General features: G+C 66.4%; 58 protein-coding genes, 1 tRNA gene and 1 pseudogene (1 of these 60 only partly in view). 29 read left to right on the top strand and 31 right to left on the bottom strand.

What is annotated here, in order from left to right:
- The 3 genes in view from BMX16_RS09920 to BMX16_RS09930 are tightly spaced (at most 1 nt apart) and all read left to right on the top strand, a layout consistent with a single transcriptional unit that may run on beyond the window.
- A protein-coding gene (locus BMX16_RS09920) for a hypothetical protein (RefSeq protein ID WP_089902555.1) crosses the window boundary here: on the top strand, positions 1-527 show its 3' portion. It extends 229 nt beyond the left edge of the window; only the last 527 of its 756 coding nucleotides appear in the window; the start codon falls outside the window, past its left edge; it ends in the stop codon at positions 525-527.
- A gap of 1 nt (position 528) precedes the next feature.
- The gene (locus BMX16_RS09925; protein WP_089902558.1) at positions 529-798 is read left to right on the top strand and encodes a hypothetical protein; all 270 of its coding nucleotides are present in this window, start codon (positions 529-531) and stop codon (positions 796-798) included.
- The gene (locus tag BMX16_RS09930; RefSeq protein ID WP_089902560.1) at positions 798-1157 is read left to right on the top strand and encodes a hypothetical protein; all 360 of its coding nucleotides are present in this window, start codon (positions 798-800) and stop codon (positions 1155-1157) included. The genes BMX16_RS09925 and BMX16_RS09930 overlap by 1 nt, the downstream gene beginning before the upstream one ends.
- A 37-nt stretch (positions 1158-1194) precedes the next feature.
- On the opposite strand, the gene BMX16_RS09935 is transcribed toward BMX16_RS09930, so the two are convergent.
- Both BMX16_RS09935 and BMX16_RS09940 read right to left on the bottom strand, forming a co-directional pair.
- Positions 1195-1761 carry a hypothetical protein gene (locus tag BMX16_RS09935; protein WP_089902563.1) on the bottom strand — a complete coding sequence of 189 codons (567 nt, stop codon included), beginning with the start codon at positions 1759-1761 and terminating at the stop codon, positions 1195-1197.
- Between the two features lie 63 nt (positions 1762-1824).
- Positions 1825-2169: a hypothetical protein gene (locus BMX16_RS09940; RefSeq protein ID WP_089902566.1), complete on the bottom strand. Its 345-nt coding sequence runs from the start codon at positions 2167-2169 to the stop codon at positions 1825-1827.
- A 669-nt stretch (positions 2170-2838) separates the two neighbouring features.
- On the opposite strand from BMX16_RS09940, the gene BMX16_RS09945 reads away from it, so the two are divergent.
- The gene (locus BMX16_RS09945) at positions 2839-3777 is read left to right on the top strand and encodes a DNA-methyltransferase (protein ID WP_089902569.1); all 939 of its coding nucleotides are present in this window, start codon (positions 2839-2841) and stop codon (positions 3775-3777) included.
- On the opposite strand, the gene BMX16_RS09950 is transcribed toward BMX16_RS09945, so the two are convergent.
- The 3 genes from BMX16_RS09950 to BMX16_RS09960 form a co-directional block, all read right to left on the bottom strand.
- A complete protein-coding gene (locus BMX16_RS09950; RefSeq protein WP_089902572.1) occupies positions 3770-4654 on the bottom strand; it encodes a hypothetical protein in 885 nt (294 codons plus the stop codon). The genes BMX16_RS09945 and BMX16_RS09950 overlap by 8 nt on opposite strands.
- A 265-nt stretch (positions 4655-4919) precedes the next feature.
- On the bottom strand, positions 4920-5762 hold the full coding sequence (locus BMX16_RS09955; RefSeq protein ID WP_177174631.1) for a hypothetical protein: 843 nt from the start codon (positions 5760-5762) through the stop codon (positions 4920-4922).
- A 103-nt stretch (positions 5763-5865) separates the two neighbouring features.
- A tRNA-Arg gene (locus BMX16_RS09960) sits at positions 5866-5942 on the bottom strand.
- Positions 5943-6333: 391 nt separating this feature from the next.
- Here BMX16_RS09960 and BMX16_RS09965 point away from each other — a divergent pair.
- Positions 6334-6630 carry a photosystem reaction center subunit H gene (locus tag BMX16_RS09965; RefSeq protein WP_089902575.1) on the top strand — a complete coding sequence of 99 codons (297 nt, stop codon included), beginning with the start codon at positions 6334-6336 and terminating at the stop codon, positions 6628-6630.
- A 78-nt stretch (positions 6631-6708) separates the two neighbouring features.
- Here BMX16_RS09965 and BMX16_RS09970 read toward each other — a convergent pair whose 3' ends face one another.
- Together BMX16_RS09970 and metG are read right to left on the bottom strand one after the other, a co-directional pair.
- Entirely contained in the window at positions 6709-7500 is a 792-nt protein-coding gene (locus BMX16_RS09970; RefSeq protein ID WP_089902578.1) for a lytic murein transglycosylase, read from the bottom strand.
- Between the two features lie 118 nt (positions 7501-7618).
- Positions 7619-9331: a methionine--tRNA ligase gene (gene metG / locus BMX16_RS09975; protein WP_089902581.1), complete on the bottom strand. Its 1713-nt coding sequence runs from the start codon at positions 9329-9331 to the stop codon at positions 7619-7621.
- Between the two features lie 195 nt (positions 9332-9526).
- Here metG and BMX16_RS09980 point away from each other — a divergent pair, with 195 nt between their 5' ends.
- Both BMX16_RS09980 and BMX16_RS09985 read left to right on the top strand, forming a co-directional pair.
- Positions 9527-10570, top strand: a complete 1044-nt coding sequence (locus BMX16_RS09980) for an aldo/keto reductase (protein WP_089902584.1) — start codon at positions 9527-9529, stop codon at positions 10568-10570.
- Between the two features lie 34 nt (positions 10571-10604).
- Positions 10605-11159 (top strand): lipocalin family protein, encoded by a 555-nt coding sequence (locus tag BMX16_RS09985; RefSeq protein ID WP_089902587.1) that lies wholly within the window; start codon positions 10605-10607, stop codon positions 11157-11159.
- 3 nt (positions 11160-11162) lie between these two features.
- On the opposite strand, the gene BMX16_RS09990 is transcribed toward BMX16_RS09985, so the two are convergent.
- The 3 genes from BMX16_RS09990 to BMX16_RS10000 form a co-directional block, all read right to left on the bottom strand.
- Positions 11163-11828, bottom strand: coding sequence for an NUDIX hydrolase (locus BMX16_RS09990; protein WP_245731467.1), 666 nt, complete (start codon positions 11826-11828; stop codon positions 11163-11165).
- A gap of 10 nt (positions 11829-11838) precedes the next feature.
- Complete coding sequence (locus BMX16_RS09995) at positions 11839-12228, bottom strand: DUF983 domain-containing protein (RefSeq protein WP_089902590.1); 390 nt, start codon at positions 12226-12228, stop codon at positions 11839-11841.
- 554 nt (positions 12229-12782) lie between these two features.
- The gene (locus BMX16_RS10000; RefSeq protein ID WP_089902592.1) at positions 12783-14174 is read right to left on the bottom strand and encodes a diguanylate cyclase; all 1392 of its coding nucleotides are present in this window, start codon (positions 14172-14174) and stop codon (positions 12783-12785) included.
- A gap of 93 nt (positions 14175-14267) precedes the next feature.
- Between BMX16_RS10000 and BMX16_RS10005 the strand changes: the two genes are divergently transcribed.
- The 7 genes from BMX16_RS10005 (at position 14268) to BMX16_RS10035 (ending at position 19144) form a co-directional block, all read left to right on the top strand.
- Entirely contained in the window at positions 14268-14558 is a 291-nt protein-coding gene (locus tag BMX16_RS10005) for a DUF3572 domain-containing protein (protein ID WP_425434021.1), read from the top strand.
- Position 14559: 1 nt separating this feature from the next.
- On the top strand, positions 14560-15291 hold the full coding sequence (locus BMX16_RS10010; RefSeq protein ID WP_245731469.1) for an HAD family hydrolase: 732 nt from the start codon (positions 14560-14562) through the stop codon (positions 15289-15291).
- Between the two features lie 111 nt (positions 15292-15402).
- Positions 15403-15966 (top strand): fasciclin domain-containing protein, encoded by a 564-nt coding sequence (locus tag BMX16_RS10015; RefSeq protein ID WP_089902728.1) that lies wholly within the window; start codon positions 15403-15405, stop codon positions 15964-15966.
- A 362-nt stretch (positions 15967-16328) separates the two neighbouring features.
- Positions 16329-16832, top strand: a complete 504-nt coding sequence (locus BMX16_RS10020; RefSeq protein ID WP_089902595.1) for a type III secretion system chaperone family protein — start codon at positions 16329-16331, stop codon at positions 16830-16832.
- A 218-nt stretch (positions 16833-17050) separates the two neighbouring features.
- The gene (gene proC / locus BMX16_RS10025; RefSeq protein WP_089902598.1) at positions 17051-17866 is read left to right on the top strand and encodes a pyrroline-5-carboxylate reductase; all 816 of its coding nucleotides are present in this window, start codon (positions 17051-17053) and stop codon (positions 17864-17866) included.
- Positions 17859-18197: a tRNA-binding protein gene (locus BMX16_RS10030; RefSeq protein WP_089902601.1), complete on the top strand. Its 339-nt coding sequence runs from the start codon at positions 17859-17861 to the stop codon at positions 18195-18197. The genes proC and BMX16_RS10030 overlap by 8 nt, the downstream gene beginning before the upstream one ends.
- Entirely contained in the window at positions 18194-19144 is a 951-nt protein-coding gene (locus BMX16_RS10035; protein ID WP_089902604.1) for a 2-hydroxyacid dehydrogenase, read from the top strand. The genes BMX16_RS10030 and BMX16_RS10035 overlap by 4 nt, the downstream gene beginning before the upstream one ends.
- A gap of 10 nt (positions 19145-19154) precedes the next feature.
- On the opposite strand, the gene BMX16_RS10040 is transcribed toward BMX16_RS10035, so the two are convergent.
- From BMX16_RS10040 to carB, 4 genes are all read right to left on the bottom strand, one after another.
- On the bottom strand, positions 19155-19754 hold the full coding sequence (locus BMX16_RS10040) for a thymidine kinase (protein ID WP_089902607.1): 600 nt from the start codon (positions 19752-19754) through the stop codon (positions 19155-19157).
- 103 nt (positions 19755-19857) lie between these two features.
- Positions 19858-20976, bottom strand: a complete 1119-nt coding sequence (locus BMX16_RS10045; protein ID WP_089902610.1) for a beta-ketoacyl-ACP synthase III — start codon at positions 20974-20976, stop codon at positions 19858-19860.
- 76 nt (positions 20977-21052) lie between these two features.
- Positions 21053-21334, bottom strand: coding sequence for a hypothetical protein (locus BMX16_RS10050; RefSeq protein WP_089902613.1), 282 nt, complete (start codon positions 21332-21334; stop codon positions 21053-21055).
- A gap of 50 nt (positions 21335-21384) precedes the next feature.
- Positions 21385-24717 (bottom strand): carbamoyl-phosphate synthase large subunit, encoded by a 3333-nt coding sequence (gene carB / locus BMX16_RS10055; protein ID WP_089902616.1) that lies wholly within the window; start codon positions 24715-24717, stop codon positions 21385-21387.
- Positions 24718-25136: 419 nt separating this feature from the next.
- Between carB and aspS the strand changes: the two genes are divergently transcribed.
- Positions 25137-26915: an aspartate--tRNA ligase gene (aspS, locus tag BMX16_RS10060; protein WP_089902619.1), complete on the top strand. Its 1779-nt coding sequence runs from the start codon at positions 25137-25139 to the stop codon at positions 26913-26915.
- A gap of 69 nt (positions 26916-26984) precedes the next feature.
- On the opposite strand, the gene BMX16_RS10065 is transcribed toward aspS, so the two are convergent.
- Complete coding sequence (locus BMX16_RS10065) at positions 26985-27605, bottom strand: L,D-transpeptidase (protein WP_089902622.1); 621 nt, start codon at positions 27603-27605, stop codon at positions 26985-26987.
- A gap of 337 nt (positions 27606-27942) precedes the next feature.
- Between BMX16_RS10065 and BMX16_RS10070 the strand changes: the two genes are divergently transcribed.
- From BMX16_RS10070 to BMX16_RS10080, 3 genes are read left to right on the top strand one after another with little or no spacing between them, the layout of a single operon-like run.
- Positions 27943-29319: a DUF1800 domain-containing protein gene (locus BMX16_RS10070; RefSeq protein WP_089902625.1), complete on the top strand. Its 1377-nt coding sequence runs from the start codon at positions 27943-27945 to the stop codon at positions 29317-29319.
- A 2-nt stretch (positions 29320-29321) separates the two neighbouring features.
- Positions 29322-30482: a DUF1501 domain-containing protein gene (locus BMX16_RS10075; protein ID WP_089902628.1), complete on the top strand. Its 1161-nt coding sequence runs from the start codon at positions 29322-29324 to the stop codon at positions 30480-30482.
- Between the two features lie 29 nt (positions 30483-30511).
- Positions 30512-31201, top strand: a complete 690-nt coding sequence (locus BMX16_RS10080; protein ID WP_245731471.1) for a GNAT family N-acetyltransferase — start codon at positions 30512-30514, stop codon at positions 31199-31201.
- Between the two features lie 118 nt (positions 31202-31319).
- Here the strand turns inward: BMX16_RS10080 and BMX16_RS10085 are convergent, their stop codons facing one another.
- Positions 31320-32036, bottom strand: coding sequence for a response regulator (locus BMX16_RS10085; RefSeq protein WP_089902633.1), 717 nt, complete (start codon positions 32034-32036; stop codon positions 31320-31322).
- Between the two features lie 149 nt (positions 32037-32185).
- Here BMX16_RS10085 and mce point away from each other — a divergent pair, with 149 nt between their 5' ends.
- Both mce and BMX16_RS10095 read left to right on the top strand, forming a co-directional pair.
- Positions 32186-32590 carry a methylmalonyl-CoA epimerase gene (gene mce / locus BMX16_RS10090; protein ID WP_089902636.1) on the top strand — a complete coding sequence of 135 codons (405 nt, stop codon included), beginning with the start codon at positions 32186-32188 and terminating at the stop codon, positions 32588-32590.
- Positions 32591-32691: 101 nt separating this feature from the next.
- Entirely contained in the window at positions 32692-32985 is a 294-nt protein-coding gene (locus BMX16_RS10095) for a DUF1467 family protein (RefSeq protein WP_089902639.1), read from the top strand.
- On the opposite strand, the gene BMX16_RS10100 is transcribed toward BMX16_RS10095, so the two are convergent.
- The 5 genes and pseudogenes from BMX16_RS10100 to BMX16_RS10120 all read right to left on the bottom strand — a co-directional run bounded on the left by BMX16_RS10100 (position 32982) and on the right by BMX16_RS10120 (position 35990).
- Entirely contained in the window at positions 32982-33674 is a 693-nt protein-coding gene (locus BMX16_RS10100; protein ID WP_089902642.1) for an EI24 domain-containing protein, read from the bottom strand. The two genes, BMX16_RS10095 and BMX16_RS10100, sit on opposite strands and share 4 nt — an antisense overlap.
- Positions 33671-34249, bottom strand: coding sequence for a nitroreductase family protein (locus tag BMX16_RS10105; protein WP_089902645.1), 579 nt, complete (start codon positions 34247-34249; stop codon positions 33671-33673). The genes BMX16_RS10100 and BMX16_RS10105 overlap by 4 nt, the downstream gene beginning before the upstream one ends.
- A gap of 19 nt (positions 34250-34268) precedes the next feature.
- Positions 34269-34676 (bottom strand): GFA family protein, encoded by a 408-nt coding sequence (locus BMX16_RS10110; protein ID WP_089902648.1) that lies wholly within the window; start codon positions 34674-34676, stop codon positions 34269-34271.
- Positions 34646-35745: pseudogene (locus BMX16_RS10115) on the bottom strand (class II histone deacetylase). The gene BMX16_RS10110 and the pseudogene BMX16_RS10115 overlap by 31 nt, the downstream one beginning before the upstream one ends.
- Positions 35742-35990 (bottom strand): hypothetical protein, encoded by a 249-nt coding sequence (locus tag BMX16_RS10120; RefSeq protein ID WP_089902651.1) that lies wholly within the window; start codon positions 35988-35990, stop codon positions 35742-35744. The pseudogene BMX16_RS10115 and the gene BMX16_RS10120 overlap by 4 nt, the downstream one beginning before the upstream one ends.
- Positions 35991-36183: 193 nt before the next feature.
- On the opposite strand from BMX16_RS10120, the gene BMX16_RS10125 reads away from it, so the two are divergent.
- The gene (locus tag BMX16_RS10125) at positions 36184-36921 is read left to right on the top strand and encodes a M48 family metalloprotease (protein ID WP_089902653.1); all 738 of its coding nucleotides are present in this window, start codon (positions 36184-36186) and stop codon (positions 36919-36921) included.
- Between the two features lie 44 nt (positions 36922-36965).
- On the opposite strand, the gene trhA is transcribed toward BMX16_RS10125, so the two are convergent.
- A complete protein-coding gene (trhA, locus tag BMX16_RS10130; RefSeq protein ID WP_089902731.1) occupies positions 36966-37622 on the bottom strand; it encodes a PAQR family membrane homeostasis protein TrhA in 657 nt (218 codons plus the stop codon).
- A 102-nt stretch (positions 37623-37724) separates the two neighbouring features.
- Positions 37725-39131 carry a 30S ribosomal protein S12 methylthiotransferase RimO gene (gene rimO / locus BMX16_RS10135; RefSeq protein WP_089902656.1) on the bottom strand — a complete coding sequence of 469 codons (1407 nt, stop codon included), beginning with the start codon at positions 39129-39131 and terminating at the stop codon, positions 37725-37727.
- A gap of 127 nt (positions 39132-39258) precedes the next feature.
- Between rimO and BMX16_RS10140 the strand changes: the two genes are divergently transcribed.
- Entirely contained in the window at positions 39259-40359 is a 1101-nt protein-coding gene (locus BMX16_RS10140; RefSeq protein ID WP_089902659.1) for an endonuclease/exonuclease/phosphatase family protein, read from the top strand.
- Between the two features lie 6 nt (positions 40360-40365).
- Here BMX16_RS10140 and BMX16_RS10145 read toward each other — a convergent pair whose 3' ends face one another.
- Together BMX16_RS10145 and BMX16_RS10150 are read right to left on the bottom strand one after the other, a co-directional pair.
- Positions 40366-41139 carry an SDR family NAD(P)-dependent oxidoreductase gene (locus BMX16_RS10145; RefSeq protein ID WP_089902662.1) on the bottom strand — a complete coding sequence of 258 codons (774 nt, stop codon included), beginning with the start codon at positions 41137-41139 and terminating at the stop codon, positions 40366-40368.
- A 113-nt stretch (positions 41140-41252) separates the two neighbouring features.
- Positions 41253-41855: a GcrA family cell cycle regulator gene (locus BMX16_RS10150; protein WP_089902665.1), complete on the bottom strand. Its 603-nt coding sequence runs from the start codon at positions 41853-41855 to the stop codon at positions 41253-41255.
- 186 nt (positions 41856-42041) lie between these two features.
- On the opposite strand from BMX16_RS10150, the gene BMX16_RS10155 reads away from it, so the two are divergent.
- From BMX16_RS10155 to argF, 4 genes are all read left to right on the top strand, one after another.
- Positions 42042-42827, top strand: coding sequence for an ABC transporter permease (locus BMX16_RS10155; protein ID WP_089902733.1), 786 nt, complete (start codon positions 42042-42044; stop codon positions 42825-42827).
- A gap of 197 nt (positions 42828-43024) precedes the next feature.
- Positions 43025-44206 carry an aspartate aminotransferase family protein gene (locus tag BMX16_RS10160; RefSeq protein ID WP_089902668.1) on the top strand — a complete coding sequence of 394 codons (1182 nt, stop codon included), beginning with the start codon at positions 43025-43027 and terminating at the stop codon, positions 44204-44206.
- On the top strand, positions 44199-44681 hold the full coding sequence (locus BMX16_RS10165) for a GNAT family N-acetyltransferase (RefSeq protein WP_089902674.1): 483 nt from the start codon (positions 44199-44201) through the stop codon (positions 44679-44681). The genes BMX16_RS10160 and BMX16_RS10165 overlap by 8 nt, the downstream gene beginning before the upstream one ends.
- 74 nt (positions 44682-44755) lie before the next feature.
- On the top strand, positions 44756-45661 hold the full coding sequence (argF, locus tag BMX16_RS10170) for an ornithine carbamoyltransferase (RefSeq protein ID WP_089902677.1): 906 nt from the start codon (positions 44756-44758) through the stop codon (positions 45659-45661).
- A 435-nt stretch (positions 45662-46096) separates the two neighbouring features.
- On the opposite strand, the gene BMX16_RS10175 is transcribed toward argF, so the two are convergent.
- From BMX16_RS10175 to BMX16_RS10200, 6 genes are all read right to left on the bottom strand, one after another.
- On the bottom strand, positions 46097-46531 hold the full coding sequence (locus BMX16_RS10175; protein WP_089902680.1) for an NUDIX hydrolase: 435 nt from the start codon (positions 46529-46531) through the stop codon (positions 46097-46099).
- Positions 46532-46630: 99 nt separating this feature from the next.
- On the bottom strand, positions 46631-49036 hold the full coding sequence (gene hrpB / locus BMX16_RS10180) for an ATP-dependent helicase HrpB (RefSeq protein WP_089902683.1): 2406 nt from the start codon (positions 49034-49036) through the stop codon (positions 46631-46633).
- A 137-nt stretch (positions 49037-49173) separates the two neighbouring features.
- Entirely contained in the window at positions 49174-49467 is a 294-nt protein-coding gene (gene rpmB, locus BMX16_RS10185) for a 50S ribosomal protein L28 (protein WP_089902686.1), read from the bottom strand.
- Positions 49468-49608: 141 nt separating this feature from the next.
- Positions 49609-50469, bottom strand: coding sequence for an alpha/beta hydrolase (locus BMX16_RS10190; RefSeq protein ID WP_143058013.1), 861 nt, complete (start codon positions 50467-50469; stop codon positions 49609-49611).
- Complete coding sequence (meaB, locus tag BMX16_RS10195; protein ID WP_425434022.1) at positions 50466-51470, bottom strand: methylmalonyl Co-A mutase-associated GTPase MeaB; 1005 nt, start codon at positions 51468-51470, stop codon at positions 50466-50468. The genes BMX16_RS10190 and meaB overlap by 4 nt, the downstream gene beginning before the upstream one ends.
- A gap of 180 nt (positions 51471-51650) precedes the next feature.
- The gene (locus BMX16_RS10200; protein WP_089902696.1) at positions 51651-51953 is read right to left on the bottom strand and encodes an arginine transporter; all 303 of its coding nucleotides are present in this window, start codon (positions 51951-51953) and stop codon (positions 51651-51653) included.
- Between the two features lie 615 nt (positions 51954-52568).
- Here BMX16_RS10200 and lepA point away from each other — a divergent pair.
- The 3 genes from lepA to BMX16_RS10220 all read left to right on the top strand — a co-directional run bounded on the left by lepA (position 52569) and on the right by BMX16_RS10220 (position 54961).
- Complete coding sequence (gene lepA / locus BMX16_RS10210) at positions 52569-54368, top strand: translation elongation factor 4 (protein ID WP_089902703.1); 1800 nt, start codon at positions 52569-52571, stop codon at positions 54366-54368.
- Between the two features lie 136 nt (positions 54369-54504).
- Positions 54505-54717: a DUF4160 domain-containing protein gene (locus BMX16_RS10215; RefSeq protein ID WP_089902707.1), complete on the top strand. Its 213-nt coding sequence runs from the start codon at positions 54505-54507 to the stop codon at positions 54715-54717.
- Between the two features lie 10 nt (positions 54718-54727).
- Entirely contained in the window at positions 54728-54961 is a 234-nt protein-coding gene (locus BMX16_RS10220) for a DUF2442 domain-containing protein (RefSeq protein ID WP_089902710.1), read from the top strand.
- Positions 54962-55000: the final 39 nt, after the last annotated feature.

Genomic DNA, 55000 nt, shown 5'->3' on the forward strand with positions numbered 1-55000 from the left:
ACTTCCCCCGCCGCGATGTGGAAGCGGCAGTTGTCAAGGCGCAAGCCGCCGCGCGCACCGAAGTGCAGAAAAACAGTTCCGATGCGCGTTGGTTGGCCGTCAGGGAATTGGTCGCAAGCGCTGACTCTCTCGCCACCACCGCTGCCCTTTGGGCATCGCCTGTCACCGTCTTGTCGCGGGCCGGACTTGGATCGGTCGAGCGCACAAATTTCATTCACCAGATCGAAGGCGCGGGGCCTGTCGAGTTGCGCAATATGGCCGTCCATGCGGCCGCAACCGGCAACAAGGTTTTGGGCGCGGCTTTGGTCAGCATCCTAGACCGGATGCCTCGCAAGGACCGTCCGTTCAATGCGGCGGAGCTTGCGGAAAAGCTGGTTGGGCCGGAGACGAAAGCCGTCCAGGACGCCATCAACGCCATCCGCAATGCAGCCCAGCGCGCCATCGTGCGGAACCGCGAATTTGAACAGCGGCGCGTGAACCCCATTGACCGGGTCAAGCTGGCCCTGAACAACAAGAAGGAAACCTGACATGGCAATTCTCTACCTGATCTACCGCCCCGCCGGAACCGCCGGTGACGCGATGCACAACACCGCCGCCATTGAGGCCGCATTGATTGACGCGGCCAACCCCGCCGCCGCTATCGCCGCCGCTCACACGCTCTGCCCGGACCTGAACACGCCCTTCGCGGGCTATACTGTCGTGCAGGTCGCGGCAGTGGCGCAAGGCGGTTTCGTCAACTGCCTGATTGAGGGCAACGTGGTCGGCGCGGCTTACAGCGGCCCACGGCGGGGGCGGTGATGGTCACCAGCCAAGACCTGATCGACGGTTACGACCTCTTGTTCAGCCCCGAATTGCGGCTGGCTCACGAGGCATTGCTGACTTTTGCGGCGGAGGTGTCAGAGGACGGCTGGCCCACCAACGCCATGATCTGGCGGTTCGCCCGGTGTTATGATGTGCCACTGGCTGAGCTCGCCGGGCTTTGCGGTTTCTTGGTGTATCGTCTGGGCAACCGAACGGTGTTTTGCGATGCAAGGCGACACCCTGCTCACGTCCATATTACCAGCGCTGACCGTTTCAGCCGCCGGGCGCTCATCGCCTATGGATTTTACAACACCGCCGCCGCCCTGTCGCAGGCCGAAGGCGCGGCGGTGCATTAGGACCCGGCCCGGCTGTCACGCCGGGCCGGGTTTGGCGTCAGATCACGGCTCTGATCGCATCAAGCGGGTTGCGGGTCATCTGCCTGCCGAGGGCAAGGTCTGCCGCCACTTCGGCCACGATGGGCGCAATCTTCAGGATCACGTCTGCCTGCGACGGGTCATGGGCATTCGTCTGCCAGAAGGTCGGTGCGTTCCAAGGTCCGTTGCGGTCTGAATCATCGCCCGTGCTGCGCTGCACAACCTCGCTGATCGCATCCGCCACCATCCCGAAGTCGGGATCAGGACTGTCCTGATCCGCCATGCCAGCCCGCGCCAGCGCCTTCGCCGGAACCCAGATGGTGTTGGACCCGTCCTCCGGCTCGCTGTCTGCAAGGTCGGCCAGTGCTTCGCCCATGATGACCGCCGCCTCCGGCAGGGGCCAGCACCCTTCATCGGCCATCGCCTCAATCGCAAGTGCGGCGACCTCCAATGCGGCCAGAGCAAGCGGGCGGTGGCCGGTGCCTTCAGACGCCTCTGGTGCGACCTTGACTTCAGCGATCAGCCGCGCAACGGCGCGCTGCGCTGCAAGCAGGCGGTAGTCACCCACGTTAATCAATTCACCCATCGGGTTTTCCTTTCATGATTTGGGGGGAGCGCCGCCCGACACCGCGCCGGACGGCGCAAGGGGTCAGGCGGCGTGGTGATCGGCCACGACCTTTGCGGCATGGATCGCCGCCTGTTTCAGCGCGTCCAGCGCCTCCGCTACATGCTGGTTTTCCGGGTCGCCGTGTTCCACCGAATGATGGTCTGCCCATCGGGCGACGGCTTCCAGAACCGGGGGCAGCACCTTGTGGTGGCGGTTGCCGAGGGTCAGGTGCAGCCGCACCTGTTCGGGGATCAGCTTCCCGAAGTGCCACATCAGGCCTTCCATCCCGATGCAGTAGCCCCAGTTGTATTCAGACATTTCCTCAAGCTGGTCCATCGTCCGGCGCGCCTTGCGCAGCTCCGCAGCCTCAGCCTTGTGCATCTTCATAACTATAAGTCTCCATTGTGGAGCGCTGACGGTCGGAGACGGGCCACGCGGGCGCACTGACATACCGACACGTCAGCGCCCCCGGGGGTTACGCTTCATCGTGTCGGTTCGCGGATGGTCTTAACGTCCGCAATGAGGGCCTAGCCGAACCCAAGCAGGGCTCCCCTTCAACAGGGATTTAATCGACCGCGTGCCAGTCTGGCCCACCTCCTTCATATATGGGGCTGATTCGGGCACCTGTCCAGAAATGTTTATCCCACTGATCGTAGAAAAATCGTGCGGTCCCCGCCGAAGCTCCGGCCCATAATTCCAACACTTTGTCAATCCCTCGCCGCGTTGACGCGTGACGCGCCCACATTTGCGCGCGTCAAGCTGTTGTTGTGTAATGGAATTTTCCCCTGTCTGGGCCGGGGATAAGTCTAGACTTGCGCTGGGGGCGGGCGCTAGACTGGGGATAAGTTCACACTTTGTTCACACTCCAGGAGCCCCATGAACGTCACACCCATATTCCGGTCTCGCCGTGATCCAGTCGGTTCCGCCGCCCGATGGGCGGTCAATTCGGTGCCTGCCCACCTTTCAGCGCGCGGGCAGAGACTCTTGACTAGTTGCGGTTCAATCGATTTGTAGCGCATATAGTATGTCCACACTTCAACCCTGCATCGAGATTTTATGAAGCACGTTCCCGTCGATCAATCTGAATCCTTGTTTCAAGCCGCGCGGACAACGCAGGTAATCTGCGAGGACGACCTTTTATCGGTTGATTGGACGGCAGCAAACTTTATCATTAATGGCGATGCAGCCGACGTTCTCGCGCGCAGCCCCAAGAGCGCGTTCAACACGGTCGTTACCAGCCCGCCCTACTTCGGACAGCGCGACTACGAGGTGGAAGGGCAGGTCGGGTCGGAAATGACGCCCACTCTCTACATCGAACGCCTTGTCACAGTGTTTAGGCACGTTCGCGAGGCGTTGCGCGACGATGGCACCTTGTGGCTCAACTTGGGCGACAAGTATCGAGACGGCGCGTTAATCGGGATGCCTTGGCGCGTTGCCCTAGCACTCGTTGACGACGGCTGGACCCTTCGCTCGGACGTCATCTGGCACAAGCCCAACGCGATGCCACATTCTGTAAAAACGAGGCCGACGACTGATCACGAGTATCTATTCATGTTCAGCAAGTCGAAGGACTACTACTACGACGCAGACGCAATCCGGGAGCCGCACGTCACATTCTCGGAGAATAGCAAGATGCGAGGGGGCCGGAATCACCTTGGCAAGAGGGGCAGCACGCCAGAGGCCGGAAAGAACGGCGGAAATTCGAACCTTCACGACGCGCGATGGGATCAAGCGTTTCATCCGCTCGGGCGAAATAAGCGCACGGTCTGGTCTGTGCCGCTTGGGAAATTCCGCGAGGCGCACTTTGCCGTTTTTCCAGTTAAGCTAATCGAACCTTGTGTGCTGGCTGGTAGCCCTCGCGGTGGCCTCGTGCTCGACCCTTTCTTTGGCTCTGGCACGACTGGCCTCGTCGCTCTAAACAATAGCCGCCGTTTCGTTGGCATCGACCTGAACCGTGACTATTGCGAGATGGCGCAGCGTCGCCTCATCACATGATCGACTGAAACGCGGACAGTCTTCTTTCGAGTTCGATTGTAAGGAGCGGTTCAACTTCGGCGATTTGGTTCGGGTTGCGATTGATGTAGACGTGATCCTTGCAAGAGAGGGTCGTCAGATCACCCGCCCAGCTTTCTGCGATAATTACTGGTAGACAATCGAATCCAGATTCATGCGCGACGGCTATCGACTTGTGGATGTCGCGCGTAAATAGGAGGGCATGCCCTCCACCCATCGTTTCACGCGTTTTTACTGGAATCAGGATTTGCCCTCTACTACCAACCACGCTCACGTCATAAGTCTCTCCACCCAACCTGATTTCCGTCTTTCCGATTTCCAGTTTTAAGGTCTTAGTTGCAAATATCTTCTCAAGATTGCGTCGAACAATAGCCTCGAACAGAGTGCCCTTAATCGCGCGACGGCTCCCTTCAAGGCGGTCGATCACAACTTCTGAAACGGCAGTCCAATCCCAACGTGCCGCCTCTGGAAAAATCGTGCCTGCGAATGCGCGCAATTGGTTTAGCAGGTAGGCCTGTTTTTCTGCCGTGTTCCGTCCCGGCATTGAGGCAACCATCGGCCTCAATCGCTGTTCTGGCGCATCACGGAACACCCAGCCGAGGAGGAGCCACTTAGCCTTCTGAGGCAAATAGGGGCGAGCAATGCCGTCGAAAAGCTCAACACCTTTCGGCAGAGGCGTTTGAATGAAGCGAAGAATCACCGCCCTTGCCTTTGCCTCGTCTCCTTCTAATACAAAAGCCTGTAGTGACGGATAACCTGCTGCCTGAACAAATTGAACAAAATATTCAAATGCGGGCCGGTTTAGCTCCGCAACGATTGCAAGTTCTTTCAGTCGTAAGTTTTCAATGATAAAGGCCATGATAGCACTACTCGGGTTGTTGCTGTTCCTCGGCAGATTCTCACTTTGGTGGCGCTGCAGCAAGCCCTACTGTTTTCCGTCAGTCACGTAGGACGGGTAGTCTCAAAGCTCAGCGCGGAATACCTTGCTGCATCTGCTTTCCGCTTCCTAGATCGGGACGCCCGGCTGTCATAGGTCTATACCGCACTATCGGCAGGCCAGACGCTGGACCTCAAGCCTGAAACACAGGATCGCTTGGCTTGGCCGCCGAGTAAGGCTGACGGCCCTAGGGCTGGGTTAGACCCCCTGCAAGTTTGATTGCTGCCAAGACTGAGCCGGGCAGCCCCGGGTTGAAAGTGATAGCAAGCCCGATAATGCTTGCCAGACCTGCGATCAGCTGAAATGGACGATTTTCAGCCGCAAAGTTGAGGAATGTGCGCAGGGTGCCTCCGTGCATTTCCCACCAACTAGTGTTTGTCTTCAAAGAACGGTCGTAGGCGCGGCCCGCGATATTCGCGAGAACATCAACCTTCCGCAGGGTTGACTGATGCAGCCCAACATAGTTCTGTTGTTCGAATGCTTCTGCTTCTGAAGCCCCATTCAAGAAGTCACGTGGATCGACCCGGTTCTTCTCAAGGATCGTGGTAAGCCGAGGGTGACCAGTGTATCCAACGCCGTAAATGTCGATCAACAGCCGTGCTAGGTCAAACTTGTTGTCGTCCGAGATGACATATGGCTGACCGCCGAGGACGCGATACCTGTGCTCAATCGCAGCGAAACCGTAGTTGATATCTCGCATATTCCAGTGGAGGTATTTCATCCCACGGTGACTGCCAATATGGGCAAAGTAGGCGTCAAGCATCTTGCGCTCCAGCGCGTCATACTGTGCGGTAATGCCCGTCAGGTCTATCCCGCCCAGTTCTGCAACCTGATGGATTGAGAAAGAGACAGTTTGGCCTGCGTCCAGCTTCCTGATCGCGATAGATGTGATTCTAGGCGAGCGACCATCCTTCCTTTCGTAAAAGCTCTCACATGAATAGTGGATCACCCAGACGTTCGCGGCATCTCCAAACAGGCGATGAAGAAGAGCGCGTGACGCTTTTTGCTTTCTGGGTTCTGGCGCTGACAATTTTGGCTTTCCTCGGTATGGTGTGATAATACCCACACATCAGTTAAAAGACCATATAAGTTAACGACCTGCCGCTTCTTAACTAGCTGACTTAAGAAGGTGGTGGCGATCCCGGGAGGAATCGAACCCCCAACATCCTGATTAGAAGTCAGGTGCTCTATCCAGTTGAGCTACGGGACCGTGATTCCTCTAATAGCGGTTCGGAAAACGGTTTGCAAGGCGCTGCCGCTTCCCTAACCAGTTGTTTTTACGTCTTTATTCCCCCCCAGAGCGGGGACTTAGAAGTCAGGTGCTCTATCCGGTTGAGCTACGGGACCGGCGCGTCCGTCTTACGATCACCGCCTTGGCGTGGCAATGACCGGCGTCGCGTCGCAGCGGACGTGGTGCCCGGAATGCGTTTGTTCCGTGGAATTTTCCCGCTCGGCAGGAATGGTCCGGTCCGGGCGCGTGAAACCGGCTGAAACGTGCCAGCCGGTCACGGCAATGGCGGACACGGCACATCGCCGGGAACAGACGCCGCAATCCGCGTGTTGGTAGGCCAATGGAAACACATACGAAAGCGAGCCTTCACATGGACCATTCCAAGCATATCCCCCTGCGTGCCGACGAACTGACCGAAGCCACCATCGATGGCGCCGTCGTCTATGGCCCCGATGACAGCAAGATCGGCACCGTGGCACACCTGCATGGCGTCGGTGCCAACGCACAGGTCATCGTCGACGTGGGCGGCTTCCTCGGCCTGGGTGCCAAGCCGGTCGCACTGGACGTGTCGCGCCTGAACTTCATGCGGGACGAGAATGGCGACGTGCATGCCACTTCGCCCATGACCAAGGACCAGCTGACGGATCTGCCCGAGCATCATCACTGATCTGCTCCGACAGCGCTGAAAACGACAAAGGCCGGCCCCCGCAAGGAGGCCGGCCTTTGCATATCCCACGCGGAGATATCAGCCGTCGATCTGGCCAGCCATGACGGCGATCGCGCGCTGATAGACGGTTGCGGCGTTCCACTGTTCGATCACGGCAAAGTTCGGCTCGCCTTCCTGAAAACCTGCACCGGGCTGCCAGCCCTTTTGACGCAGGAAATTCGCGGTCGATGCCAGCGCGTCGACGTCGTCGGTCAGATCGACCACGCCGTCGCCGTTGCCGTCCACGCCGTAGATGCCGACGTTGCCCGGCAGGAACTGGGTATGGCCGACCTCGCCGTGCATGGCGCCGATGGTGGCGGACGACAGGCTGCCGCTGTCCACCAGCTGCAGCGCGGCCATCGCATGCGGCGTGAAGAAGTCGGAGCGGCGGCAGTCATAGGCCAGCGTGGTGATCGCGCTGAGCACGTTGCTGTCGCCCATGAAGTTGCCGAAGCCGGTTTCCATGCCCCAGATCGCCACGATCACCGACGGCGGCACGCCGTAGCGCTGTTCCAGCGTGCCGTAAAAGTTGGGGTTGTTTGCGATCTTGCTGCGGCCCTGACTGACGATCGTGTCCGCACCACGGATGCGCAGGAACTCGTCCAGCTCATAGCGGAAGGACCGCTGGTTGCGGTCGGCCTCAATGGTACGGCTGGCGTATTGGGTGGCGGCCAGCGCCTCCAGCCCGCGGGCGCCCACGCCGCTGGCCTGCGCCTCGGCGGCGAAGGCCTGTTTCCAGGCGTCGAACCCGCTGGCGGTGTCGCCGCAGGTGGCAGCTGCGGCAGCGCCGGTGGAGAGTGTGAAGATGGCAGTCAGGGCAAGGCGGCGCATGTGAAGGCTTTCAAAGGGTCAATGTTGGCGCAGATACTAGCACGACACGCCCGTTATCCAATAACAGCTGCGTCAGAGCGGCGCAGGGCCTTACCAGCAGGGTCCTTGCGGGTCCGTGTCAGGTCCGCACACCGGCGAATCGCGCCGCCCAGTCGTCACGCTGATCGTCGGTGATCTTGGTGAACAGGTTGTCCGGCACCGTGAACGCGTGCCCTGCGGGCAGCGCGTGCAGGGCGGCGGCCACATCGTCGGGCCAGCCCGCATCGGTCGCCCCCACGGCGTCCAGCATCGCGGCGCTGGCGTCGGGGATGAAGGGGGCGGACAGCACGCCATAGAGGCGGATCAGGTTCAGACCCATGCGCACCTGCACGGCGGCGGCATCGGGGTCGGTCTTGAACGTGGTCCAGGGCGCGGTCGATTGCAGGTATTCGTTGCCCGCGACCCAGATCGCGCGCAGTTCCGCGGCCGCCTTGCGCACCTCGATCGCGTCCATGTGCGCGGCATAGGCCGCGACGCGGGCGGTCAGGTCGGCGATCAGCGCGGCCTCTGCCGGACCCTCAGTGCCGCCTGCGGGCACGGCGTCGCCGAATTTCGAGCGGCAGAACTTTGTGATGCGGCTGACGAAGTTGCCCAGCACGTCGGCCAGATCCTTGTTCACGTCCTGCACGAAGGCGGTCCACGTGAATTCGGCGTCCGATGTTTCCGGCGCATGGCTCAGCAGCCACCAGCGCCACGTGTCGGAGGGCAGGATCTCCAGCGCCTGATCCATGAACACGCCGCGCCCGCGAGAGGTCGAGAACTGGCCGCCGTCGTAGTTGAGGTAGTTGAACGACTTGATGTAGTCGACAAGCTTCCAGCCGTCGTCGGCGCCCATGATGGTCGCGGGGAACGACAGGGTGTGGAACGGCACGTTGTCCTTTCCCATGAACTGGGTATAGCGCACGTCGGCGGCACCCTTGTCCGTGCGCCACCAGGATTCCCAATTGGCACCTTTGCCGGCATCGACCCATTCCTGCGCGCAGGCGATGTATTCGATGGGCGCGTCGAACCAGACGTAGAACACCTTGCCTTCCATGCCCGGCCAGTCCGCGTCGCCGTCGCGCACCGGGATGCCCCAGTCGAGGTCGCGGGTGATGCCGCGATCCTGCAACCCGTCACCGTCGTTCAGCCACTTCTTGGCGATAGAGGTTGTCAGGATCGGCCAGTCGGTCTTGCTGTCGATCCAGTCCGCCAACTGTCCTTTCAGCCGCGACTGTTCGAGGTAGAGGTGCTTGGTTGTCCGCACCTCCAGATCCGTCGCCCCCGAGATGGTGGAGCGCGGGTCGATCAGGTCGGTGGGGTCGAGCTGCTTGGTGCAGTTGTCGCACTGGTCGCCGCGTGCATCGGTGAACCCGCAGTTGGGGCAGGTCCCCTCGATGTAGCGGTCTGGCAGGAAGCGGGCGTCGGTGACGGAATAGACCTGATCCTCGGTCACTTCGCGGATCAGCCCCTGATCGTTAAGCCGTCCGGCAAAGTATTGCGTCAGCCTGTGGTTCTGCGGGCTGGAGGATCGTCCGAAATGGTCGAACGACAGACCGAATCGCTGGGCGATGTCGGCCTGCACGTCGTGCATCGCGGCGCAATAGTCTGCGACCGGCTGGCCCGCCTTTGCGGCGGCGAGTTCGGCGGGCGTGCCGTGTTCGTCCGTCGCGCACAGGAACAGCACTTCGTGCCCGCGCCCGCGCAGGTAACGCGCATAGAGGTCGGCAGGCAGCTGGCTGCCCACGAGGTTGCCCAGATGCTTGATCCCGTTGATGTAGGGGATGGCGGAGGTGATCAGATGGCGGGCCATGCGCGTTGCTTTCTGTTGCTTGGCGCTGCTTCTAGCGCCGCACCCGCCGCAATGAAAGGGGAGGGCTTGTCCCCGGCAAGGGGCGCGGGCTAGGTCATGGCCCAGACCCCGAGACCCCAAGACCCCAAGTCCCCAAGACCCCTGGCCCCCCAAGTCCCCGCAGACCCCCGCAGACCCGCAGCACAGGACCAGCCCATGCAGACGATCACCCTCGGCCGCACCGACATCGCGGTGACGGACTGGTGCCTTGGCACCATGACCTTCGGCAACCAGACGCCGTCCGGTGACGCGCACCGCCAGATCGACATGGCGCTGGACGCGGGCCTGACGTTCATGGACTGCGCCGAGATGTATCCGGTGAACCCGGTGTCCAGGGAAACCGCTGGCCGGTCCGAAGAGATCCTCGGTGCGTGGTTCGCGAAATCCGGGCGGCGCGCCGACTGGGTGCTGGCCACCAAGGTGTCGGGGCCGAACGGCGGTTTCGTGCGCGACGGTGCGGGATACACCGGGGCCAACATCGGTGACGCCATCGACGCATCGCTGCGCCGGTTGCAGACCGATATGATCGACCTCTACCAGTTGCACTGGCCCGACCGCGGGTCATGGGCGTTTCGCAGCAACTGGGGCTACGACCCTTCGGCGCAGGACCGGACCACGACGCTGGACCACATGCACGAGGTGCTGACGGCCCTCGATGCGGCGGTGAAGGCGGGCAAGATCCGCGCCGTCGGCCTGTCGAACGAGACGGCTTGGGGCACCACGAAATGGTGCGATGTGGCCGAACAGCACGGCCTGCCACGCATGGCCGCGATCCAGAACGAATATTCGCCGCTGTGCCGGATCATTGACACCGACCTGAGCGAGGTGATGGTGAACGAGGATGTCACGCTGCTGTCCTATTCGCCCCTCGCCGCCGGCCTGCTGACGGGCAAGTATCAGGACGGCGCCGTGCCTGCCGCCAGCCGCATGTCGCTGAACGGCGATCTGGGCGGGCGCAAGACCGACCGCGCATTCGACGCCGTGCAGGCCTATCTCGACATCGCGGCGCGCCACGACATCGACCCGGTGCACATGGCGATGGCGTGGCAAGCGACGCGACCCTTTGCGGTCAGCGCGATCTTCGGCGCGACCACGGCGGACCAGCTGGCGCAGATCCTGGCCGGGCGCGACCTGGTGCTGTCGGAGGAGGTGGTGGCCGAGATCGACGCCGCCCACAAGGCGCATCCGATGCCCTATTGAGGGGCACCCCCACCTTACGAAAAAGGACGATTCCATGCGCGCACGACTTGCGACCCTTGCCCTGCTGGCCCTGCTGAGCGCCTGCGCGAAACCCCAACCGGGAGAGCCGGTGGGCGGTCTGCTGGAGGTCTACCGCGACCGCAGCGTGCCCATCGGGTCGGCGCTGAACTTCGACGCGGGCCGCTATGCGGGTACGTGGTACGAGGTCGCGCGCTATCCGGTGCCGTTCGAGACGGGCTGCGTCGGCGTGACGGCGGAATATGCGCCGCTGCCGGATGGCGGGCTGTCCGTGCTGAACACCTGCCGCACGCCGGACGGCAACGTGCGCAGCACGATTGAAGGCCGCGCCGAGGTGGTCGGGCCGGGGCGGCTGACCGTGCGGTTCGACACGGTGCCGTTCGCCGCCGATTACTGGGTGCTGTGGATCGACGAAGGCTATCGCACCGCCGTGGTGGGCGCGCCGGATGGGCGGTCCGGCTGGATCCTGAACCGCGATCCCCAGATCCCCGCCGATCGGCTTGCGGCGGCGCGCGACGTGCTGGAATTCAACGGCTACGACCTGAGCCGTCTGGTGATGGTCGGGCAGTAGGCGTCAGAGCGGGCCGCGACCGCCAAGGCGGGCGACCAGATGCGCCTCGTCGTCGTTGCGGAAGAACGGGATGGTCAGCGGCGCCTCCGGGTCGGCCAGATGCGCCATCAGTTCGGCCAGCACGACGGTGGTGATGAAGGGCAGGTCCAACGTCCGCGCGTCCGCCAGTGGAACCCATTGCAGCAAGGACAACTCGTCCTCGGCATGGCTGAAGTCGTCGGGGTCGGTGATCAGGTCCGACGCCTCGGCCAGCAGGAACCGCGCGTCGAAGCGGCGTGTGCGCCCCGGCGGCGTCACGGCGCGAAAGAAATAGCGCAGACCCCGCGCACTGGGGACATGACCGGCTGCGGCGAAGCCGTGCCAGCCGATGGGCGCATCGGGCCAGGGGGCGGGACGCGCCAGCATTTGGCCCGTCTCCTCCCACAACTCGCGGATCGCTGCGGCGGCGATGGCATGGGGTGGCTGGCGGCTGTCGCGCGACAGCGCGTCCGCCTGTGCCGCTGGCAGGTCGGCCAAGGGCACGTGGGCATCGCCGGGATCGGTGGCACCGCCCGGAAAGACGAACTTGCCCGGCATGAATGCGGCGGACGCGCCGCGCTGGCCCATCAGGACCGAGGGTGCACCGTCACGCCGGATCACGATGACCGTCGCGGCATCCCTGATCGGCACGCCTTGTGGATCAATCGGGACTGGCAAATCCGTGCATCCCGTTCGCCCACTGGATGCCGACCACCAATCCCTTGAGGCGCGGCAGCAGGAACAGCGACAAGCCCACCGTTCCGATGGTGAAGGCTGTCGCCAGCACCAGCGGGTCGGGGCGATATTCGACAAAACTGTAGATCAGGATGGGCGCCAGCAGGTGCCCCACGATAAGGATGGTCAGATAGGCCGGCCCGTCGTCCGCGCGGTGCCCCGACAGGCTTTCCTGACAGACCGGGCACCTGTCCACGACCTTCAGGAAGCTGGTGAACATGTGGCCTTCGCCGCAGTTGGGGCACCGCCGGCGGAAGCCGCGCCACATGGCGGTCTTGGAACTGCGGGTGGCCTGCGTGATCCGGGTATCTGACATGGTCGCTCCTCAGTTTTACCAGATGGCTGTTCCCGGTTTGAATTGAAAGGGGCGATCGCCATTGCGCGCATGTGACGCGCAGGCTGCGCCGAGCGTGTGCGCGGACACGCCACCGGCGCGGGGCTGCGTCGCACCTGCGGTCGGGGGAGTGCCGGGTTGCATGTGGGGCTGGCTGATCGCAGGGTGCCGCCCGTAATCGTGCCGCTGCATTTGGTATGAGGTTTCGGCATTTGAATGCCGCGAATCCGGCCGGTCAGGCAATCTGGTTTATCTGCACGTGTCGCGGCGCGGAAGTGACGGCAATGCTGCGAAGTGGACGGACGAGAGAGCAGGAGGCGCGACCCGCCAGCCGGATAACAGGCAGCGCGACCCCCCAGCAGGCGGCATAACCTGCCATACTGATAGCAGGCGCCGTGACCCGCAGCGCAGGCGACGTGACCCGCCCATCGGGCAGGGTTGGCTCTGGGTGGACGGGTCACGCAGTGCCTTGCCTTACTGGCAGGCGGACGGGCGCAGGTCGGCGGGGGACTGCCGGCAACCCGTCGCCCGGCGTCTCAGGCGGCAGACTGGCTGAAGGCGATGCCGTCCCGGCCGTTCGCCTTGGCATGGTAGAGGGCCGCATCCGCATGTTTGAACATGTCGCCGAGCGTCGTGATCTGGTCCGGGTCGATCGCATCGACGGCCACCCCGACCGAGACGGTGACATGCATGTCGCCGTGGCCACTGCCCAGGGCGAAGGGTCTGATGTTCACCAGACGGCGCAGCCGCTGGGCCGCTGCCTTTGCCTCCGGCAGGGTCGTGCGCGGCATGGCGATCAGGAATTCCTCGCCGCCGATGCGGGCCACCAGATCCTCTGGGCGGAAGTTCTGCTTCAACCGGTCCGCAAGCTCGCACAGGACACGGTCGCCCGCTGCATGGCCATAGCCGTCGTTGATCCGCTTGAAATGATCGATGTCGATCATCATCAGCGCATAGCGTCCGCCGACCGCGTGCGCCTGTTCGGCCATCCGGCGCAGATGGGTTTCGGCATAGCGACGATTGTACAGACCCGTCAGCGCATCGGTCATCGCCGCGTGAAGGCCGTGGCGCAGGGTGTCGCGCAACCGGTCCTGGTCGTGTTTGTGCCGCAGCAGCGACCGTGTGCGCAGCACCAGTTCGGCAGGCCCCACCTCTCCGATGACGACGTCGTCGCTGCCCAGATCCAGCAGCATGGCGGCCACGTCGCTCTTGTCGCGGGGCAGCAGGATCATCTGGCTGGCCAATCGCGTGGTTTCGCGCGCGCGCAGGTCGGCCACCAGACGGAACAACTGCCCGTCCGTGATGTCGGCGGCATGGGCGTCGATAATGAACATGTCGGTCTTCGGCATGTCGACGGCGTCGATCAGTGCCGAATCGGACGCGACGATGCGCGTCGACGCGTGCAGGTCCGCCTCGATCCCGGTGATCAGTCGGCGTGCGCTGACCGGATCGTCGGACAGCAACGTGATGCGGTCCGGCGTGATGCGGCGGGGGCGGGTATCCTCGAACCCGAAGTTGCGGTTGGTGCCGTCGCGCATCTGCAGTTCGCGCGACATGTTCCGGCGACGCATCAGGCTGCGCACGCGGGCCAGCAGCAGGGCATCGCTGATCGGCCGGGGCAATACGTCGTCCGCACCCGCATCAAGGGCGAGGAACCGTGCGGCGCTGGTGTCGAGCACGCCGACCGAGACGATCGCGATATTCGCCAGAACCGGATTTTCACGCAGCGCCCGGCAAAAGGCATACCCGTCGGAGACGAGATCGGTCAGGTTGATCAGGATCAGGTCAGGCGCCGCACGGGCGATCACTCCAAATGCCTCTGCGCAGGTTGCCACGGCATCGACGTCATAGCGGGCCGCCAGCATCTTGACCCGCAGCACGATCCGGTTGGTCGATACGCCATCAACGATCAGTATTCTGCCAGACATCTTGCAATCCCTACCTGACGGTTTCACCATCGCACGGTGACATTGCACAAGAACCCTTAAAAAAGTGTTCATCGTCAGGAAAAGGAACGACCCATGGCGCGCGACATGACACCCGACGGGGCAGAGGTGCTGGCCCTGCAGGCCCTGAGCCATGTCGCCGGCGACCCGGATCTGGCCGAGGCGTTCATGGGGTCGAGCGGTCTGTCGCCAGACGATCTGCGGCGCGGTGCGGGCGACCCCATATTCCTGGCGTCGGTGCTGGATTTCCTGACCCAGCAGGACGACTGGGTGATGGCCTTCTGCGACGCACACGGGCATCCCTATGACGCGCCGTTGCGCGCACGCCACGCGCTGCCGGGGTCCGAGCAGGTGCACTGGACGTGACATGCGGGGGCCGGATGCGATGCGCGGACTGATCTTCGACAAGGACGGCACCCTGTTCGACTTCGTGGCGACCTGGGCGACGTTCACGCGCGCGGTCCTGATTGCCGAGGGGGGCGGCGATCCGCACCGGACCGAGGCCCTGGCCGCGATACTGGGCTTCGACCCCGCGACGGGCCGCTTCGCCTCCGGCAGCGTGATGATCGCAGAGCCGGTGGATGTCATCGCCCGGCGGATTGCTGCGGTGACGGGTGCTGTGGACGTGGCCGCCCTGACAGCCCGTCTGATCGCGGCATCCGAAGACGTGCCGCAGCATCCGGTGACGAACCTCGCCGCGTTGATGGACGCTTTGCGCGCCATGGGGCTGACGCTCGGGGTGGTGACGAACGATGGCGAGGCGCCGGCGCGGCGGCACCTGGCGGATGCGGGTCTATCGGGGCACATGGCGTTCGTCGCGGGCTATGACAGCGGTCACGGTGCCAAACCTGCACCGGATCCGCTGCACGCCTTCTGCGATGCGACAGGGCTCGACCCTGACGGCTGTGCGATGATCGGCGACAGCGTGCACGACATGACGGCGGGCCGGGCGGCGGGGATGACCTGCATCGGCGTGCTGACCGGACCGGCGGACCGCGCGACGCTGGCCCCCCATGCGGACGTCGTGCTGGACAGCATCGCGGACCTGCCCGCATGGCTGACCCGCGACAGGACAGATCCATCTGTGAAACATGGCTGACATATCCGTGATCGGCTCTGTCGGGGGGAAACCATGTGGCGGGTTGCTACGTTCTTAGATCATAGCAGTTCACAACGGGCTGCCGGGAAGAGAAAGAGTAAACCTATGTCGATGAAGTCCAACCTGATGACCGCCGCTGCCGTTCTGGCCCTGACCACCGGTTCCGTGGTCGCACAGGACGCGATGGCCGCCAACCCGATGGTCGGCGGCGCAGAGATGCTGCCGACGCAGACCATCGTCGAGAACGCCTCCAACGCCGAAAACCTGACGACGCTGGTCGCAGCCGTGCAGGCCGCCGGTCTGGTCGAGACGCTGTCCGGCGAAGGCCCCTTCACCGTGTTCGCGCCGACAAACGACGCCTTCGCCAAGATCGACGAAGCGCAGCTGGCCTCGCTGCTGGAGCCCGCCAACCAAGCCGCTCTGACGCAGATCCTGACCTGCCACGTGGTTGCCGCCAACGCGAGCGCCGAAGCCATCATGGGCATGATCGCCGACGACAACGGCACGCATGAAGTGACCACCGTCGGTGGCTGCGTCCTGCAGGCGAAGATGGACGGCGACATGGTCACGCTGACCGACGAGCGCGGCCAGATCATCACCGTGACGCAGGCCGACGTGTTCCAGTCGAACGGCGTCGTGCACGTGGTCGACACGGTCATCCTCCCGGCCGAATAAGACGCCCCGCGTCAGGCTGCATCCCTTTCGCAGCCGAGGCCCCGCATGCACTGCATGCGGGGCTTTTTCTTTGCCGTGTGCCGGATGGGCGTTGCCCGTGCCCCCAAGCCAAGTTCCGCGCATGTGATCGGCGCATCTGCGTGTTTTGGTAGCCCTGCGCGTCGGAATGCGTTATCAATGTTGCAATAGCGCTAAAAAGCGCAATCAGCAGGCACTTATCCCCAGAATACCGCTTTACAGACTGCCCCCACGGTCGCACCATATCTCGTAGGGGCCAATAAAGAAAAATACCGTCACTAGAGCAGTGGCATATTGCTGGGGATCCGACGCGGTCGTCTGCACATGAGAACGAGGCAAAGGCAATGGCACTGATCGAGCCGTATTTCGACGATGGCGACGTCCATCCCATCGACCTGGTGGAACACCTGGCCGAACACCACGCGTGGGAGTTCGACCGTCTGGCCGACGACCAGATCGCCATGCAGGTCGAAGGTCAGTGGCGCACCTACGCGATCACGCTGTCATGGTCCGACCGGGACGAGACGCTGCGCCTGATCTGCACGTTCGAGATGGAGCCGCCTGCCCACCGGACACAGGCCCTGTTCGAGGCGTTGAACACGATCAACGACGACAGCTGGGCCGGCACGTTCACCTGGTGGCCCGAGCAGAAGATGATGGTCTATCGTTACGGCCTTGTGCTGGCGGGTGAACAGATCGCAAGCCCCGAGCAGGTCGATACGATGATCCACACGGCAGTCACGAGCTGCGAGCGGTATTACCCCGCGCTGCAGCTGGTCACCTGGGCTGAACGCACGCCTGCTGAGGCGATCCGCATCGCCATCGGCGAGGTCTATGGACGGGCCTGATCGGCTGAACGAGGAAGCCGGTCGTCGTGATGTCGTCATGGGGGCCAGCCCGCCGCCGGCTGATTATCGAACCAGTGGCGCACCAACCGCCCGCTCCCCGGGATATTTTTGACCGACAGAATGAAGGACGTCGTGCTGCGGGCCTTGCAGACTGGCATCTGACGTTGCCTCCGCCGTGCGGCCGACCTAGGCTTGGCCCGTGACGGGGGAGTGATCAGATGGACATGGACGATGTGGCCCGGCGCGGGCTGGTTCTGCTGGGCTGCGGCAAGATGGGACAGGCGCTGCTTGACGGCTGGCTGCGGGGCGGATTGCCGGCGGAGTCTGTCTGGGTGATCGACCCGGCGCCGAGCGATGCGGTCCGCGCGACCGGCGTTCACACCAACGCAGGTCTGCCAGAAAGCCCCGCCGTGGCCGTCGTCGCGGTGAAGCCGCAGATGATGGGCGACGCGCTGCCCGCCATGACCGCGCTGGGCGGTGGTGCGACGCTCTTCGTCTCGGTGGCGGCGGGGACGCCGCTGGCACGTTTCGCGGCGGCGTTCGGCGATGCCACACCGGTGGTGCGCACGATGCCCAATACCCCGGCAGCCATCGGGCGCGGGATCACGGCGCTGATCGGCAACGTGCCTGCCACGGGCGATCACTTGGCGCTGGCCGAGGTGCTGATGCGCGCCGTGGGGCAGACGGTCGTGCTGCAGGACGAAGCCCAGATGGATGCGGTGACGGCGCTGAGCGGGTCCGGACCGGCCTATGTGTTCCACCTGATCGAGGCGATGGCGCAGGCGGGCACCGCACAGGGGCTGCCTGCCGATCTGGCGCTGGCGCTGGCGCGCGCGACGGTCGGCGGCGCCGGGCAACTGGCCGAGGACAGCACCGACGATCCCGCACAGCTGCGCCGCAACGTGACCAGCCCGAACGGCACGACGGCAGCGGCGCTGGACGTGCTCATGGACGAGGCGAGCGGCTTCCCGGCGCTCTTGCAGCGCGCCATGGCCGCTGCCGCCGATCGCAGCCGGGAATTGTCCCGTGGCTGAGATCACCTTCGACGACTTCGTGGCGGTCGATATCCGCGTCGGCCGCGTCCTGCGGGCCGAGCCGTATCCGGAGGCCCGCAAGCCAGCGATCAAGCTGTGGATCGACTTCGGCGCGCAGATCGGCGAGCGCAGGACGAGTGCCCAGTTGACCGTGCACTACACGCCGGAGGCGCTGGTGGGGCGGCTGGTCTGCGCGGTCGTGAACTTTCCCCCCCGCCAGATCGGACGCTTCATGTCCGAGGTGCTGGTGCTGGGGATGCCCGATGCGGACGGGGCGGTGGTGCTGGTGACGCCGGATCAGGATGTGCCCGTGGGGGGGCGGCTGCATTGAAGACGCTGTTGCTGACGCGCCGCTTTCCGCAGGCGGTGATCGCCGCGGCCGAGGCGCGCTTTGCGGTGACGGTGCTGGACCGGACCGACGGTCTGTCGTCCACGCAAGCGGCGGCTGCGCTGCAGGATTACGACGCGATCCTGTGCACGCTGGGTGACCGGTTCGACGCAGCGGCCCTGAGCGGCGACCTGCGATGCCAAGTCGTCGCCAGTTTCGGCGTGGGTTTCGACCACCTCGACGTAAAGGCCGCACAGGCCGCCGGGGTGCAGGTGTCGAACACGCCGGACGTCGTCACCGATGCCACCGCCGATCTGGCGATCACGCTGATCCTGATGGCGGCCCGCCGCGCGGGCGAGGGGGAGCGGATGGTGCGCGCAGGCCAATGGACCGGGTGGCACCCGACGCAGCTGCTGGGCACGCATGTGACGGGCAAGCGGCTGGGCATCGTCGGCATGGGGCGCATCGGGCAGGCGGTGGCCCGGCGCGTGCATCACGGCTTCGGGATGGAAGTCGCCTATGTGAACCGGTCGGCGAGGGACGTGGACCTGCCCGCCACCCGCGTGGCGGATCTGGACACGCTCATGGCGCAGTCCGACGTGGTCGTCGTCACCGTCCCCGGTGGCGGGGCGAACGGCGGCCTGATCGGGGCTGCGGCGCTGGCGCGGTTGCGGGATGGTGCGATCTTCGTCAATGTGGCGCGCGGCGACGTGGTGGACGAGGCGGCCCTGATCGCGGAACTGCAGACGGGGCGCATCCGTGCGGGCCTCGACGTCTATGCCCGCGAACCTGTCGTGCCGACAGCGTTGACCAGGCTTGAGAACGTCGTGCTGCTGCCCCATCTCGGCACCGCGGCACTGGAGGTGCGGGAGGCGATGGGGCTGATGGCGCTGGAGAACATCATCGCCAGCGACGAAGGCCGCCCGTTGCCGCAGGCGCTTTGGCGCTGATGGCGGACCGTCAGATCAGTCGGTCTGGCGCTGCATCGTCCATCGCCGCCCGCCAGTGCCTGCGGCACAGCGAGACATAGCGGTCGTTGCCGCCGACCTGCACCTGATCGCCCGCCTGCACCACGGCCCCGCTTGCGTCCTTGCGCACCACCATCGTCGCCTTGCGCCCGCAATGGCAGATCGTGCGCACTTCGCGCATCTCGTCGGCAAGGGCGAGCAGGGTGGCCGAGCCGGGAAACAGCTGCCCCTGGAAATCGACCCTCAGGCCGAAGCACATGACCGGCACGCCCAGATCGTCGGCCACGCGGGCCAGTTGCCAGACCTGCTCGGGGTCGAGGAACTGCGCCTCGTCCACGAAGACGCAGGCGCACGGCCCGGTCGCCAGCCGCCGGTCGATCATGTGGAACAGGTCGTCACCGGGGGCATAGGTGTCGGCGGGCTGCGCGATGCCGATGCGGCTGGTGATCCTGCCTTGGCCTGCACGGGTGTCCAGCCGCGCGGTCAGCAGATAGGTTTGCATCCCGCGCTCGACATAGTTGTGGCTGGCCTGCAGCAGCACGGTCGATTTGCCGGCGTTCATGGTGGAGTAATTGAAATAGAGTTTTGCCATGGGCTGCCTCTTAGCTGCCCTGCATGGGGCTGTGCAAGGTGGCGCGCCATGACGCGCCCGCTTCGCTTTTTCCGAAATACTCCCGCGCGGCGCGCACGCGCCGTCAGGCGCGTTCCACCACGACGGACCCGACCGAATACCCCGCCCCGAAGGAACAGATGATGCCCAGATCGCCCGACTGCAGGTCATCAGAGTGTTGCGAGAACGCGATGATCGATCCGGCAGAGGACGTGTTGGCATAATCCTGCAGGATGTTCGGCTGCTCGCCGGGTTGCGGATCGCGGCCCAGCACGCGCTTGCCGATGTAGTCGTTCATCGCCTTGTTCGCCTGATGTAGCCACAGACGCTTCAGGTCGTCCGCCACGATGCCTTCGGCCGCCATGTGGTCGGCCATGTGCTGGCTGACCAGCGGCAGCACCTCCTTGAAGACCTTGCGGCCGTTCTGCATGAACTGCATGTCGCGGCGGTCGTCCATCTGGTCGCGGGTACGCCGCATGAAGCCCGCGTTGTTGCGGATGTTGTTGCTGAACGTGGTGCCACAGCGGGTGGACCGGACGATGAAGTGATCGCCGCCTGCGTCGTCGGCGCGTTGCAGGACCGTCGCCGTCGCCACGTCGCCGAAGATGAAATGGCAGTCGCGGTCGCGCCATTCCAGATGGGCGGACGTGATCTCGGGGTTGACCACGACGGCGGTGCGCACGCTGCCGGTGCGGATCATGTCGGCGGCGACCTGGATGCCGAAGGTTGCCGACGAACAGGCCACGTTCATGTCGAAGGCGAAGCCGCCCGCGCCGATCAATTGCTGGATCTCGACCGCGACCGCCGGATAGGCGCGTTCGATGTTGGAGGCGGCGCAGATCACCAGATCGACGGCGCTGCCGTCGATGCCGGCCTGCGCCAGCGCCTTGACGATTCCATCGACACCGGTTTCGGCCATCAGGCTGGGTTCGTCGTCGGTGCGGGCACGGAAATGTGGATACATGCGCGCGGGGTCCAGCACGCCGGTCTTGTCGATGACGTGGCGCTGTTCGATGCCCGACGCCGCCACGATGAAATCGACGGACGAATGCGCCTTGGCCGCAACCTCTCCCGCCGCGATGGCGGCGGCGTGTTCCGCGTTGTAGCGGTCCGCGTAGGCGTTGAAGGCGGTCACAAGCTCTGCGTTGGTGATGACCTGTGACGGGGTGAAGACCCCGGTGCCGGTGATGGCTGCGCGATACATGTGGGGCCCCTTACGTGATGGCACAAATTGCCCATCTGCCGCGACAAAGTCCAGCATGACCCGGCGCACGCCTGCGTCAGCGGCGCGGCACCGAGAACAGGCGGTAACCGGCCATGTCCGCGACGGTACGTCCATTGGTCTTAGCACCGAAGGCGTCGGCGTCGGGCCCGGCCGGACAGGCGACCAGATCGGCGGCGTCGTCCAGATAGCGGTTCGTCGCCGCCGTCTCGTAGGCCAGCCGGCAGGGATCGTCGGCGTCACGGTATCCGGTCGGGGCCAGCGTCAACTCGCCCGGTGCCGCGGCCATGACTGGCGCGCAGGCGGCAAGCAGCAGAGCGAAGGGCAGGTGACGGAACATGACACACCTTTGCGGTCGTCGGCGGGGCCGGTTGCGGCCCCGCCCAGAGGTCAGCCCTGCAGGGACCGCACGTCGATGGCGCCGTTCGCGCGTTCCTGCATCGCCATCACGGCGGCCTGTGCGGCGGCGGCGGTGGTGAAGTAGGGGATCTTGTCGTTCAGGGCGACGGCGCGGATGTCGCGGCTGTCGTCCACTGCCTGCGCGCCTTCGGTCGTGTTCAGCACCAGCGCGATGTGGCCGTCCTTCAGCCGGTCCACGATGGTCAGACCGCCTTCATAGACCTTGTTCACGATCTCGCACGGGATGTCGTGCGACTTCAGCCAGGCCGCCGTGCCGCGCGTCGCGGCGATCGTCAGGCCGAGGCCGATCAGGCCGCGCGCCGCCGTGGCCATCGCGTCGGTCTTGTCGCCGTCGCGGATCGACACGAAGACGCAGCCCTCCTCCGGCAGGATCGTGCCTGCGCCCATTTGCGCCTTGAGGAAGGCGCGGGCGAAGTTGCGGTCCCAGCCCATGACTTCACCGGTGGAGCGCATTTCGGGACCGAGGATCGTGTCCACGCCGGGGAAGCGGGCGAAGGGCAGCACGGCCTCTTTCACGCTGAACCACGGCGTCTTGGGATCGGCGAGGGTGAAGGCGTCGCCCAAGGGCAGCACGTCCATCGGGTTTTCCGAATGCGGATAGGGCGCGCGATGGGGGAAGTTCGACAGCGGCTCGCCCGCCATCAGCCGCGCTGCGATGGACGCGATGGCCGAATCGGTCGCCTTGGCGACGAAGGGCACGGTGCGGGACGCGCGGGGGTTCACCTCGATCAGGTAGACCTCTTCGTCCTTGACCGCGAACTGCACGTTCATCAGGCCGACAACGTGCAGCGCAAGTGCCAGTTTCTCGGTCTGCGCGCGGATTTCGGCGATCATCGCGTCCGACAGCGAATAGGGCGGCAGGGAACAGGCGCTGTCGCCGGAATGGACGCCCGCCTCTTCGATGTGCTGCATGATGCCCGCGACATGGGTGTGGGTGCCGTCGCACAGGCAGTCCACGTCGACCTCGACAGCGCCCGACAGATAGCTGTCGAGCAGGACCGGGCTCTTGCCCGATACGACCACGGCCTCGGAGATGTAGCGTTCCAGCTGCGCGCGGTCGCGCACGATTTCCATGGCGCGGCCGCCGAGGACGTAAGAGGGGCGGATCACCAGCGGGAAGCCGATCTTTTCGGCGATCTCGAACGCCTGCGCGTCGTTCGATGCGATGCCGTTGACAGGCTGCTTCAACCCCAGACGGTTCACGAGGTCTTGGAACCGCTCGCGGTCTTCGGCCAGATCGATGGCGTCCGGCGTGGTGCCAAGGATCGGGATGCCAGCCTCTTGCAGCGCATTGGCCAGCTTCAGCGGGGTCTGGCCGCCGAACTGCACGATGACGCCGTGCAGGGTGCCGTTGTCCTGTTCGACGCGCAGGATTTCCATGACGTGCTCGAACGTCAGCGGCTCGAAATACAGCCGGTCCGAGGTGTCGTAGTCGGTCGAGACCGTCTCGGGGTTGCAGTTGATCATGATCGTCTCGTAGCCCTGATCGGACAGGGCATAGCAGGCATGGCAGCAGCAATAGTCGAACTCGATGCCTTGGCCGATGCGGTTGGGTCCGCCGCCGAGGATCACGACCTTGTTGCGGCCCGACGGGCGCGCCTCGCATTCCACGTCGCCCATGACGGGCGTCTCGTAGGTGGAATACATGTAGGGGGTCTGCGCCTCGAACTCTGCCCCGCAGGTGTCGATGCGCTTGAACACGGCGACGATGCCCGCCGCGGTGCGGGTCTTGCGCACCTGCGCCTCTGACTGGCCGGTGAGCGTGGCGAGACGGGCATCGGTGAAGCCCATCAGCTTGAGGTGGCGCAGGCCCGCCTCGTCGGCGGGCAGGCCGTCGGTGCGCACCGTGGCCTCGGTGTCGATGATTTCGCGGATGCGGGCGAGGAACCATGGATCGAACATGGTGACGGCGTTGATGTCGTCGTCTGACAGGCCGTGGCGCATGGCCTGTGCTATGACGCGGATGCGGTCGGGGGTCTGTTTGGCGAGCGCCTTGGTGATGGCGGCGGCATCGGGGGCACCGGGAATGGCGATCTCGTCGAAGCCGGTGAGGCCGGTTTCCAGCGACGCCAGCGCCTTTTGCATGGATTCGTGGATCGTGCGGCCGATGGCCATGACCTCACCCACGGATTTCATCGCGGTGGTCAGGTGCGGCTCGCTGCCTGCGAACTTCTCGAAGGCGAAGCGCGGGATCTTGGTCACGACATAGTCGATGGTCGGCTCGAAGCTGGCGGGCGTGACGCCGGTGATGTCGTTGTCCAGCTCATCCAGCGTGTAACCCACCGCGAGTTTCGCCGCGATCTTGGCGATGGGGAAACCCGTGGCCTTGGACGCGAGCGCGGAGGAGCGTGACACGCGGGGGTTCATCTCGATCACGACCATGCGGCCGTCGGCGGGGTTGATCGCCCACTGGACGTTGGACCCGCCGGTTTCCACACCGATCTCGCGCAGCACGGCGATGGAGCCGTTGCGCATGATCTGGTATTCCTTGTCGGTCAGCGTCAACGCGGGGGCCACGGTGATGCTGTCGCCGGTGTGCACGCCCATCGGATCGACGTTCTCGATCGCGCAGACGATGATGGCGTTGTCCGCGCGGTCGCGAACCACCTCCATCTCGAACTCCTTCCAGCCCAGCAGGCTCTCGTCCACGAGGATCTGTGCGACGGGCGACGCCTCCATCCCCGTGCGGCAGTAGTGTTCGTATTGCTCGCGGTTGTAGGCGACGCCGCCGCCGGTGCCGCCAAGGGTAAAGGCGGGGCGGATGATCGCGGGCAGGCCCACGTATTCGATCGCCTCGACGGCGAGGGCGACGCCCGCCTTGATGTCGAACTTGCCGTTGTCCTTCTTGGGTGCGGTGACGATGGTGGCCTTGGGGTTCTCGATCCCCAGACGGTCCATCGCCTCGCGGAAGAGCTTGCGGTCCTCGGCCATCTCGATGGCCTCGCGGCGGGCACCGATCATCTCGACGCCGTATTGTTCCAGCACCCCCATGTCGGCCAGCGCGAGGGCGGTGTTCAGTCCGGTCTGGCCGCCCATCGTCGGTAGCAGCGCGTCGGGGCGTTCCTTGGCGATGATCTTGGCGACGATCTCTGGCGTGATCGGCTCGATATACGTCGCATCGGCGAGGCCGGGGTCGGTCATGATGGTCGCGGGGTTCGAGTTCACGAGGATGACCCGGTAGCCTTCCTCGCGCAGGGCCTTGCAGGCCTGTGCGCCGGAGTAGTCGAACTCGCAGGCCTGCCCGATCACGATGGGCCCCGCACCGATGATCATGATCGACTTGATATCATCACGTTTTGGCATGGTGGCCCCCGGTATTTTGCAAATTCTCCGCCTTATAGAACTGTCGGGCCAGGGTGCAAGGGGCGAGTGCCGTGGCGGCAGCGTGCGGTGCGATTGCCATCCGTGCCGGACGGCAGCGCGCCGCGCGGGAGTATTTTCCCAAAAAGCGAGGACAGGTGCGCGGGGCGGACAGCGGCGCATGCCACGCAGCCGTTCGCCGGTGCGCCACAAGGTCAAGCGGGGGGCGGATCCGTGCTAGATAACGGCGGGTGGGGATGGGGGCCGGTATCGCAGCGATCCGCGCGGAGGTTTGACAGGTCGGATGAGTGGGAGGGCGGTACGTATGGTCCGGCGGCGACCTGTGGCTGGGCCGCGCTTGACTTATGGGGTGGCGGGGTGTGAAACGGCGCGATCCGAATTTGGACCGCAAGGAGCCGCCCATGCACGCCTATCGCACCCATACCTGCGCCGATCTGACCGCCTCGGACGTGGGCCAGACCGTGCGCCTGTCGGGCTGGGTCCACCGGGTGCGCGACCACGGCGGCATCCTGTTCATCGATCTGCGCGACACCTATGGCATCACGCAGGTGCTGTGCGATCCCGACAGCGCGGCCTTTGCCGGGGTCGAGAAGGTCCGCTCCGAATGGTGCATCCGCATAGACGGCGAGGTGAAGGCCCGCGATGCCGCACTGGTGAACCCCAAGCTGCCGACGGGGGCGGTCGAGGTCTACGTGCGCGACATCGAGGTGCTGGGCGCGGCCAGGGAACTGCCGCTGCAGGTGTTCGGCGATCAGGAATACCCCGAGGAGACGCGGTTGAAGTACCGCTACCTCGACCTGCGGCGCGAGGCGATGCAGAAGAACATGACGCTGCGGTCGAACGTCGTGCGGTCGATGCGTCAGCGCATGTGGGACAAGGGGTTCCGCGAGTTCCAGACGCCGATCATCACCGCATCCAGCCCCGAAGGCGCGCGCGATTTCCTCGTGCCGTCCCGCCTGCATCCGGGCAAGTTCTATGCGCTGCCGCAGGCGCCGCAGCAGTTCAAGCAACTGATCATGGTCTCGGGCTACGACAAATATTTCCAGATCGCGCCCTGTTTCCGTGACGAGGACCCGCGCGCCGACCGCTCGCCCACCGATTTCTACCAGCTCGACCTCGAGATGAGCTTCGTCGAGCAGCAGGACGTGTTCGACACGATCCAGCCGGTGATCGGCGGCATCTTCGAAGAGTTCGGCGGCGGCCGCCGCGTCGATCAGACGTGGGAGCAGATCAGCTACCGCGACGCCGCCCTGTGGTACGGCACCGACAAGCCCGACCTGCGCAACCCGATCCGCATGCAGGTCGTGTCGGCGCATTTCGCGGGCTCTGGCTTTGCGATCTTCGCCAAGCTGCTGGAGCAGGAGGGGACGCAGGTCCGCGCGATTCCCGCCCCCGGGGGCGGCAGCCGCAAGTTCTGCGACCGTATGAACGCCTTTGCGCAACAGCAGGGGTTGCCGGGGATGGGCTACATCTTTTGGCGCGATCAGGGCGAGGGGATGGAAGCGGCGGGTCCGCTGGCCAAGAACATCGGCCCCGAGCGCACGGAGGCCATACGCCAGCAACTGGGATTGGGCGTCGGCGATGCGGCATTCTTCCTTGGCGGCAAGCCCGGCGATTTCGAGGCGGTGGCGGGACGCGCGCGCACCGTGATCGGCGAAGAGCTGAACCTTGTCGACAAGGACCGCTTCGCCTTTACCTGGATCGTGGATTTTCCGATCTATGCCAAGGATGGCGAGACCGGAAAGATCGATTTCGAGCATAACCCGTTCTCCATGCCGCAGGGCGGTATGGACGCGCTGGGGGGCGATCCGCTGGACGTGCTGGGCTTCCAGTATGACCTGGCCTGCAACGGCTATGAGCTGGTGTCGGGGGCGATCCGCAACCACAAGCCCGAGATCATGTTCAAGGCCTTCGAGATCGCAGGTTACGGTCGCGACGAGGTCGAGAAGCGGTTCGGCGGTATGGTCAACGCGTTCCAGTACGGCGCGCCGCCCCACGGTGGTTGTGCCGCAGGTATCGACCGGATCGTGATGCTGCTGGCGGACGAGGCGAACATCCGCGAGGTCATCATGTTCCCGATGAACCAGCGCGCCGAGGACCTGATGATGGGTGCGCCCAGCGAGCCGATGAACGAACAGCTGCGCGAATTGCGCCTGCGCGTCCTTCCCGTCGAGGGCTGAACCGGCCGGCCACGAAAAAAGGCGCGCCGGATCGCTCCGGCGCGCCTTTTTTGTCGTTTGCGTTGCGGATCAGGCCGCGCGCGGCAGAAGGTTCTTTTCGTACAGAAAGCACGGCGCGCCGATCGGCACGCGTGGATAGAGGTCGATCATCTGGTCGTTCGTCAGACGCGCGCAACCGTTCGACACGTCGGTGCGGATCGTGTCGGGCCTGTTCGTGCCGTGGATCCGCAGGAACGTATCGCCGATCCCGTCCTGAAACAGATAGAGCGCGCGCGCGCCCAGCGGGTTGTCGGGGCCGCCCGGCATGCCGTCGGCGTATTGCTCGTAGGCTTCGGGATCGCGTTCGATCATGTCCTTCGTCGGCGTCCAGCTTGGCCATTCCTTCTTGGCGCCGATGGTGAAGACACCCGCGATGTACAGCGCATCCCGGCCCACGCCCACGTAATAGCGCAGCGCCTCGCCGTTGGGCAGCGTCCAGTAGAGCGAGTAGACGTCGGGGACGACGTGCACTTCGCCTGCGGGCAGGGGGTTGTCCAGCTGCACCAGCTTCGGCGACATGTCGCGGGCGGGCGGCTCGATCGGGTCGAGGACCTCTCCCGTCGCGGCGTCCTGCGCGAAGAGCACCGAAGGCAGCATCAATCCGCCGGCCCCCAGCAGAGAGGTGGTCAAGAAGAGGCGGCGGTCGATCATGGAAGGCTCCTGGAACACGATAACTTGCGCACAAGATGATCCTGTGCTGGCCCCGATGCAAGATGGTCGGAGTCACGTCTGCGCGGGTGATGTGTCAATCAGGTTGCATGCCGGGTCCGGTGGCGTCGCGGACACCCGCAAGCGGCTGCAAGAGCGGACAGGTTGCCGCCCCGCGGGGCCGTCTGAACTCCAGTCCGACGCGCCGCGATCCATGGGGTCGACTTGCCGGTGCCCGGCGCGGAAACCTGCTGCGGTCCCGCTGGGGTCCCGCTGCGGGATGGGCGCCGGGGCGCGGGCCTGTTATGGTCGCCCCAGTCTGGGCAGGGCAGGGACGTGCATGACATTCGATTCGACGATTGCAGCGACACGGTTCGGCACCGGACTGTCCCCGGTGATCGAACCGCCGTGGGATGTCGATGGCATGCTGGTCCTGCTGTCCGGCCCGGACCGCGCGGCAGAGCGGTTGCCGATCACCGGCATGGCCGGCACCGTGCCGTCGATGCGCGACATGCAGCAGGCGACGCGGGCCCGCCGCGAAGCGGCTGGCACGCCCCGGCAAGAGGTGACGACAGAAGCCCTGCGCGGTCTGAACCGGGAAGCGAACGCGGTACGCGGCCACAACATCCGGTCCACCATCGCCCGCGGTGTCATAGCGCAGGACGGCCTGCGCGAACGGCTGACGCTGTTCTGGGCGGATCACTTCACGGTGCTGGCCAAGAATTCCGCACAGCGGCACATGCTGACGCCCTTCGTGTCCGATGCGATCCGGCCCCATGTGACGGGCCGCTTCGGCGACATGCTCAAGGCGGTGGTGATGCATCCGATGATGATCCTCTACCTCGATCAAAGCCGCTCGCTGGGGCCGAATTCGCCACAAGGCCTGCAGGCCGGGCGCGGGTTGAACGAGAATCTGGCCCGCGAACTGCTGGAACTGCACCTGCTCGGCCCGCAGGGCGGTTACGGCCAAGCCGATGTGACGCAGATGGCGGAATTGCTGACGGGTCTGGCCTATGACGCGGATGCGGGCGTGATCTATCGCCCCCGCTGGGCCGAGCCGGGGGCCGAAGTCGTGATGGGACGCCGCTACGCTGCCGAGGCGGAGATCGGGACGATTCACGCGGCGCTCGACGATCTGGCGCTGCAACCGGCGACCGCGCGCCATATCGCGCTGAAGCTGGCGGTGCATTTCGTGGCCGAGACGCCGGATGCGGCGCTGGTGGACCACATCGCCGGTGCCTATGTGGCCAGCGGCGGCGACCTGTTGGCCGTGGCGGCGGCGCTGCTCGAACATCCCGCGTCATGGTCGCACACGCGGGCCAAGGTGCGACGCCCGGATCTGTTCGTGATCGCTGCCCTGCGGGCGCTGGGCACGCGGGCAGACGCGTTGATGGCGTTGAACACCGGCGGCTTCGGTCGCCTGATCGACCGACCGCTGGCGGCGATGGGCCAACCAATCGAGCGTCCGATCGGCCCCGATGGCTGGTCGGAGGCGGCAGCGACATGGATCACGCCGCAGAACCTGGCTGCGCGGATCACGTGGGCGCTGCAACGGCCCGGTGATGTCGTGGACCGCCTGCCGGACCCGCGCGCCTTTGTCGTCACGGCCATCGGGCCGGACGCGCCCGCCGATCTGGTCTTTGCCGCCGCTGCGGCGGAAAAACAGGCGGATGGCATCGCGCTGGTCCTGACCTCGCCCGCATTTCAAAGGATCTGACCATGGATCGTCGCCGCTTCATCCTCGGGTCCGCCGCACTGGGATGCTCTGCCGCCGCCAGCCCGTTCCTGACGCCGGTGGCGCTGGCGTCGGGACCGTGGGACAACCGGCTGGTCGTCATCGTGCTGCGGGGCGCGATGGACGGGCTGGACGCAGTGCGGCCGCTTGGCGATCCCGACTATGCCGGTCTGCGGCCCACGCTGAACGACGGCAAGGGGCTGGCGGTGGACGACTATTGGGCGCTGAACCCCGCGCTGTCGCCCCTGTTGCCGCTGTGGCAGGCAGGAGAGATGGGGGCGGTGCATGCCGTCTCGACCCCCTACCGCGACGGGCGCAGCCATTTCGACGGTCAGGACGTGCTGGAGGCGGGGAGCCTGCGGCTGGATGGCGATGCAGGCGGCTGGCTGAACCGGATGGTGGCCACGGTGCCCGGCATGACCGCCGAGACGGCCTACGCCATCGGTCAGGACCGCATGGCGATCATGACCGGCCCCGCGCCGCACCTGCGCTGGTCGCCGGAGGTGACGCTGGAGATGTCGCCGCAGATGCGCCGCCTGCTGGAGACGACGCTGCACGGCGATCCGCTGTTCCGCGACGCGGCCCTGCAGGCCGTCGCCATCGCGGACGGCATGGCCGTGGATGACGACGGCATGGCAACCGGCAACGCCGCATCCGCCACGGCGTTGGCGGAATTCACCGCGGCCCGCCTGCGCGAGGAGACGCGGATCGCCAGTTTCTCGATCAACGGCTGGGACACCCATGCGGGACAGGCGGGCAACCTGAGCCGCGCTATTGGGCAGCTGGCGCAGACGATCCTGACCCTGCGCGACGGGTTGGGGCCGGTCTGGGACAGGACGGCAGTGCTGTGCATGACCGAGTTCGGCCGCACCGCGCGCGAGAACGGCACCCGCGGCACCGATCACGGCACCGGTGGCGCGCTGATCTATGCAGGCGGCGCGCTACGCGGCGGACAGGTGGCGGGCCGCTGGCCGGGCCTGTCGGAGGCGGCGCTCTATGACCGGCGCGACCTGATGCCGACGGGGGATGTGCGGGCCGTCGCGGGCTGGATCATGCGCGGGCTGTTCGGGTTGGACGCCGACGTGATTGCGCAGTCGGTGTTTCCGGGCCTCGATCTTGGCACCGATCCGGGCCTTATCCTGTGACCGGACCGGCGCGGCCCCTGGGGGCCATCGTGGCCGATGCCCCACCGCCACCGCATCCGCGGGGCGTGACGCTGACCGGACGGCTGGCATGGCTGCGGCCTCTGGACGCGGTCGCGGATGCGCCCGCGCTGTTCGCTGCCTTCGCGGACAGTCCGTGGGTCTTCGACTACATGGGCGAGCAGGCACCCACGGATGCCGCGGCGCTGACGACCGCGCTCGCCGTCTGGGTCGCGCGCGGCGATTGTGCGACCTTCGCCGTGGGGCGGGTCGGGTCGGAGGCGGCGCTGGGCTATGCCTGTCTGATGGGCGTCGTGCCCGCGATGCGGGAGATCGAGATCGGCAATGCGAACCTGTCGCCCGCGCTGCAGCGCAGTCCGCTTGCGACCGAGGCGTTCAGCCTGCTGCTGGGCTGGTCGTTCGATGCGGGCTATCGCCGCGTCGTGTGGAAATGCAATGCCCTGAACGCGCCGTCGCGGCGTGCCGCGCAGCGCCTTGGGTTCGGTTACGAGGGGCTCTTTCGCCAGCACATGATTGTCAAGGGCCGTAACCGCGACACTGCATGGTTCGCCATGACGGACGGTGACTGGCCCGCGATCCGCACGGCCCATGCCCGGTGGCTGGATCCGGCGAACTTTGATGCGGATGGCCGGCAGCGGCAGGCGCTGGGCGATCTGACGGCGCCGCATGTGGTCGGTTGGGATCCGTCGCGACCGGCGTAAGGTCGCGGGCGGGGTGCGCGGTGCGTGCGGTGCCTGCGGTGTGCCGTGCACCGGCAATGATCGAGCCTGCGGGACCGCCGTGCCGCTCTTTGACACGATGCCCATCGTCCTTCTCGCGTCAAAGCCCCGGTGCGGCCGACAGGCGCGTGCGGACCATCCGTCCAAGGTCGCGTAGGCCCGTCGTGGGCGCGACCCCCGCTGCACGCTGGGCGATCACGCGGCACACGGCGTCCTGCATGTCCGCATCCTTGGCAGAGGTCGCGACCCCCGACAGGAACTGGGTGACGTAATCCAGTGTCTGCGGGCTGTCGTCGTGATCCAGCACGTCCGCCGCATGGGACAGGTCGTCGCGGTAGGCCAACAGATCCGGTTCCACCCGATCGCGCGACACCATGCGCGGCCCCGGCGGTTGCCGGTCGGGCGGCAGGTGCATCAGGATCGCCGCCTGAAACGCGGCAAGGCTGGCCATCGGCTTGGCCACGAAGCCGTCGGCCCCGGCGGCGATGACCGCATCCTCTGCCGTCAGATCGCCGGAGGTCCCCAGGATCACGTCGATTCGCGGCAATCCCTGGGACAACGCACGGATCAGCGCGGTGCCGGACCCGTCCGGCAGGCCCACGTCCACGATCACCACGGTCGGGCGATAGACCGACAAATGCTTGCGCGCACTGGCCAGCGTGTCGGCCCGGCGGATGCGGGCACCGGACCGCAGGCACAGCATCCGCATCGCCTCGCAGGCGAAACGGCTGTCTTCTACGACCAGCACCGTCAGGCCCAGCAGGGGGCGCTGCGCGGTGGGCGCCCGGGTGGTCAGCAGCGAAGAAAGGTTGTCCATCGGATGTGGCCCCTTGGGTTGCGCAAAGCGGTGAACCTCAGATCACCACGGCAGCGTAAACACAGCGTTAACGGACCTGCGGCGAGATGCCGGTGTTGGCATTGCGCGACCGTCATGGCATCACGACCCAAACACGAAGGGAGCCTGTCATGATCGGACGCCTGAACCACGTGGCCATCGCCGTGCCCGACCTGATGGCGGCGGCCGACCAGTACCGCGGGGCCCTCGGGGCGGAGGTCGGACCGCCCCTCGACCAGCCGGACCACGGTGTGACGGTGATCTTCATCACGCTGCCCAACACCAAGATCGAATTGCTGTATCCGCTGGGCGATGCATCCCCGATCGCGAAGTTCCTGGACAAGAACCCGGCGGGGGGCATCCACCACATCTGCTACGAGGTGGATGACCTGGTCGCCGCCCGCGACCGTCTGACGGCCACGGGGGCGCGGGTGCTGGGCGACGGGACTCCCAAGATCGGCGCACATGGCAAGCCGGTGCTGTTCCTGCATCCCAAGGATTTCCAGGGCACGCTGGTGGAACTCGAACAGGTCTGATGTCGGTCCCGTGCCGGGACCGATGCCTCCGGCAGGGGGATATTTTTGACCAGAAGAAGCCCGTGGCGCGCAAGGCCGGGCGATATGAAGGATGAGTGACGATGGGACCGACCTCGGCGATCGTGATGTTCGCGGTGATCTGGTGGATGATCTTTCTGATCGTGCTGCCGCTGCGCAACGTCAGTCAGGGCGAGGCGGGCGTCGTCGTGCCCGGCACCCACAAATCCGCCCCCGCCGACGTCAAGATCGGGCGCAAGGCCAAGGTGACGACGGTCTGGGCCATCGGCATCTGGATCGTCTTCGCCAGCATCATCTGGTCCGGTGCGATCACGCTGCAGGACATCGACTGGTTCGACCGGATGGAGCGCGGCCAGCCCCTTGTGCAGCCCGGTTAGGCCTGCCGCGCCAGCCGGTGATAGAGGTGCGTGAAGGTCGCGGCCCCCAGCACCGGAACGAGCAGGTTCACCACGGGGATCGACAGGGGCACTGCCAGCAGCACCCCCGCCAGCCAGACCATGCCGGCGTGACGCTGCCGCAGGGCATGCGCACCGGCGCGCCCTTCACGGCGCAGGGCGGCGACCTGGAAATATTCGCGCCCCAGCAGATAGCCGTTCATCGCATAGAAGACGAACGGTGCTGCGGGCGGCACGGTGAAATAGATGGCGAAGGCCAGACAGTTCGCAACGATCATCAGGCCGAAGAACCCGATCCCGTCGCGCAGCCCGTCCCAGAATGACGTGGCGGGGGCGGGCGGCAGCGTGGGGTAGTGTCGCGCCTCGACCGCGTCGGCCACGTCGTCGAGAAAGAGCGACGTGACCGCGGCGGCGATGGGCAGCATCAGCACGATGGACAGCACCAGCATCAGCGCCAGCATGGACCAGCCCAGTGCGTCGTCGATCCAGTTGACCGGACCGATCAGCGGCAGCGTCACCGGGCCAGAGGCGAAGGTGGCGATCAGCCATTGCACGCCCCATGTGATCGCCGCCAGCAGCGCGATCGACACCCCGATGCCCCAGCCCACGACCCGGCGGAACCGCGGGTCCGGCAACTGCCCCAGCGCCTTGATGAAATCACCAAAGATCACGCGCGCGACCAGTCGGTGATCGCGTTCAGGTCCGGGCGCGGGCGGTCGGGGGGCGTGCTGGTGGCGGTCCCGATGTGGACGATGCCAGCCACCGATTCCAGTGGTGCGAGGCCGAGTTCGTGCTGCACGAAGGTGGCGTCGTGGCTGAACCAGCCCGACAGCCATGTCGCACCGAACCCCGCCGCGAGGCTGGCGTTCACGAGGGCCAGACATACGCCGCCTGTCGCATAGGTCTGCTCGATCGCGGGCACCTTGTCCGAGGGCTTCGGGCTGTGGACGACCACCACCGCAAGCGATGCCGCGCCGTAGGTCGCCACCGCTTTGGCGATCTTGTCGGCGGGGACGCCCAGACGCGCGCCATGGGCGGGCAGGGTGCCTGCGATCCGGCCAAGCGCATCCCGGCCCAGAACGACGAAGCGGAACGGTTCCAGCTTGCCATGATCGGGGCTGCGGGCGGCGGCGGTCAAGATCCGCGTCAGCGTGTCGCGGTCCGGCATCGGCGTGGTCAGCGCCTGTGCCGGGACCGACCGGCGGGACAGCAGGAAGGCGAGGGCGGCGGGGTCGGCATCTGGCATGGGGCGGTCCTTTTTGCGCTCAGCGCGGGTTCTGTGGCAGGCCATCGACGATATCATAGGCATCGTCCTGCTGCGACGTGAAGATATGCAGCGCGAGCCGCGTGCCGGTCGGGTCGTCGAATGCCCGCATCGCGACGGCGGTGCGTGGCCCGTGCAGCGGGTCCCGAAACAGCACCGCGTCACAGATGCCGCAAAAGCCCCGGCGCATGGTGTCGGACGATGCGAACCACACGGGTGTCCCGATGACGCTGTGCGCCGTTCGGTCCACGTCGACCGAGGCCCCGACATGGCCCGACTGCATGCGGCACTGCACGCGATGGCAGGCGTTGGGGGCGGGCAGGGGGTCGGTCACGGCAAAGGGGATGGTCCCGCACAGGCAGGCCCCGGTGTGCGTGGTCACAGGGCATCCTCCATCTCGCGCAGCCACGCGTCGAGGAACGATGCAAAGCGGGCATCCGGCTGGCGGGCGGCGAACATGGCGGCCATGGGGTCCGACGCCGTGACGGGGCTGCCGGACAACGCCTCCAGCACCGCATGGCCGCAGAAGGGCACGTAGGTTTCCGCGTAACCGCCCTCGTGCACGGCGACGATGCAGCCGCCGCATCGTCGTCCGCCAGCGCCATGACGCGCCGGGTCATCTGGCGGAATGTGTCCGCCGTGGCCAGCATCCGACCCAATGGGTCGTTCAGTGCCGCATCATAGCCGCAGGCGATGACGATGGCGTCGGGGCGGAACGCGCGGATCGCTGGCAGCGCCAGCCGGTCGAGGGCGGCGAGGTAGCCGTCATGTCCGGTGCCCGCCGGCAGGGGGATGTTCAGGTTGAACCCCAGCCCCGCGCCGCGTCCCCGGTCGGCGAAGGCACCGGTATCCACCGGATAGTTGCGGTCCTGATGCAGCGAGACCGTCAGCACGTCCGGGTCGTCGTAGAAGATCGCCTCGGTCCCGTTGCCGTGGTGGACGTCCCAGTCCAGCACGGCGATGCGCTGCGCCAGCCCGTCCGCCTGCACGGCGCGGATGGCGATGGCGATGTTGGCCAGCAGGCAAAAGCCGTTGGGGAAATCCGGCAGGGCATGGTGCCCCGGCGGGCGCGACAGGGCATAGGCGTTGTGCAGCGTCCCCTGCAGCACGGCGCGCAGTGCGCCGGTCGCCAGTCCCGCCGACAGGCACGCGGCCTCGAATCCGCCGGGGCCGAAGGGGGTGCGGAGACCCAGTTCGCCGCCGCCCGCGTCCGACAGGGCCTGAAAGGCGTCGATGTAGTGCGCCGGATGCACCCGCAGCAGATCGGCGCGTGTGGCAGGGGGGGCGCCTGTCATGTGCAGGTCGCGGTCCAGCCCCGTGACGGCGATCAGGTTCTTCAACCGGCGCTTCGTCTCTGGGTTCTCGGGCAGGCCGCCGGTGGCGCTGGGTTGCACGAGGCCGCCCACGGGCATCACGCCCGCATAGTTGCCGCCGCCATGCCAGAAACAGCGCTCGTCCCAGAAGAATCCCGTGGTCACCGCGCGGTCCCGTCCGGCTTGGACAACTGATAGCTGCCCTCCGGAAGATCGAGCGCTGCCCCCAGATCGCGCACCTGCGACAGGGACAGGGTGATGGTCCGCGTCTCGTTCAGGCGGGCGTCGAACTGGGTGATCGTGACGCAGTCGTCGAAGGCGTTCACGATCACATCCTCCTGCAGGTACGGGGCACCTTCGTCGACCAGGGTGATCACGGTCGCGTCGAAATCGTGTTCGATGGTAAACATGCCCTCAACCTAGCGGTGGATGCGGGCGGGGGCCAGCCTGCACAACGCCAGCCTGCACAACGCCAGCCCGGACAACGCCAGTCTGGACAATCTCGATATTGTGCACGGCCGCCACAGGCGGGGACTGGCGGGGGCGGGTCGCGACATGCGATAGCAGTGTGACCCCACCCCATCGCCAAAGGTTGCCGCCCGCATGTCACGCCATCCGATCAGCCTTGTCGTGGCGTTGCTGCTGGCCGGATGCGCCGCCGCCCCGGGCGTGCAGGATTCCACGCCGGCACCCACGCCCATCGTGCTGCCGGAATCCGCCAGCACGCTGGACACCAGCCGCGACGATGCGCGTCTTGCAGTGCGCAGTCTGGTCACCGTCGTGGAGGCGGTCGAACCCGTCGCCGAGGCGATCTGCCGCGACCGCTCGCCTGATCTGAACTGCGATTTCGCCTTTGCCGTCGACCGCAACCCCAATGCCCCGCCCAACGCCTTCCAGACGCTGGGGCCTGACGGGCGGCCGATCGTGGCCTTTACCGTGGCCCTGCTGGCCGAGGCGCGCAACGTCGACGAGATGGCCTTCATCCTGAGCCATGAGGCGGCGCACCACATCGAAGGCCATCTGGCGCGCCAGAGGCGGAACGCGACGATCGGGGCCGCGATCATGGGGCAGGTGGTCGGCCTGTCTGACGACCCCGACGTGGGCCGCCGCGCCGCCGAATTCGGCGCGGCCATCGGCGCGCGCACCTATTCCAAGGACTTTGAGCTGGAGGCGGACGCCCTCGGCACCGTGATCGCGGCGCAGGCGGGGTACGATCCGGTGCGGGGGGCCGCGTTCTTCTTCCGCATCCCCGATCCGGGCGACACGTTCCTTGGCACCCATCCGGCCAATGCCGAACGGGTGCGGATCGTGCAGCGCACGGCGGCGCGACTGGGACTTTAGGCGACTGGGGCTTTCGGCTGGCGGCGCTTTCGCGTGCCGGGCCGTCAGGTCAGGGTCGCGACGGCGATCCAGATACCGGCAAAGAAACAGCATGACGCCGCCAGCACGAAGCCGTGCCAGATCGCGTTCGAGAACTTCAACCCGTCCCACCAGAAGAAGATCACACCAGCGGAATAGAGCAGCCCACCGGTTGCCAGCAGGCCCAGCGCTGTCGCGGGCAGCAGTGTCGCGATCCCTGGCACCAGCAGCACGCCGAGCCACCCCATCCCGAGGTAGAGCGCCGGGCCGAAGCGCCCCGGCACCTGCCAGAAGAACACCTTTCGCACGATCCCCCACAGCGCCAGCATCCAGACCACCGCGAGCACCGCCAGCGTTAGGCCCGACCCGACCAGCACCGCCAGAGGCGTGAAGGTGCCCGCGATCTTGAGGTAGATCGCCGCGTGATCCAGCCGCCGCAGGATGGCCCGGTAACGGGTCCACGGCGTCATGTGATAGCAGGCCGACGCGGCGAATGTCGCGATCAGGGCCAGCCCATAGACGATCAGGGCCAGCGTGTCAGCACCGGACGTGCGCGGCACACCCCAGACCCACAGGGCCACGGCACCCGCCACCGCAAGGACGACGCCGAGCAGGTGAAGGCTGCCATCGGCGATCCGTTCGGACCGGGCATAGGCGGGATAGGCGTCGAGGGGCAAGGTCATGTCGGTGATATAGGGCCCAGGGCCAGGGATGTCGCCGTGACGGCAGGTCAACCCTGACGACGAAAGATTGCGGTTGTGTAAAGCGGGACGGCTCCGCCGCCGTCAGGGCAGGCGGACGCCCCACAGATCGTATTCGCCCGCCTCGTCCACCGTCACCTTCAGCACATCGCCGACCGCCAGACCTTCGGTGTCCGCGTCGATGAACAGGTTGCCGTCGATTTCCGGGGCATCGGCCCATGTGCGGCATGTGGCGATGCCATCCTCGTCGATGTCGTCGACGATGACCTCCAGCACCTTTCCAACCTTTGCGGCCAGTTTCGCCGCCGAAATGGCCTGCGCCCTTTCCATAAAGCGATCATAGCGGTCCTGCTTGACCTCGGGTGCGACGTGGTCGGGCAGGGCGTTGGACCGGGCCCCCGCGACGTTCTCGTACTGAAAGCAGCCGACGCGGTCGAGCTGTGCGGCATCGAGCCAGTCCAGCAGATGCTGGAATTCGGCCTCAGTCTCTCCCGGATAGCCCACAATGAAGGTGGAGCGCAGGGTGATGTCGGGGCACTGCGCCCGCCATGCGGCGATCTCGTCCAGCGTCTTCGACGCGGCGGCGGGGCGGGCCATGCGGCGCAGCACGTCCGGGTGGCTGTGCTGGAACGGAATGTCGAGGTAGGGCAGAACGCCGTTGGCCGGGTCCGCCATCAGCGGGATCAGGTCGCGCACATGCGGATAGGGATAGACGTAGTGCAGGCGCACCCATGCCCCCAACTGCCCCAGTTCGCGGGTCAGGTCGGTGATGTGGCTGCGCACCTCGCGCTCCTGCCAGGGATGCGCATCGTAACGGCGGTCGAGGCCGTAGGCGCTGGTGTCCTGCGAGATCACCAGCAACTCGCGCACACCCGCCTGCACCAGCTTTTCCGCCTCGCGCAGGACCGCGTGGGCGGGGCGGGACGCCAGCTTCCCGCGCATGTCGGGGATGATGCAGAACTTGCAGGCGTGGTTGCAACCCTCTGAAATCTTGAGGTAACTGTAATGCCGCGGGGTCAGGCTGACACCGCGTGCGGGCAGCAGGTCGATGAACGGATCGGGGCTGGGCGGCACCGCCAGATGCACCGCGTCCAGCACCTGTTCGTACTGCTGCGGCCCCGTCACGGCAAGGATGCGGGGATGATGCTCGCGGATGTAGTCGGGGTCGGCCCCCAGACACCCCGTGACGATCACGCGACCATTCTCGCGCAGCGCCTCTCCGATCGCGTCGAGGCTTTCGGCCTTGGCGCTGTCCAAAAAGCCGCAGGTGTTGACGATCACCGCCTCGGCCCCGTGATAGTCGGCGCTGATCGCATAACCTTCGGCGCGCAGGCGGGTCAGGATCCGTTCGGAATCCACCAGCGCCTTGGGACAGCCGAGGCTGACCATGCCGATGGTGGGCTGACCGGGCCTCGCATGATTAAGATTGGCCACATCGGTCACGCGGGCACGGGCAAGGTCGGGGCGCAGGTCTGGGGGGTTGTGTGTCATGGGGCCTTCTACCGTGTCGATGCCCCGACGAAAAGGGGGCGGTCCCCCAGGTCACATGGCGTTTCGGGGTGGAGGATGCGGCATTTCCGTGCATTGATGCGCCGACATCGGATCAGGACGACCCGCCATGGCATTGGTTTACGACATACTTCTGTGGTTCTTTGTCGGCGTGACGGTGCTGGCAACTCTGTTGCCCTTTTCGCGCCGCGCCCATGGTTTGATCCGCAGCGCCGACTTTCCGCGGCAACAGGTGCTGGGGCTGGCGGTCATCCTGATCGCGGTCGCATGGTGGTTCCACCCCCTCTACTGGCGCTGGATCTACGGTCTGATGATCGCCTGCGCGCTGGTGCAACTCTATTACATCGGTCGCTACCTGCCGGTGGGCCGCCGGCAGTCGCTGCGCCCGCGCAAGCACGAGGTGATCAGCGAAGACCGTACCGTCAGTCTGCTGGCCGCCAACGTCAAGAAGTCGAACCGCGAGTATCAGCCCCTCATTGACCTGACCCGGCGGGCCAAGCCCGACATCCTGATGGCGTTGGAGGTGGATCAGGAATGGGTGGATGCCCTCGACGTGCTGTCGGACATGTATCCGCACCAGCGATTGCGGCCGCTGGATACCGGTTACGGCATGGCGGTCTACAGCCGCCTGCCGCTGGAGGATGCCGAATTCCGCGAGGCCGTCGTGGACGGCGTGCCGTCCCTGCGGGCGCGAGTGCCCCTCGCGGACGGCCTCGCGTTCCGGCTGTATGTCGTGCATCCCGAACCCCCCGTGCCGTTTCAGGACACCGAGGGTCGCGACGCCGAAATGTCGTCCGTGGCGATCGAGGCGCGCGACGATCCGCTGCCCGTGATCGTGTCGGGCGACCTGAACGACGTGGCGTGGTCGATCACCACGCAGCGGTTCCAACAGGTGTCGGGTCTGCTCGATCCGCGCGTCGGTCGGGGGTTCTACAACACGTTCAGCGCCACGATGCCGTGGATGCGCTGGCCGCTGGATCATCTGTTCCATGACGCCCAGTTCCGCCTGTTGGACATGCGCCGCGAGGTTCACATCAAGTCCGACCACTTTCCCATGTATTTCAAGCTGTTGCTGACCCCGGTCGAGGCGGCCGAAACCCGGCCAGAAGACGCGACGAAAGAGGACATGGTCGAAATCGAAGACATGATCGACCGCGAGAAGAACACCAAGCGCGAGGCGATCGGGTCCAATTGGGAAGACGAGGATTGACGCGGATCAGCCCTTGGTCTGCATCCGCCTGAGCATGGCAAGCACCATGCGATGCGGCATCAGCGGGATCAGCCAGTTCAGCGCCAGGCTGAGCCCCGGTTCGTTAATGACGTGCAGGCGGCCCGCGATCATCTGCTCGTAGCCGAGCTTCGCCACGCTGGCGGCCGTCTTGCCACCCCCCTTGACCAGCGCGGTCCCGTGCAGGTCTGCCGCGTCGGCAAAGCCGGTATCGACGAAACCGGGGGCCAGCACCGTGACGGTGACGCCGCGGTCGCGCAGCTCCTCGGCCAGGGCCAGCGAATAGCTGCGTACGAACGCCTTTGTGGCGAAATAGACCGCCTGCAGCGGGCCCGGCATCATGCCTGCGGTCGAGCCGACATTCAGGATGCGCCCCGATCCGCGCCGTGCCATTGCGCCACCGACCGCGTGGCACAGGGTCATCAGGGCGGTGATGTTCAGGTCGATCATCGCCCGTTCCCGCGCCAGATCGCGGTCGATATGCTCGCCCTGACCGCCGAAGCCGGCGTTGTTAATGAGGATGTCGATGGGTTGGGCTGCGACCTGCGCCACGACCCCCGCCAGCGCATCGGGGTCGGTCAGATCGGCAGTGATGGTCTGGACGGTGATGCCATAGGCGCTCTCCAGTTCCTGCTTCAGCGTGGCCAGCGCATCGGTCTGGCGGGCCACGACGATCAGGTCGCCGCCGCGCCGCGCATGGATGCGGGCGAATTCACGCCCGATGCCACCCGATGCGCCGGTGATCAGTGCAAGCCTGCCCATGGTAAAATCCTTCTGCATTGCAATGCCCGTCAGATGGGCGCGGTTGCGCGCAGATCAAGGCCATGGATGTCGCAGCGGGGTCCGGCGCCGGCAGAACCCCGCGGGATGGCGCGTCAGCGGCGGCGGTCGCGCCGCGACGACATCGGCTGGAACGCGACGCCCACATGCGCCTCGCAATAGGGTTTGCCCTGCTGGCTCGGCAGACCGCAGAACCAGAAGTCCGGCGTCGCGGGATCGCCCACAGGCCACTTGCAGGTCTTTTCCGTCAGCTCCATCAGGCCGATCTTCTTGGCGGTCTTTTCCACCTCGTTGACCTTGGCCAGCGCCTCCGGGCTGATTTCGTTCGCGGACGGCTGCGGCGGCAGGGGCTGGCCTGCGGGGATGATCGCGCGGCGGGCGGCGCTGATCGGGATGCCGTTCTCGTCCAGCTCTTCGGCCACCACGATACCGGGATCGGGCTTTGGCACGCGGGCGGGTGTGGCGGATTCCGTGCGCATCACCGGCTTGTCGTCAACCACTTCGGGTTCGACCTCGGCCACGGGTTCCACGGGGTCTGCGCCGCCGGGGCCGACGCGGTTCGACAGGCCCAGCCGGTGGACCTTGCCGATCACGGCATTGCGCGTCACGCCGCCCAGTTCCTTGGCGATCTGGCTCGCGGATTGCCCTTCGCCCCACATGCGCTTCAGCGTCTCGACACGTTCATCAGTCCAGGACATCGGGCTTCCTTCGTTCTAGCCCGGACGGTGCTGGGCCTTGTCTATTGTCGCAATCCCCTATTCTAAGCATTGCAACCGGGGAAGTGAAGGACCGCACCCCGAAAGATGAGGAACGCGCCCATGACCGACCAATCCGCCACAACCGGGGCCGCCGCACCGGGGGGCGCCACGACCCGCAACGCCGCCATGGGCGTGCGCCGGTTCGGTCGCGTCAACTGGACAGGCACCCGGACGCTTGCGGCGCGGGAGGTGCGACGCTTCATGAACGTATGGAGCCAGACGATCATGGCGCCGCTCATCAACGCGGGGCTGTTGCTGATGATCTTCACGATCGCAATCGGCCCGCAACGCGGCGACGTAATGGGCGTGCCGTTCATGACCTTCCTCGCCCCCGGCATCCTGATCATGACGGTGATCCAGAATGCCTTCGCCAACACCTCGTCCTCGCTCGCTTCGGCCAAGGTGGGCGGCAACATCGTCGACACGCTGATGCCGCCCCTGTCCGCGGCAGAGCTGCTGGCGGGCTACCTCTGGGGGGCCGTGGTCCGCGGCCTGATCGTGGCGGTGGTGATCGCGGCGGGCGCGTTCTTGCTGCTGGGCGTGCCGGTGCTGCACCCGGCGTGGATGCTGGCGTTCGTGACGCTGGGGTCGATGTTCATGGGCGGGCTGGGCATGATCGCCGGCATCTTCGCCAACAAGTTCGACCAGCTGTCCGCGATCTCGAACTTCATCGTGACCCCGCTGTCGTTCCTGTCCGGCACCTTCTACAGCATCGACGCACTGCCGGGTCTGCTGCAGGCCGCATCGCATGCCAACCCGTTCTTCTACATCATCGACGGCGTGCGCCACGGGATGATCGGCGTGTCCGACAGCTCGCCTTGGCTGGGGCTGGCGGTGGTGGTGGCCGCCAACGTCGTGGTGCAGGCCGTGGTCTGGCGCTGGCTCGACCGGGGCTACCGTCTGAAGGCGTGACGACGGGGGCTTGCCCCCACGTCATCGTCCGGTCTAGGGTTTGCGGATGAACACCCGTGCCGCCACCGCGATCCGACGCCGACGCTGATTTGCGTCCGCCTCTGCACGTTCGTTCTCTTTCCCTGACCACGTCACGTTGACCCGGCAGCCCCCAGCGGGCACGATGCCGGGCATACGCCGCCACAAAGGCCGATCCCATGATCTCCACCATCCTGCCGACCTACAACCGCGCGCCCATGGCCTTCGCCAAGGGCGAGGGTGCGTGGCTGACGGCCACCGACGGTCGCCGTTTCCTCGATTTCGGGGCGGGCATCGCGGTCAACAGCCTCGGCCATGCGCATCCCGCACTGGTGCGGGCCCTGACCGATCAGGCTAACGCGGTCTGGCATGTCAGCAACCTGTATCAGATCCCCGCGCAACAGGCGCTGGCCGACCTGCTGGTGGCGCACACCTTTGCCGACACGGTGTTCTTCACTAATTCCGGGACGGAGGCGTGCGAGCTGGCGGTCAAGATGGCGCGCAAGCATTTTTACGACGCAGGTCAGCCGGACCGCACCGACATCATCACCTTTTCGGGCAGCTTCCACGGCCGTTCATCTGCCGGGATCGCCGCGGCGGGGTCCGAGAAGATGGTGAAAGGCTTCGGCCCGCTGCTGCCCGGTTTCGTGCATCTGCCCTTCGGCGATCACGACGCGCTGACCGCCGCCGTCGCATCGCCGACCGTGGCTGCCATCCTGATCGAGCCAGTGCAGGGCGAAGGCGGCATCCGCCCGGTGCCCGACCAGTGCCTGAAGGGGTTGCGCGATCTGGCCGACGAACACGGCCTGCTGCTGATATTCGACGAGGTGCAGTGCGGCGTGGGGCGGACGGGCAAGCTCTTTGCCCACGAATGGTCAGGCATCACCCCCGACATCATGATGGTGGCCAAGGGTATCGGCGGCGGTTTCCCCATTGGTGCCGTCCTTGCCACCGCCGATGCGGCGGACGGCATGACGGCGGGCACCCATGGGTCGACCTATGGCGGCAACCCGCTGGGCTGTGCCGTGGGTCTGGCTGTCATGCAGATCATCTCCGACCCCGCATTCCTGGCAGAGGTGAACCGCAAGGCGGGCCTCTTGCGCCAAAAGCTGGAAGGGTTGACCGCCGCGCACCCCGACGTCTTTACCGGCGTGCGCGGGTCCGGCCTGATGCTGGGCCTGATGTGCAAGTCCACGAACACCGACATCGTGAAGGCGGGCTATGACGCCGGCATCCTGACCGTGCCCGCCGCCGACAACGTGATCCGTCTGCTGCCGCCGCTGAACCTGACCGACGCCGACATTGCGACCGCCGTGGACCGCCTCGATACTGCGGCGGGGCAGGTGGGCGGCCATGGCTGATTACCGCTTCCGCCCGATCAGCCGTGCCGACCTCCCGATGTTCCGCCACTGGCTGGACCAGCCGCACATGGGCGGCTGGTGGGCCGACGGCGCGACCGAGGCGCGGCTGATCGAGGAGGACCTTGGCAGGGCCCTGGTGGACATTCGGATCGTGGAGCTGGACGGCACGCCGTTTGCCTACATCCAGGATTACAACGCCCACGCCTTTGGTGCTCCGCAGTTCGCGGGATTTGACGCCGCGGCGCGGGCCATCGACACCTTCCTTGGCGACAGTGCCTTCCTCGGGCAGGGGCATGGGGCCGGTCTCATCGCGGCCCGCGTGGCAGAGTTGCGACGATCCTGCCCGCTCGTGCTGACCGACCCGGACCCCGCCAACCTGCGTGCCATCGCCGCCTATACCCGTGCCGGATTCCGCACCGACCGCGTCGTGCCACGCGAGGACGGCGACCCGGTGCAGGTCATGGTTCACAACTGAACGCCGCACCTCATGCAAGCCCCCTTCGGTCAGGGACCACCGTGCCCCGACCCGCCACAGAAGAAGACGACGCCATGACCCATTTCCTCGACATCCATACCACCCCGCCCGCCGCCCTGCGCGCCATCATCGACGATGCCCGCGCCATGAAGGACGCCCGCCACGGCCTGCCCAAGGGCACGCCCGACGCCGATCAGCCGCTGGCCAACCACATGGTCGCGCTGATCTTCGAAAAACCCTCGACCCGCACCCGCGTCAGTTTCGACGTGGGCGTCCGCCAGATGGGCGGGCAGACCATGGTGCTGTCGGGCGCCGACATGCAGCTGGGCCACGGCGAGACCATCGCGGATACCGCACGCGTGTTGTCGCGCTACGTCGACATGATCATGATCCGCACGTTCGAGGAGGCGACGCTGCACGAGATGGCCGAACACGCCACGGTGCCGGTGATCAACGGCCTGACCAACCGGACCCATCCGTGCCAGATCATGGCCGACATCATGACGTTCGAGGAACACCGTGGGCCGATCAAGGGCCGCCGCGTGGTCTGGTCGGGGGACGGCAACAACGTCTTTGCCAGCTTCGCCCATGCGGCCAAGCAGTTCGACTTCGATCTGGTGTTCTCCGGCCCGCCGCCGCTGGATCCGGAACCCGCCCTCGATGGCCTCTACCGGATCGAGCGTGATCCGGGCCGGGCGGTGCAGGGCGCCGACCTCGTGGTAACGGACACATGGGTCAGCATGCACGACCCTGCGTCCGCGCGCGAACGGCGTCACAACCAGCTGCGCGGCTATCAGGTGACGGAAGGATTGATGGCGCAGGCCAATCCCGACGCGCTGTTCATGCACTGTCTGCCCGCGCACCGCGACGACGAGGTGACGTCGGCGGTGATGGACGGCCCCCATTCGGTGATCTTCGACGAGGCCGAGAACCGCCTGCATGCACAGAAGGCGATCATGCGCTGGTGCGTGCAGGGCTGAGGGGCACAGGGCACAGGGCACAGGGTCTGCCGCGCATTGCAACGGGGGTGGGCCGAGGGGACATGACGTGTCCGCCCGCGATCCTCGGACCAGCTGGCGATACCCCCTGCCGACCGCGTCGTGCGGGCGTGCCACACCTGTCGCTGCGATGCCATGACGGGGCGTGCATCCGGCGATCTGGAGGTTCGCAGGAGTTCTGATCCACGTCGGTGCCAGAGGTGCTGGCCTTCCACCGTACCGGACCGCGCAGGATCACCGACGCGCTGGTCCTGCCTTGGGCCGACGTCGGGTCGGGGACTTGGGCGCCATGTGCCGGCGACATCGCGGCAGACAGGCTGGACCGGGACAGGCACTGCACGATGCGACGAACTGCTCCCGCCGTCGTCAGCGGCATGACGATCGCGGATCACGGCGACCCTTGCGGGTCACGCTGCCTCAGATCGCCTTCAACGCCTTGCGATATCCCTTGTCGATCAGCAGCTTGGCCGCCTTCGACAACGTAACCCACCGGCGGTTGCGACGGTGGGATTCCGGAAAGGTCTTTGCGATGTGACGGACCTTGATGCCGTAGACGCGGATGTCGGCAGGCACGATTTCGCCGTCGTCGAACCGTTTGATGCCGCGAAACCGGCTCAAAGGCTCGGACGAGACGGATCCGTCGCGCACGCCGCCTTCTTCCCATGCTTCCTGCAACGCGGCCTCGCCATCGCTCAACCCGTCGACCGGCCAACCCTTCGGCAGGATCCAGCGCCCGCGGGAACTGCTGACCAGCAGAACCTCGCGACCCTTCGCTCCCTTGCGGTGGCACAGGGCCGCAACCTGTTGCCGCGGCGTGGCGGGATCCGGGTCGGTGGCGGTCTGGTCGGTCATACGGGCAGCTCGGTCAATGCGATGGGTCCTGTTGTTGGATCGATTCTATGCGTCCGCGGACCGATTACAATGAAATGCCACGCAAAAGTGTGCATTTCATCAACTGCTGCGTGGTTTTGCCCGCAAAGTAGGATCAGCGAGGCGCGGATCCTCTGGCCAGGGGTGGCGCGGATAGCGTCCGCGCATATCGCGGCGCACGTCCGCATAGCTGCTGGCCCAAAAGCCGGGGATGTCCTGCGTGACCTGCACGGGCTTGTGCCCCGGCGACAGCAGCGTGACGCGCAGTGGCGTATTGCCCACGCACGGATGCACGGTCTGGCCGAACATCTCCTGCAGGCGCAGGGTGATGGCGGGGGCATCACCGGCATAGTCGATGGGAATGCGCCGCCCCAGCGGCGTGGTGAAATGCGGCGGCGCCGCCCGGTCGAGGCGCTGTTGCGTGCCGTGATCCAGCATCCCGCGCAGGGCCGGGAACAGGTCGAAGCGCGCCCAGTCCGCCGCCGTCCGCACCCCGTCCAGCCACGGCAGCAACCAGTCCTCCAGCGTCGCCAGCAGGGCGGCGTCGGTCATGTCCGGCATGTCGGGCACCAGCGCCACCCGCGCCCGCAACAGGTCTGCCGCAGCCGAAGGGCGCAGGCCCAGCTGCCGCACCCCCTCCAGCATTGCTGCCGCAACTGCATCAGGCGTCGCGTCGCGCCACGCCCGCTCCTCCAGCACCAACGCGCCAAGGCGTTCCTGCTGCACCGCCTCGACCCGGGCGCTGCGGCGGTTCCAGGCGCAATGGTCGTGCCAGCGGATGCGCCCATTCATGACGGCGCGCAGTTCGTCCATGCCGATGACGGCGGCCTGCCTGATCCGCGCCTCGCGCGGGTTGCCGTCGGTGTCGGTCACGACCAGCAACCGCTGCCCCGCCAGCGCGTCGCCCGCATCCATGGCGGCCCCCTTGCCCCCCGACAGCAGATAGCGCGGATCGTCGCCTGGCCGCCGCAGCGCGATCCGGTCCGGATATGCGAGGGCCGCCATCTGACCGATGCTCAGGGTCGGGCCGTCCTTCAGCCCGCGCGCCAGCCGCGCGGCTTCGGTCCTGATCGCGGCGACGGCGCCCCTGTCGGCAGGCATCGCGGCATCGCCGCGCACCACGGCCAGCCGCTGCGCCAGATCGACGCCGGCGCCCCGCAAGGGATCGCGCGCCTCCAGCAGGGCCGCGAGCGGAGCGGCCTGCGCGCCCGCCACGCCCAGCATGTGGCCCAGCCGTGGATGCACCGGCAGGGCGGCCAGCGTGCGGCCATGCGCCGTCACCCGGTGGTGGGCGTCCAGTGCACCCAGATCGCGCAGCAGCGCCCGCGCCTCGGCCAGCGCGCCCTCTGGCGGGGGCGTCAGGAACGCAAGGTCCGCGCTGCCCCAGATCGCCAGTTCCAGCGCGAGCCCCGTGAGGTCGGCGCGCAGCATTTCGGGCGGGGCGAAGGCGGGCAGGGCGCCCTCCTCGCCTTTGGTCCACATCCGCCATGCGGTGCCGGCGGCGACGCGTCCGGCGCGGCCCGCCCGCTGGGTCGCCTCGGCGCGGCTGACGCGTTCCGTCACCAGACGGGCCATGCCGCTGCCCGGATCGAAACGGGCCCGCCGGGCGCGGCCCGCATCCACGACGACGCGGATGTCGGCGATGGTCAGTGCTGTTTCGGCAATGGCGGTGGACAGCACTACCTTGCGACCCAGCACGACCGGCGCGATGGCCGCCCGCTGCGCGGCAAAGGGCAGGGCACCGTACAGTGGCCGGACGTCACAGTCGGGCGGCAGTCGCCCGGTCAAGGCCGCCGCCACCTGCCTGATCTCGCCTTCGCCCGGCAGGAACACCAGCACGCCGCCCGTGGTCTGCGGCACCACCTGCACCAGCAGGTCGGCGACGGCGTCACCCAACCGCGCGCGGGGCGGCAGGGCGCGGTCCAGCCACTGCACGTCGACCGGGAACGCACGGCCCTGCGCGGTGACGATGGGGGCATCGTCCAGCAGCGCCGCGACCGGGGCCGCATCCAGCGTGGCCGACATGACCACCAGCGCCAGATCGGGGCGCAGCGCGCCCATCGCTTCCCACACCAGCGCCAGCCCCAGATCGGCCTGCAACGACCGCTCGTGGAATTCGTCGAAGATCACCGCCCCGATGCCCGTCAGCGACGGATCGTCCTGCACTATCCGCGTCAGGATGCCTTCGGTCACGACAAGGATGCGGCAGCCGCGCCCCATCTTGCGCTCGCCCCGCATGACATAGCCGACACGACCGCCCACCGCCTCGCCCAACCCCTCGGCCAACCTTTCGGCGGCGGCGCGCACGGCCAGACGGCGCGGTTCCAGCATGACGATCTGGCCTTCCACACCGGCCGCCAGCAAGGCCAGCGGCACGCGGCTGGTCTTGCCCGCCCCCGGCGGGGCCTGCAGCACGACGCGCCCGTGGGACTGCACGGCAGCCACCACCTCGGCCATCACGTCGTCGATGGGAAGCCGCTCCGCCATCCGCCCTGCCATCCTCGCTTTTGTTCAAATACTCTCGCCGAAGGCACGGGCCTCAGGCCCGTTCGCGCCAACCCACGGAAACGCAAAAGGCCCGGCGCTTGCGCGACCGGGCCTTGCAACTTCCATCGCGGAACCGCTTACGCCGTTGCGGCGACGGTGGCTTTCGCGATGTCTTTCTTGACCTTCAGGGCCTCGGGGGACAGTTCAGCGTCCTTGGCCTTCTTCATGAAAGCGTCGAGGCCACCACGGTGATCCACCGTGCGCAGCGCCGCGTTCGAGATGCGGAACTTGAACGACCGACCCAGCGTGTCGGACATCAGAGTCACGTCCTGCAGGTTCGGCAGGAACCGGCGGCGTGTGTGGTTCTTGGCGTGGGACACGTTGTTGCCCGACATCGGGCCTTTTCCGGTCAGATCGCAGCGGCGCGACATGGGCATCATCCTTCGTGGTTCTGGCCGACCCTTCGCAGGGTGGACCGTCGTGGGGCCTGCCGGCAAACAACCCGTTTGCGGACCTGCGCCCGGTGGCAGGAATGGCCCCCGCACGGGGGCCGTCAATTCAGTTCGCAGGCACTAGGCAGAATCGCCGTCCGCGTCAACCCCGCCCACGGTCCCCGCCGCCAGTTTCGCCTGCCGGGCCGTGGCCATGGCCGCGACATGCGGGCGGCGCACGCGTGCGGCACGGGCCAGTGCCTGCCAGTAACAGGCTTGACCGCCCCGCAACTGGCGGTGTGTCGTGACGATCATGCGGGCCGAGGGCAGCGCGTCCATCGCCCGGCGCTGCAGCAATCCGCTGCGGCCCGTCGCCCGCAGCACCTGACTGCACGGGTGGCCGCCGCCGGTCAGCCGCAGCAGGGACAGGCCCGGGAACAGGGCCTGGATCATCCGCGCATGGATCAGGTCCGGTGCATCGCAGGGGTCGCACAGGATCTCGCCGCGCAAGGCGTGGCTGGCCTGCGGCGTCAGATCGCCCAAGGCCATGTCGAAGCTGCGCCCCTCGTCCCGGTAGCGCGGATCGAAGGGCACCACGGCGGGCGCGATCGACACCTGCGGCGACACCAGGGTGACGTAATCCAGCGCCAGTGCGCCCGACAGTCGGAGCGCGCCGTAACCGCCCATCGAGAATCCCAGTGCCCGCGCTGCCGCGTAATCGCGCCGCACCACGGCGCAGACCCCGGCCAGCGCCGGCAAGTCTGCATTGACGAACCAGTCGTTGGCCTGCGTCGCGATCATCAACTGGTCAAAGCCCGCGGCGGCGAACTGCCGCGACGGATCAGGTACGCCGAACCCGGTGCGGCCCCGCTTGCGATAGTCGAAGGTCACGATCAGCCGCCTGCCGCCGTTCCGTGCCAGATCAGCCCGCAGATGCGCGCCGTCGAAGACGCGCTGCAAAGGGCCGGTCACTGCCGTGGTCCCGCTGCCTGTCACTGTCATGGGACGACCGCGGCGGTGGCCTGCGGGGTCACCGTCAGCGGGGCCAGGGCCGCGCGCGCCGCAGCAGCGGGGGACAGGCTGCCGGCCGCCACAGCGTTCTCCAGCGTGGCAAGGCGCGCGGCCAGCGCCGGATCACGGGTCAGCAGGGCCATCATCTCGGCCCGCAGATCGTGGCGAAACCAGTGGCGGGCCTGATCGGCGCGGGTGCCGGCGGCAATGCCCTGCGCCGCGCGCCAGTCCGCCAGCGTACGCATCCGGTCCCACGCCAGTTCCAGTCCCACAGCATCCAGCGCAGAGACGGTCATCGCCAGCGGATAGCCGTCCATGTCCTGCGGACGATGCCGCAGCAGGCGCAGGGCACCGGCGTAGTCGGCACAGGTGCGCTGGGCCGCGGATTTGAGGTCGCCGTCCGCCTTGTTCACCAGGATCAGGTCGGCCATTTCCATGATGCCGCGCTTCACGCCCTGCAACTCGTCACCACCTGCCGGGGCCAGCAGCAGCACGAACAGGTCGGCCATCTGTGCGACGACCGTTTCCGACTGGCCCACGCCCACCGTCTCGATCAGCACGATATCGTATCCCGCCGCCTCGCACAGGCGGACGGCGTCGCGGGTGCGTCGCGCGACGCCGCCCAGATGCGTCTGGCTGGGGGACGGGCGGATGAACGCGCGCGCGTCGCGGCTGAGCATCTCCATCCGCGTCTTGTCGCCCAGGATCGACCCGCCGGAGCGGGCCGAGGACGGATCGACCGCCAGCACCGCGACCCGCAGGCCGCGCGCGGTCAGCATCAGGCCGAAGGTTTCGATAAAGGTCGACTTGCCCACGCCCGGTGTGCCGGACAGACCGATCCGCAGGGCCTGCCGCGCGGGATCGAGACCCGCCAGGAGCTTCAGCGCGAGGTCCCGGTGATCGTCCCGGCCGCTTTCCACCAGCGTGATCGCACGCGCCAGCGCCCGGCGGTCGCCGGATTGCAGGGCCTGCGTCAGATGGGGCACGTCGATGCGCATGGGCCATTCTCACCGCTGCGGGTGCGCGTGTCCAGAGACCGGGGTGCGGTGGGGTGCCAGGGGATCCACGCCTGCGGCGTGGCTGGAGGCGCTGCCTCCAGACCTCCGGGATATTTCCAACCAGAAGAAGGGCAGGACGGGCGTGCGCCGGCGCGACCCGTCACAGGGCGGCGATCAGCGGCAGACGCGTTCGGCCTGCGCCGTGAACTGGCGGTATCGTGACCAGAACGCTTCGTCGCCGGGGCTGTCGGACTGGCGCACGTCCTGCGCGCGCTGGGGGTCTTCGAAGAATCTCGACGCCAGGCGCTGGTCGCGGCTGTCCAGCGTCCCATTCGCGGCAGTCTGCACGCAGTTGCACAGGGCGCTGTTGGCCGCCGACCTGCCGGAGGCCATGCAGGCCTTGCCCATCTCGCCACGTACGGCCATGCCGCAGGAATTGAGGGTCAACAGGGCAAGCCCCATGAGAATGATGCGCATGATAGTGCCTGTCCTGTGACGCGCCCGGTTTGCCCGATGTCATCGTCGTCTACCGCCTGGAGGGAGCTTAGCGCCGCCGGCCCAGTTTTGCAATTCGCGATTGCCGGCGGGTGCGGCGCACCCGTAAACTCTACGTCAACTGGGCTGGTTGACGAAATAACCCGTAGCCTTCCTAGCGTTCCGGCGATGTCGTCCTCGTCCCCGTTTCGCGGCTTTGGCACCGCCATACATGCGGTGCACTCCGTGAGCCGCCGCTGGGTCGGCCTCGGCGTGACCCGGCAGATCGCGGTTCCGCCGCGCGACACCCGGCCGAGCGATGCCCATGGCTCTGACGCGCCTCTGAGCGGGGACGGCGAGGGTGAGCACGAGGGTGTTGCGCGCAATGTCGTTGACCAGGACGACCGGACGGGGAGGCGCTGCGGGACGTGAGGGGGCACCCGTGTCAGGGCCTACCTGCAGGGCGGCGGGAGGAAGCGGCCCGGCCTGTGCCGCGTCGTCTGCGGCGGACGGGGGCGGCGTGGATGCGCCGCCCGGCCAGCGCCGCCATGTCCCCTTGCAAAATCGCGCCTTCCGCGCCATTGACGGGGACCGTTACCAGCCCGCCGGGACCTTGCCATGACTCCACTGTCGCACATCCGCAACTTCTCGATCGTGGCGCATATCGACCACGGCAAATCGACGCTGGCCGACCGCCTGATCCAGTCGACCGGCACCGTCGCGGACCGCGACATGAAGGCGCAGATGCTGGACAGCATGGATATCGAGCGCGAGCGCGGCATCACGATCAAGGCGCAGACCGTGCGCCTCGACTACGTCGCCGACAACGGCGAGCATTACGTGCTGAACCTGATCGACACCCCCGGCCACGTCGATTTCGCCTATGAGGTGTCGCGGTCCATGCGCGCCGTGGAAGGCTCTCTTCTGGTCGTGGACAGCACGCAGGGGGTCGAGGCGCAGACGTTGGCCAACGTCTATCACGCGCTGGACGCGGACCACGAGATCGTGCCGGTGCTGAACAAGATCGACTTGCCCGCCAGCGAATGCGACCGCATCGCCACGCAGATCGAGGACGTGATCGGCATCGACGCGTCGCAGGCGATCCGGGTCAGCGCCAAGACCGGCGTCGGCATCAAGGAGACGCTGGAGGCGGTCGTGCACCGCCTGCCCGCGCCCAAGGGCGACCGCGATGCGCCGCTGAAGGCGATGCTGGTGGACAGCTGGTATGACAGCTACCTCGGCGTCGTGGTGCTGGTGCGGATCATCGACGGGGTGATCCGCCTGAAGGACCGCGTGCGCTTCATGTCGAACGACACGGTGCACCTGATCGACCGCCTCGGCGTGTTCAAGCCCGGCATGCTGCCGATGGAGGAGCTGGGACCGGGCGAGATCGGCTTCTTCACCGCTCAGATCAAGGAGGTCCGCGACACGCGCGTCGGCGACACCATCACGAGCGAGCGCAAGGGCGCGACCGTGGCCCTGCCGGGCTTCAAGCCCGCGCAGCCTGTGGTGTTCTGCGGCCTGTTCCCGGTGGATTCGTCCGAGTTCGAGGATCTGCGCAGCGCCATCGACAAGCTCGCGCTGAACGACGCGAGCTTCAGCTTCGAGATGGAGACGTCGGCGGCCCTCGGCTTCGGCTTCCGCTGCGGGTTCCTCGGGCTGCTGCACCTCGAGGTGATCCGCGACCGGATCGAGCGGGAGTACAATATCGAGCTGATCACCACCGCGCCGTCGGTGGTCTATCACCTGTATATGAAGGACGGCGATGTGCGCGACCTGCACAACCCCGCCGACATGCCCGACCTGACGCTGGTCGACCATATCGAGGAGCCGCGGATCAAGGCGACGATCCTCGTGCCGGACGAATACCTCGGCGATGTGCTGAAGCTGTGTCAGGACCGCCGCGGCGTGCAGATGGACCTGACCTATGCGGGCAGCCGCGCGATGGTGGTCTATGATCTGCCGCTGAACGAGGTCGTCTTCGACTTCTACGACCGGCTGAAGTCGGTGACCAAGGGCTATGCGTCTTTCGACTACAACCTGACCGGCTATCAGGAAGACAGCCTCGTGAAGATGAGCGTGCTGGTCAACGACGAGCCGGTGGACGCGCTGTCGATGATGGTCCACCGCGACCGGGCCGAGATGCGCGGCCGCGCGATGGTCGAAAAGCTGAAGGACCTGATCCCCCGCCACATGTTCAAGATCCCGATCCAGGCGGCCATCGGCGGCAAGGTGATCGCGCGCGAGACGCTGAGTGCGCTGCGCAAGGACGTGACGGCGAAGTGCTATGGCGGCGACGCCACGCGGAAACGCAAGCTGCTGGACAAGCAGAAGGCCGGCAAGAAGAAGATGCGGCAGTTCGGGAAGGTCGATATCCCGCAGGAAGCCTTCATCAGCGCACTGAAGATGGACAGCTGAAGGCTGTCCGTCTTCGGCGCGGATGAAGGCTGGTGGGCGGAAGCGTTTTGCGCAGCGAAACGCATGCCCACCCGGGTGCGATTACGCGCCCGCAACTTTCGCGTGACTTGCCGGGGACGGCTGGTAACCTGCCCCCATGCCGACGGTTTTCAGACAGGACGGGTTTCGGTTCTTCTTCTACTCCAACGAAGGCGACCCGCGAGAGCCACCCCACGTCCACGTCATGAAGGACGGCGGCGAAGCGAAGTTCTGGGTCCGCCCGGTGGCCTGCGCCCGATCCCACGGGTTCGACGCGCGCACATTGAAGGTGATCGCCCGGATCGTCGCGGACCGCGCTAATCAGATCTAGGAGGCTTGGCATGACCATTTCGGCCATTGAGGCGCATTGCGACGACGAGATGCTGTGGGTCGCCCTTGCCGATGGCCGCAGGCTCGGCGTGCCGCTGGCATGGTTCCCCCGGCTGCTGAACGCCACGGCAGAGGATCGGGCCGGGGTCAAGGTCAGCCCGTTCGGGTTGCACTGGGCTGCGCTGGACGAGGATATCTCGGTGGTGGGGCTGTTGTCGGCAGATGGGGTCGGGGTGGCGGCTTGAACAAGATCTCGGTTGGAATGGGGAATAGTTTTGAAGAAT

The organism is Loktanella fryxellensis, assembly GCF_900110065.1.
Lineage (GTDB): Bacteria > Pseudomonadota > Alphaproteobacteria > Rhodobacterales > Rhodobacteraceae > Loktanella > Loktanella fryxellensis.

Excerpts from the sequence above, each read along its gene's own strand:
- carB (WP_089902616.1), bottom strand. The coding sequence starts at position 24,717 with ATGCCAAAACGTGATGATATCAAGTCGATCATGATCATCGGTGCGGGG.
- BMX16_RS10105 (WP_089902645.1), bottom strand. The coding sequence starts at position 34,249 with ATGCCAGATGCCGACCCCGCCGCCCTCGCCTTCCTGCTGTCCCGCCGG.
- BMX16_RS09935 (WP_089902563.1), bottom strand. The coding sequence starts at position 1,761 with ATGGGTGAATTGATTAACGTGGGTGACTACCGCCTGCTTGCAGCGCAG.
- mce (WP_089902636.1), top strand. The coding sequence starts at position 32,186 with ATGATCGGACGCCTGAACCACGTGGCCATCGCCGTGCCCGACCTGATG.
- BMX16_RS09965 (WP_089902575.1), top strand. The coding sequence starts at position 6,334 with ATGGACCATTCCAAGCATATCCCCCTGCGTGCCGACGAACTGACCGAA.
- BMX16_RS10040 (WP_089902607.1), bottom strand. The coding sequence starts at position 19,754 with ATGGCAAAACTCTATTTCAATTACTCCACCATGAACGCCGGCAAATCG.
- BMX16_RS09950 (WP_089902572.1), bottom strand. The coding sequence starts at position 4,654 with ATGGCCTTTATCATTGAAAACTTACGACTGAAAGAACTTGCAATCGTT.
- argF (WP_089902677.1), top strand. The coding sequence starts at position 44,756 with ATGACCCATTTCCTCGACATCCATACCACCCCGCCCGCCGCCCTGCGC.
- BMX16_RS10200 (WP_089902696.1), bottom strand. The coding sequence starts at position 51,953 with ATGCGCATCATTCTCATGGGGCTTGCCCTGTTGACCCTCAATTCCTGC.
- BMX16_RS10075 (WP_089902628.1), top strand. The coding sequence starts at position 29,322 with ATGGATCGTCGCCGCTTCATCCTCGGGTCCGCCGCACTGGGATGCTCT.
- BMX16_RS10095 (WP_089902639.1), top strand. The coding sequence starts at position 32,692 with ATGGGACCGACCTCGGCGATCGTGATGTTCGCGGTGATCTGGTGGATG.
- BMX16_RS09970 (WP_089902578.1), bottom strand. The coding sequence starts at position 7,500 with ATGCGCCGCCTTGCCCTGACTGCCATCTTCACACTCTCCACCGGCGCT.
- lepA (WP_089902703.1), top strand. The coding sequence starts at position 52,569 with ATGACTCCACTGTCGCACATCCGCAACTTCTCGATCGTGGCGCATATC.
- BMX16_RS10175 (WP_089902680.1), bottom strand. The coding sequence starts at position 46,531 with ATGACCGACCAGACCGCCACCGACCCGGATCCCGCCACGCCGCGGCAA.
- BMX16_RS10220 (WP_089902710.1), top strand. The coding sequence starts at position 54,728 with ATGACCATTTCGGCCATTGAGGCGCATTGCGACGACGAGATGCTGTGG.
- BMX16_RS09945 (WP_089902569.1), top strand. The coding sequence starts at position 2,839 with ATGAAGCACGTTCCCGTCGATCAATCTGAATCCTTGTTTCAAGCCGCG.
- aspS (WP_089902619.1), top strand. The coding sequence starts at position 25,137 with ATGCACGCCTATCGCACCCATACCTGCGCCGATCTGACCGCCTCGGAC.
- BMX16_RS10020 (WP_089902595.1), top strand. The coding sequence starts at position 16,329 with ATGGCACTGATCGAGCCGTATTTCGACGATGGCGACGTCCATCCCATC.
- BMX16_RS10085 (WP_089902633.1), bottom strand. The coding sequence starts at position 32,036 with ATGGACAACCTTTCTTCGCTGCTGACCACCCGGGCGCCCACCGCGCAG.
- BMX16_RS10050 (WP_089902613.1), bottom strand. The coding sequence starts at position 21,334 with ATGTTCCGTCACCTGCCCTTCGCTCTGCTGCTTGCCGCCTGCGCGCCA.
- BMX16_RS09930 (WP_089902560.1), top strand. The coding sequence starts at position 798 with ATGGTCACCAGCCAAGACCTGATCGACGGTTACGACCTCTTGTTCAGC.
- rpmB (WP_089902686.1), bottom strand. The coding sequence starts at position 49,467 with ATGTCGCGCCGCTGCGATCTGACCGGAAAAGGCCCGATGTCGGGCAAC.
- BMX16_RS10155 (WP_089902733.1), top strand. The coding sequence starts at position 42,042 with ATGGGCGTGCGCCGGTTCGGTCGCGTCAACTGGACAGGCACCCGGACG.
- BMX16_RS10065 (WP_089902622.1), bottom strand. The coding sequence starts at position 27,605 with ATGATCGACCGCCGCCTCTTCTTGACCACCTCTCTGCTGGGGGCCGGC.
- BMX16_RS10120 (WP_089902651.1), bottom strand. The coding sequence starts at position 35,990 with ATGTTTACCATCGAACACGATTTCGACGCGACCGTGATCACCCTGGTC.
- BMX16_RS10160 (WP_089902668.1), top strand. The coding sequence starts at position 43,025 with ATGATCTCCACCATCCTGCCGACCTACAACCGCGCGCCCATGGCCTTC.
- BMX16_RS09995 (WP_089902590.1), bottom strand. The coding sequence starts at position 12,228 with ATGTCAGATACCCGGATCACGCAGGCCACCCGCAGTTCCAAGACCGCC.
- trhA (WP_089902731.1), bottom strand. The coding sequence starts at position 37,622 with ATGACCTTGCCCCTCGACGCCTATCCCGCCTATGCCCGGTCCGAACGG.
- BMX16_RS10010 (WP_245731469.1), top strand. The coding sequence starts at position 14,560 with ATGCGGGGGCCGGATGCGATGCGCGGACTGATCTTCGACAAGGACGGC.
- BMX16_RS09980 (WP_089902584.1), top strand. The coding sequence starts at position 9,527 with ATGCAGACGATCACCCTCGGCCGCACCGACATCGCGGTGACGGACTGG.
- BMX16_RS09925 (WP_089902558.1), top strand. The coding sequence starts at position 529 with ATGGCAATTCTCTACCTGATCTACCGCCCCGCCGGAACCGCCGGTGAC.
- metG (WP_089902581.1), bottom strand. The coding sequence starts at position 9,331 with ATGGCCCGCCATCTGATCACCTCCGCCATCCCCTACATCAACGGGATC.
- BMX16_RS10125 (WP_089902653.1), top strand. The coding sequence starts at position 36,184 with ATGTCACGCCATCCGATCAGCCTTGTCGTGGCGTTGCTGCTGGCCGGA.
- BMX16_RS10215 (WP_089902707.1), top strand. The coding sequence starts at position 54,505 with ATGCCGACGGTTTTCAGACAGGACGGGTTTCGGTTCTTCTTCTACTCC.
- hrpB (WP_089902683.1), bottom strand. The coding sequence starts at position 49,036 with ATGGCGGAGCGGCTTCCCATCGACGACGTGATGGCCGAGGTGGTGGCT.
- BMX16_RS10070 (WP_089902625.1), top strand. The coding sequence starts at position 27,943 with ATGACATTCGATTCGACGATTGCAGCGACACGGTTCGGCACCGGACTG.
- BMX16_RS09940 (WP_089902566.1), bottom strand. The coding sequence starts at position 2,169 with ATGAAGATGCACAAGGCTGAGGCTGCGGAGCTGCGCAAGGCGCGCCGG.
- BMX16_RS10005 (WP_425434021.1), top strand. The coding sequence starts at position 14,268 with ATGGCGCGCGACATGACACCCGACGGGGCAGAGGTGCTGGCCCTGCAG.
- BMX16_RS10000 (WP_089902592.1), bottom strand. The coding sequence starts at position 14,174 with ATGTCTGGCAGAATACTGATCGTTGATGGCGTATCGACCAACCGGATC.
- BMX16_RS10150 (WP_089902665.1), bottom strand. The coding sequence starts at position 41,855 with ATGTCCTGGACTGATGAACGTGTCGAGACGCTGAAGCGCATGTGGGGC.
- proC (WP_089902598.1), top strand. The coding sequence starts at position 17,051 with ATGGACATGGACGATGTGGCCCGGCGCGGGCTGGTTCTGCTGGGCTGC.
- BMX16_RS10165 (WP_089902674.1), top strand. The coding sequence starts at position 44,199 with ATGGCTGATTACCGCTTCCGCCCGATCAGCCGTGCCGACCTCCCGATG.
- BMX16_RS09985 (WP_089902587.1), top strand. The coding sequence starts at position 10,605 with ATGCGCGCACGACTTGCGACCCTTGCCCTGCTGGCCCTGCTGAGCGCC.
- BMX16_RS10145 (WP_089902662.1), bottom strand. The coding sequence starts at position 41,139 with ATGGGCAGGCTTGCACTGATCACCGGCGCATCGGGTGGCATCGGGCGT.
- rimO (WP_089902656.1), bottom strand. The coding sequence starts at position 39,131 with ATGACACACAACCCCCCAGACCTGCGCCCCGACCTTGCCCGTGCCCGC.
- BMX16_RS10190 (WP_143058013.1), bottom strand. The coding sequence starts at position 50,469 with ATGACAGTGACAGGCAGCGGGACCACGGCAGTGACCGGCCCTTTGCAG.
- BMX16_RS10045 (WP_089902610.1), bottom strand. The coding sequence starts at position 20,976 with ATGTATCGCGCAGCCATCACCGGCACCGGGGTCTTCACCCCGTCACAG.
- BMX16_RS10015 (WP_089902728.1), top strand. The coding sequence starts at position 15,403 with ATGAAGTCCAACCTGATGACCGCCGCTGCCGTTCTGGCCCTGACCACC.
- BMX16_RS10140 (WP_089902659.1), top strand. The coding sequence starts at position 39,259 with ATGGCATTGGTTTACGACATACTTCTGTGGTTCTTTGTCGGCGTGACG.